Here is a 49,642-nt window from a genome sequence, read left to right as displayed (position 1 = left end):
CCAGCCAATAAAGCACCGGTTTTTTCCGCAATTTCTTCTGCTTTCTGAATCGCTCCAGCCATTCCCTTTTTTCCGTCGGTCAAAATCAATTCGGCGCCATATGCCTTCATCAACTTTCTGCGCTCTGCACTCATGGTTTCCGGCATTGTAATAATGACTTTATATCCACGGGCCGCCGCAACTGCACACAATCCGATTCCTGTATTACCGCTCGTAGGTTCCACAATGGTTCCACCTGGCTTAAGTTTCCCCTCTTTTTGTGCTACCTCCAACATATGAAGCGCTACGCGATCTTTGGCGCTTCCCGCCGGATTTTGACCTTCCAGCTTTGCAAGAATTGTTCCCGCCGCGCCCATCTTTTCGGTCAATCGACTCAATTTAACCAAAGGTGTATGTCCAATCACCTGTGTAATATCTGAAAAAATTTGTTCTGCCATAAAACGACCTCCTTTGTTTTATTATATCGAGGCCATTTTTTAGATGCAAGTGCGGCATCTGTTTGCAAAAGGAGCGTCCGTCAAAACGGACGCTCTTCAAAATTTATTCCGGCAAGCCGCCCATACCCGCCTGCGCCAACATTTCTGCCGCAGCCGCAAGGCTTTGCATATCTCCTATGGCAAAATTGCTGTCAGCTAATCTTTTCTTTAAGGGGTCCTTCAAAGAATTATAGTAAACCAACATTTCCGGGGTATAGTCTTCAAAATTCTGCATTTTTTCTCACCTCCTCATTATCATCCGTCAAATTTTTTGAAATATTCATTTCATGAATTCTATTTCTTGCCACTGCTACAAACTGAGCGTATAATAAAGTGTAGTATCGCTCCAATCAGTTGGAGGAAGGAGTAAAAAAATGAAAGTATTAATCATTGGTGGTGTAGCGGCCGGTACCAAAACTGCCGCTAAACTCAAGCGCATGAACCGAAGCGCCGACATCACGTTGTTAAGCCGCGACAAGGATATTTCTTATGCTGGATGCGGATTGCCTTATTATGTGGGCAACTCCATCGAATCCCGCGACGACTTAATTGTGAATACTCCTGAAAAATATGCCGCTTTGACGGGTGTAACCGTACATACGGGTCGTGAGGCTTTCCGCCTGGATAAAGAACACAAAACTGTATATGCAAAAAACTTAGACACTGGAGCGGAAGAAGTTTATTCGTATGATTGCTGCGTCATCTCTACCGGTGCTTCTTCGATCATGCCGGCCCTGCCAGGCATCGAAAGTGCCGGCGTTTTCAAAATGCGTACTCCAGACGATGCCGAAAACCTGCGTTCATATTTGAATCAGCAGCAAGCACGTCGTGCGGTAGTTGTTGGTGGCGGATTTATTGGCTTGGAAATTGCCGAAAACCTTTTGTCTCGTGGTCTCAACGTTACCGTCGTTGATATTGCCGACCAAATCATGCCCAATGTATTCGATCCCGAAATGGCGGCCTTTGCTAAAAAACATCTGCAAAAGGCAGGCATTCGCGTTCTTACAGGTGTGAAGGTCAATGAAATCCTTCAGGAAAACGGAGCGGTTACAGGTGTTTTGACAAGCGCCGGAAAAATCATTACCGATTTGGTAGTAATGAGCGTAGGTATTCGCCCCAATACCGGCTGGCTTTCGGACAGCGGGATTCAAATGGAACGCGGTCTTATTGTCGTGGACGACCAATTGCACACCAATATTCCGGATGTATATGCCGCTGGTGACTGCGTCTTAGTAAAAAATCGCCTAACAAAGATGCCTCAATGGTCTGCGATGGGATCTTCCGCCAACTATGAAGGTCGCACGCTTGCTCAAATCATGGGCGGAATGGAAAAACATTATCCTGGAGTATTAGGAACCGGCGTTGTAAAGTTGCCCGGGCTAAACGGCGGTCGTACTGGATTGACCGAGGAACAGGCGAAGCAAGCCGGTTACGATGTAGAGACTGCTCTTGCTGTAACCGACGACAAAGCACACTACTATCCTGATGCTGCTTTCTTTGTAACAAAGTTGATCGCCGATAAACAAAGCCACCAATTGCTGGGTGCACAAGTATTCGGTCCAGGCGCAGTAGACAAGATGATTGATATTGCCGTCACTGGTCTCTCTCTCAATGCACGATTGGAAGACTTTGAAAATCTCGATTATTCCTATGCACCTCCTTTTTCTACTGCAATCCATCCTTTCGTCCAAGCCGTATATATTCTTTTGAACAAGCTCACAGGTGTAATGCAAAGCATGACCCCCGCCGAGTACACAGCGGGTGCTGCTAAAGATTATATCATTTTGGACGTTGCTCCCCAGCCCTCTATTCCGGGCGCAAAATGGATTGATCTTGGAAAAGTGAATGGCCCCATTGATGGTTTGGATTTCGACCAGAAGCTTCTTCTTGTATGTGCCAAAGGGAAGCGCGGTTATTTCCTGCAAAATCGGTTGAAGGCATATGGCTATATCAATACAAAAGTATTGGAAGGAGCGCTGTTCTTCAACGATGTAAAAGTGGAAAATGCCAATACCACGGTTTCTTCTGAGGACGTCACACGCGTAAAAGCACTCGGCTTCTTACAAGACAAACGGACACCTGACCGTTTCAATGCCCGAGTGATTACACGCAATGGTAAGGTCACTGCAGAAGAAAGCAAAGTAATTGCAGAAGCAGCCGATCGATTTGGCAGCGGCGAAATCACAATGACTTCTCGTCTGACCTTGGAAATTCAGGGTGTACCTTATGCCAACATTGAACCGCTTCGCGACTATCTTACTCAGAATGGATTGGAGACCGGCGGAACCGGCTCAAAAGTTCGTCCGGTAGTGTCCTGCAAGGGAACAACCTGCCAGTATGGATTAATTGATACTTTTGCTCTATCGGAAGAAATCCACGAACGTTTTTACCATGGTTACCGCGAAGTAAAACTGCCGCATAAGTTTAAAATCGCCGTAGGCGGCTGTCCAAACAATTGCGTAAAACCGGATTTGAACGATTTGGGCATCATTGGTCAAAGAATTCCTGAAATCGATTTTTCCAAATGCCATGGTTGCAACGTCTGCCAGGTGGAAAGCGCCTGTCCCATTCACGTAGCTCATGTAACGGATAATAAAATTGCCATTGATGAAAATGCGTGCAACCACTGTGGACGCTGTGTCAATAAGTGCCCGTTTGGCGCGATCACACAGTATACAAACGGATACAAAATTTACATTGGCGGCCGTTGGGGAAAACATGTAGCGCAAGGCCTTGCCTTGGATAAAATTTTCACCAGCAAGGAAGAAATCTTGGAAGTAGTAGAAAAAGCCATTCTTTTGTTCCGCGAACAAGGAATCACTGGCGAACGTTTCTCGGATACGATTGCTCGTATTGGATTTGAAAATGTTCAAAAGCAGCTCCTCAGCAATGATTTACTTTTGCGCAAGCAGGAAAATCTTGCTGCCCAAAAGCATCTGAAAGGCGGAGCAACCTGTTGATCAAAGCTAGACGCCGGCACCGGAAAGGCTGCCGGCGTCTATATTTTTACTGCTTCATAAAAGAAAAGGCACAAGAAAAGCATTGGCTTTTCTTGTGCCTTTTTGATTTACGTACCGTCTGTTGTCACTTGACTGGAAGATGTCTCCGGTATCTGTGAGGAAGAAGTTGGCGGCGGAGTCTGCTCACTCGAAGAGGAAGCAGGCGGTTCCGTTGCTACATAAACCTTCACAACCGTATCATTCATCTTCACTTTTTGTCCGGGTTCCGGATCCGTTTTGACCACAGTATAAGCTTTGTATTTTCCATCCGCATTACTATAGTCTACAATTTCGAAAGAAATATTGCGTTCATTCAAAACGGCTTGCGCATCGCCTTTACTGAGCCCAACAATATCCGTCGGTATCGTAGCATACTCGGATCCTTTGCTCACAATCAGCTTAACCGTTGCCCCAGGAAGCACCTTGCTTCCAAAAGCCGGCTCCTGGCGAATCACTACACCTTCATCATAATCATCGCTGTATTCATATTCAGTGGTAAACAAAAACGTCTCTTTATAAGTATCACTGTCAATGATATCCTGGTACTTATTGCCCACAAAATTCGGCACAGAAACTTCTTTCGCCACGGATTGAGAAGAACTGCTTTGAGAAGAAGAAATTTGACTGGTAGAGGACGAGGAAGATTCAGAAATCGAAGAAGACTCCTCAGAACCACCCAGCGCGCTTAAAATTGCCCAAATGCTGAGAAGAATCACCAAAAACAAACCAAGCGCCGCAATCGCCACAAACTTCCACTGCCGAGTAGTCAAATGGAACCGATGATCCATCCGGCTCGGTGTAGTAATTGCCGCTAACAAATCGGATGCGGATTGCGGTCGCTCACTCGGAGTTAACCGCATAGCACGCCCAATTGCCGTGGAAACGTACCCTGGCAGCTCTCGATTCACACGATGCGCTGGCAGCATATTGTCATTGGTGCGTCTCAAGTTTGCTGCCAACGGAGTATGTCCCGTCAGTGCACGATAGAACAAAGCACCCAAACTGTAAATGTCTGTATACTTTCCATCGAACTCAGCAACCGCATATTGCTCCGGCGCAGCATAGCCATCCACAAGCTGACTCTTCAGCTCTCCTCCCGCATTGCGCAAGCCAAGCGTCGCATACCCAGACAACTTTGCTCCGGCTGGAGTAATAAAAACAGTTTCCGGACTAATGCCTCTGTGCAAAAGGCCCATCCGATGCATCGCCTCTACGCCATATACAACAGGACGCAACAACAACAATGCTTCCTCTTGCGTAAGAGGCTCTTCCCGCGCATCTAAGTACGCCTGAAGGGTTTCTCCCTCATCCGGCTCCCGCACGGCATAGGCCGTATTATTGGTCTCGACCAAATCCAAAACCGTTACCAAGCCTTCCGTACGCCCCAATGTGACCAAGCTTCGATACAGATCGACAAAATCCATCCGCGTAGTCTTGAATAAGACCTCTTTGCCTGCACGGGGTACCACCGCTCCCTCGCGAGTACGCGCAGCACACATAGTGACCGGAACATATTCTTTGATTACAACCCGATGCGCATTTGTACAGTCAATAGCCTGATAAGTTACACCTTCTCCGTCCACAGCAATGCACGACCCGATGGTATAACGTCCCGCCAAAAGGCTGTATGCAGGCAGTGTACCTCTTGGATTCCGATTCTCAAATTTGGTGCCGCAGAACGGGCATTCGGCTAGCCCCACATCCACGCAGGACATGCAATGATCACATATAATCTGCTCGGGCAAAGCCGTCACCTTCCTTTCTCTCTCCATTCACAAGGCAAGACCTTCTCAGCGGTCCAGGTCTTCTTCATTTTCAAGATTATGCCAAACGTTCTGCACGTCGTCGTCGTCTTCCAAATGATCCAGAAGAAGTCCCATATTTTTCAAAGCATCCGGATCGGTCAACGCGGTACGAGTAGAAGGAACCATAGCCACCTCAGCCGAGATAAAGCTATATCCTTTGTTCTCCAGAGCCTGTCGTACCTCACTAAATGCCGCAGGAGAAGTGGTGATCTCCGCCACGTCATCCGCCATATCAAAATCATCTGCGCCGGCATGAAACGCATCTTCCATAACGGTTTCTTCGTCCTTGCCTTCTACATCAAGAACAATGACGCCTTGCTCACTGAACAAAAAGCCGACACAGCCATTATTGCCCAAGTTTCCTCCAAACTTATCGAAATAATGGCGCAAGTTGCCAGCCGTGCGGTTACGGTTATCCGTCAAGGTCTCCACCATCATAGCGATTCCATTGGGGCCGTATCCTTCATAGGTGATGCTTTCGTAATCGTCCTTCTCACCACCCTGAGCTTTCTTTATAATGCGCTGAATATTATCATTGGGGACATTCAGGCTTTTCGCTTTTGCTATCAAATCACGCAACTTTCCGTTGACCGCAGGATCCGGTCCACCCGCTTTAATGCACACAGACATTTCGCGGCCAATTTTCGTAAAGATTTTGGCGCGCTGCCCGTCGGTCTTTTCCTTTTTGCGCTTAATATTATTCCATTTACTATGCCCTGACATAACAGGAACCCCCTAAAACGTTAGTATAAAAATACCATTTTAACTAAATTAGTATATCATAAAAAGTCTATGAAATCAACTATCCCAGATTTCTCAACCCTTTTGGATAATGATTTTCCACCCGTCCCCCACTGCACTTTCCCCAGCCGAGTGGGAAGCCGTCCACCAAGACCGCTGTCCATCCATTTTGTGAAGTACCTGCAGCAATTTCTTCTCCTCGCAGCCAAGCTTGTGTCCTCGAATCATCCAAAGACAGGCGTTCCACATTCCTGCATCGGCCGCCAAAAGCCATCACTAGACCATGCGCCGGCACAAAGCGTCCTTTTGCCATACTTCCAAGCTCCACCCCACATCGCAGGACCTTTAATTTTAAAATTTCCGATGGAAAATCTTCCGGCAAAAGATAAATACGCTCTCCTACTGAAAAAATGGTTCCGGGCAACTTTCCAAAATACTCTTTCAAAAAAGAATCGCACTCTTTTGTTGATTTTCCTTTAATACGCGTTGCAACCCCAAAAGACGATGCACCCTGCTTTTTCAAAAGAGCCATAAAGTGGCCTTCCCCACCATGGCAAGGATAAATGCGCCAACACTTTGAGGCATCAAAGTGATTCTCCCCGCACCGCTTTGGCTCCCCTTCGGTACCGGCAGATAGGCGAGCCGGAAGAATCGAAAATTCCGGATGCCGAGCCAGGAATTGACCAATTTGCCCCTCATCCTCTTCCGGCGAAAAAGTGCAGGTAGAATAACACAACAAACCACCGGGTGCAAGGCAGCGTGCTGCAGACTCCAGGATTTCAGCTCCCAGTGCCGCACATTGCTTTACCAATGCTTGGGAATGCTGCCGCACCGCTTGCTCTTCCTTGCGAAACATTCCCTCTCCTGAACAAGGTGCATCCACAAGAATTTTATTAAAATACTCTGGGAACAAACGCGCAATTCTTTCCGCATCTTCATTCAATACGATTGAATTGGCGATTCCCATACGCTCTAAATTATTTTTCAAAATCTGCGCACGAGGTGCCATGTATTCATTGGATACCAGAATGCCTTTTCCCCTCAGCTTTGCGCCAAGTTGACTGGACTTTCCGCCCGGAGCAGCACATAAATCCATCACTCTATCGCCCGGCTGTATATTCAAAAGAGCCGCCGGGCCAGCCGCACTCGCTTCCTGGACATAATACACACCCGCATGATGGTACGGATGCCTACCCGGACGCATATCATCTTTCAAGTAGAAACTCTCCAAACAAAACGGAGATCTTCCATCCACAAAATCCACTTTTTCGGCGAATTGCTCCGCATCTGTGCGTAGCAGATTTACTGTAACGGCACGACAAACGCGCTCCGGCGCCTTGTACAAACGATCAAACTCGTCTCCTAAAAGGGCACGTTCACGCGTTTCAAAATAGAGATTACTCATAAAAAATTTTCCTCTCGTATATTGCAAAAAAATCTGCAGATACTATGGGTGTCAGGAGGTGAAATGACAATGGATAATCGCAATACAAACAAAACTTCCAATCGCACCACTTCTTCTAAAACTGCCGGTACCTCTAACAAGACCAGCAACAAAACAACCAGCAAGGTTAGCAACAAGGTCTCTGGCAGAACCACAAGCTCCAACAGCCGCAGTGCATCCAACTGCAAATAAGCTCCGATCCTCTTAAAAATTTGTACGCACAAAAGCGCAGCGTGTTTTCCAAAGCACAGATCCCTTGGAACACACGCCGCGCTTTTTGATTATTCCGGTTGTTCCGCCGCCTCAATGGCGTTCCATGCCACGTCAAACAATTGGTAAATTCGTTCTTCTTCTCCTCGTAAATATAACCAACCAAACAGTGCCTCTAACGCCGTAGAAGCTCTGTATTCTTGCGCAGTGGCATGTTTTGCAACGGTAGCTTTACTTGCGTTTTTTCCACGTCTCACCACAGAAGCCTCTTCTTCGCTCAAAAGAGGAATAAGCGCCTTGAGGGCCTGATACTGGCCTCGCGCACAAACAAATCGTACCGCATGACGATGCAACTGATTTGGCACAAGCCGCGTATACTCCACCAAGCGAGCGCGTACCAGGACCTCATAAACGCCGTCTCCTACAAATGCAAGCGACAAAGGCGACTGTTCACGAATATCCACTTTGTCCCCTTTTTGCGGTTCAAAAAGCACTGGACGCCCTCCTTTCTCAGAATACATAGTCAAACTGGTACTCACCAATGCAAATTGTATCGTCCTCTTCTACGCCCAATTCTACAAGTCGATCAATCACACCGCTATCCATCAATTGTCTCTGGAAATATTGCAAACTCTCATAATCATCCACATCGCTACCTGCCAAAATATCCTCAAGCCACGGAGCTTCCACGTTCCACACATGCTCCGACTCTTTGGTGACCGTGAACGCCCTTGGATCCTTCAATGCCGGATCCGGCTTCACATATTCTGGTTCATACACCACAACAGGCGGCAACTCTTTCAATCGCTCATATACCAAGCCTGGAAGCACATCCAATCCTTGGCGCGTAGCCGCACTGACCGGCAGGAACAACAGCCCTTTTTCCTCAATAAACGTGCGGAAAGAATCAATTTGTTCCTGAGTTGCAATATCGCATTTGTTTGCCAATACGATTTGAGGACGCTGGGCCAATTCGCTAGAAAAGCGCTCTAGCTCCTGATTGATCTTTTCAAAATCCTCTTTGGGATCACGGCCTTCACATCCCGACACATCTACTACATGCAAAAGCAGTCTGCAACGGTCCACGTGACGCAAAAAATCATGTCCCAAACCAATCCCATCTGCAGCGCCCTCAATCAGACCCGGAATATCCGCAGCCACAAAGCTCGCTTCCGGTCCTACCTTCACTACGCCCAAAACGGGAGATAGCGTCGTAAAATGGTAATTCGCAATTTGGGGTTTCGCAGCACTGATCCCCGAAATAATCGTACTTTTCCCTACATTGGGAAAGCCAACCAAGCCTACATCCGCAATCAACTTCAGTTCCAAGCGAACAGTCAATTCCTCGCCTTTTTGTCCGGGTCTTGCAAATTTAGGAATCTGACGCGTCGGAGTCGCAAAATGAACATTTCCCCATCCGCCTTTTCCGCCTTTCGCAATAACGACCGGCTGATCTCCCGAAATATCCGCAATCACCAGATTGCTCTCGGCATCACGCACTACGGTTCCCCGCGGCACACGAATAACAAGGTCCGGCGCATTCTTTCCATTACAACGGCTTCCGCGACCGTTTTCACCCGTCTGAGCCACATACTTGCGCTTATAACGAAAATCCATCAAAGTAGAAAGATTGGAATCCGCCACAAACACGACATTGCCGCCACGGCCGCCATCACCACCGTCCGGACCACCTGCTGCTACATACTTTTCGCGATGAAATGCAACCGCACCATCACCGCCGTTGCCTGCCTTAATATAAATTTGTGCAGTATCGATAAACATTCATGTCTCCTTTTCCCGATGCGTATAACATCGTGCGCGGTGTTCTTCGGTCTGTTTTAGTATTCCCAGTTTACACAAAAAAGCCGGGACCAACGCCCCGGCTTGCAAAAACAAACTTATTGCTTGATGCTGACCTGTTTGCGGTCACGGCCAACGCGCTCAAAAGAAACACGACCGTCAACCAGAGCGAACAGAGTGTCGTCGCTTCCACGGCCAACATTCTCACCCGGATGGATGTGAGTGCCGCGCTGACGAACCAAAATATTGCCGGCGAGTACAAACTGGCCGTCGCCGCGTTTTACGCCGAGGCGTTTGGACTCGGAATCACGGCCGTTTTTGGTAGAACCTACACCTTTTTTATGTGCCATGTAAAATCCCCTCCTCTATTAACCGTTGATCTCGGTGATCTCAATTTTTGTATACGGCTGACGATGTCCTTTTTTCCGTTTGGAATCTTTTTTCGGACGATAAGTCAAAACCGTGATTTTTTTGCCTTTTCCGTTTTTCAGGACTTTGCCGGTAACTTTGGCACCCTCAACAACCGGAGTACCGAATTTTACGCTTCCTTCTTCACCAACAGCCAGCACATTGTCAAAGGTATAAGTGCTGTCCGCCTCAACGTTCAACTTCTCTACGAAGATCACGTCGCCTTTTTCTACGCGGTACTGTTTCCCGCCAGTAACGATAACTGCGTACATTTGTTTCCCTCATTTTCATAAGTCTCGCTGGACAAACAGGCGTCCGGATTTCCCAGAACTTCAGGAGCCCAAACCAAGCGGCTCATACACTATACCACAAACCCCGTTTGGTGTCAAGCGTTCTTCCGTCTACCACGCCAAAAACGCCAAATATCTTTTGCCGCCAACCACCAATACGCTGGCAAGAACAAAAGAAATGGCATGAAAAACGTAGACTGAGCCCAGCCCACATGCACATAACTATGCGGCTTTGCAAGGATCAGCCAGGAAACTGCCGCAAGGAAAGTTAAAAATGCAAAACAAATCTGCGGACCACGCTTTTCTGCACTTTTATGCCCCAGAGAAAGCAATGCCAGCACCAATACAGCCATAAAGGCCAATGCTACAAAATGCCAAAGCTGAACGCGAATACCGCCAATTTGATAAAGCGGGGTTTTAAAAATACGGTAGAACGTTTCGCCCAAACCTGCCTGTGACGCTTCTTGCGAATATTCATAAGCAGAAGACGCTTTTCCCAAAAGGCGCACCGCCACGGGCTCCATAAATCGCTTCCATGCGGCTGCAAAACCGCCGTCCAGGTAAGCAAGCAAGCACAATTTGTAGATGACTGAAAATCCAAAAGCAGCCACCGCACCAAACGCAGGCGGCAAAGTTACCTTCCAGAATTGTCGCCAACCCTTCCATTCGTTACATACCTGAACCAAAATAGGTACCATTAGGCAAATGCACACATCCGAAACATATTCATACTGGCACAAAAAGCGTACCGCACACGGAATAAACGCCCCCAAAAACAACCCCCAACATTTCTTTGGATATGTCTTCCATTTTTGGAGCAGCAAACATATTACCGCCATAGGTAGCATTTGTACCCAGCCCAGCCAGTATAGGTTGGTTGCAAAACTGAAGGTATGTGGCATGGCAAGTGCCGCAAAAACAGCGCAAAGTACAAGCGAAGTTTTAGAGAACCATCTTGAAGCCCATGCGAAGAGAATCGTCAGCATTAAGCAATACAACGCACCGTTAAGCACATGCAAAAAAGCCAATCGTGTGCCAGGCGCGAAAGGAAGCACACGATCCATCACACCATAAACAATCCCCGCCAGGCCCGGCTGTGAATCATAAGTTTCAAACTCCTCTGTGGGGAGAGTTCCGCCCTCTACGTACACCTTTGTTACATATTTTCTGCCTAGACTATGCTCTGTCAAAGGTGAAACATATTTTTGAAGGAGAATCCTTTCTGGGTCATCCGGATTTATTCTGTCATACAGCATATCGCCAATCATAATTTCTTCTGACGTGATATCTGTACCAGCAGCCATTGTTTTTCCCGGTCCAAATAAAAATACCGCACAGAAGAAAATGACGTAGACCAAAATCAACCAGGTGTTTTTTCGAACAATGTTCATTCAAAGCGTCCGCTCTGGCGTTTGGCGGCCTCCAATGTATTACGCATAAGCATCGCACGAGTCATCAATCCCACGCCGCCTGGGACAGGAGTAATAAATGCAGCCTTTTCGCTGACCGCAGAAAAATCCACATCTCCATGTAACTTTCCATCCGCTCCGCGATTAATGCCGACATCGATCACCACCGCGCCTTCTTTGACCATATCTGCCGTCACAAAAGATTCTCGTCCCACAGCAGCCACAAGGATATCCGCCTGTCGGCAAATATCCGCTAGGTCTCTGGTATGCGAATGGCATAGTGTGACAGTTGCATTTTGAGCACACAGCAAAAGAGCCATCGGTTTTCCTACAATATTCGAACGTCCGATCACAACTGCTTTTTTTCCATCGATTGGCAGTCCCGTGCTTTGCAGCATCTCTATGCAGCCCGCCGGAGTGCATGGTAGAAAACAGGATTCTCCAATGACCATTCTGCCGACATTCACCGGTGTGAATCCATCCACATCTTTTTCCGGTGCAATTGCATTGATCACATTTTTTTCGCAAATATGCTTGGGCAGAGGGAGCTGCACCAAAAGGCCATTAACTGTCGGATCCTCATTGCAAGCGCGTACCTTTTCCAGCAGCTCTTCTTCCGTAGTCTGCTGTGGAAACCGCACTACTTCAGATTCAATACCACACGCAGCGCAGTCCTTTGCCTTTCCCGCCACGTAGGTTTTGCTTGCTGGGTCATCTCCAACAATAATGACCACAAGTTTGACGCGGATTCCCTCACCGCGCAAGGTCTCCACTTCTCGAGCTACCTTTTCTTTTTCTTTTTCAGCAAGTTCTTTGCCGCTGATTAGCATCGCCATTCTCTTCCCCCCTATGGTTCATCCGTGACGAATTTTTCTCCTGCTGGGCCGTTCATTTTCCAAAGACCGCACAGATCTAGCCGCTTCCGCGTGTATATTTTCTATTTGTCGAGACGCACGGCGTTCCAGCACAGCAGAACGGCTCTGATGCGGTTTGCGCTGCTGCGCCTTGGTGGTATTCGCACAGGGAACTTGTGCCGGCTCTTCCTGAGAAGATTCCGCCGATTGTTGCTGCTCCACAAGCTGTTCAATTTGCGCTTTCAATTCCTGCTCACTTGGTTCTTTGCCAAGTTCCCAGGTCAAAACCGCAGGACCTTTCAGCCTTTTATCCACCACTGGATACGTAATCATCAAAGACTGACCCTGGCATTTTTTACGTTGCCACAGCCAAACGGCTCCCGCCACGATCACGGAAACCAAAGCGAGCAACTGGCTTACCCGAACTCCACCTACTGTTTCCAAGCTGTCTGTACGCAAGCCTTCTACCACAAAACGTTCCATTCCATACCAAATTACATAAAGCAAGAAAATCTCGCCATGGAACTTGCGGTGCCGCTGATACAAAAACAAAATCAAAAAGCCCAGCAGACACCATAAACTTTCATACAGAAAAGTCGGATGTACCGGAAGAGACGGGTCCACTGTTACACCTTGGGCCGCCAGAGTAGCTTGCACCGTGGCCAGATAATTCTGTGTCCCCTCGCTATACATTCCCCAAGGCAAAGTCGTGTTGGTTCCGAATGCCTCCTGGTTAAAGAAATTGCCCCAACGACCAATTCCTTGACCAATCAAAAATCCCATTGCAGCCAAATCAAACATTGGAAGTGTCGGCACTCGGCGCCAGCGACACAAAAGAATTCCGGATATAAACGCCGCCAGGACACCACCATAAATGGCCAATCCGCCATCACGAAGATTGACCATATCCCAAAGGCTTTCATACTCAAAGGGGGCAAAAGCTACATAATAAGCACGTGCACCCACAATAGCGCAAAGCGTCGCCAACATAACGACGTCAATCATACGGTCACTGTTGATACCGTAGCTGCGAGCCTTTGAAAAAGCAAATACCAAACCAAGTACCAAACCAAGTGCAATACATATTCCATACCAATACACAGGAACGCCGAATACGGTAAATGCTACCCGATTGATGGTGAGAGAAATTCCAAGGCCCGGAAACGTCACATGATTGATCACGAGTTCATTCACTCCTTCTTTTCCCCAACGGGATGAATGATTACGGTGGAGCTGCACTCTTCACAGAGCATCGCTTTCAACGCACCGTTTATATCGTCCAATGAAATGGCCGCCAGTGTTTCAATTTCCTCAGCGGGCGTGCGTCCGCGACTGAATGTGCTGAATAACCCCGTGGCCACATCGTCAATATTTTCAAGATCTGCAATCAACTCTCCATACAGTTGATTCTTACACAGGGTAAACAGTTCTTCTTCTATGCCTTCTGTCCTGAGACGTTCAATCTCCTTCAACAGCAGCTCACGCACATACTCCGGACGCCCTGTCTCCCCGCCAAACATAATACATAAAGCACCTGGCACACTAAGCGTCTCACCGGAAAAGCCAGGACTGACCAAATTTTCATCGTACAATTTTCGATACAGCGGCGTCATGCTGCCACAAATCAATTCCGTCAGCATTTCGCATAGAAATTCCGTTTTCAATTGCTCTTTTGGCGCTGGAACAACCTCTTTGAACCCCAAGCCAAGCAATGGTTTGGATACCGGCATACTAAACTCCATACGCGGCTTTGCAACCTGTAGCGGTTCACAAACCGGCAACCGCTCTACATTTCCTTCCTTTTCGGGAATGTTCGCGCGCTCCACCGCCTGCAAAACCTGAGCCATCGTTACATTTCCGGCTACCGCCAAAGCCATATTCTGCGGCCGGTAAAAAGCGTCCGTACAAGCATACAGCATCTCCGGGGTAATCTCCGCAATGCTCTCCACACTTCCAGCAATATCTTCACGCACCGGATGCTTTTGATACAGACACTGATACACGCTAAACATTAATCTCCACTCGGGGGAATCATCGTACATCTTAATTTCTTGCCCAATGATTCCTTGTTCCTTGGCAATGGTCTTTTCCGTAAAATACGGTCGAGACACAAAGCTCAACAGGATATCCAAATTTTCATCTGTCCGATTGGAGGCCGAAAACAAATAACATGTTTTATCAAAGCTGGTATATGCATTTGCGTTCGCGCCGGTCTTTGCGTAAAGTGTAAACGCATCTCCTTCTTCATTTTCAAACATTTTATGTTCTAGAAAATGTGCCACTCCTGCCGGCAAATCCCAGCGCTTGCCATTCAAAATAAAGGAGCGATCAATGCTGCCGAACCGCGTGCCATACAGAGCATAAACTCCCGTAAATTCGGGCATGGAATGGACCAAAACCGTCAATCCGTTGGGCAATACTACCTTTTCAAATTCAGTGGCTTTCAAAACTGCCTGCTTACTGCGTTCAGACATGCGCATTCTCTCCCTTCGTCAGTGTATAGGAAACAGAGAGCGTGAACGTTCGCAGCACATTCTGCACATCCTCTTTGGTAACCGCATCTACCTGCTCCATAACTTGTTGCGGAGAAAGAAGACTTGCGCGCAGAATCTCACCAAAATACCAGTTTTCCATTCCCTGAAGCGTATCAGTCACCGCAGCCAGTTGATTTTTCAAACTGCGCTTTGTGTCATTTAACTCTTTTTCTGTGATGGGGCCATTTTTGAGTGCATCCAACTCTTCCAAAATCGCCTTTTTGGCAGCCGACGCATTCTGATGTTCCACGCCGCTGTCGATACATAACATTCCCATCATGGAAGCATACGAAGCCGCGCAATAATAGCAAAGGCTTCGTTTTTCTCTAACATTTACGAACAGGCGTGAAGTGGCCGTGCCACCTAACAACGCTACCGCCACACGCGCTGCACTCAGTTGTTCCGGACTCTGCGGCTGTCCAGACGTAAACAACAAGCACAATTTGCCCTGTGCGGTGTCCATGGGTTCCTCAAAACTTTGTTCGGACTGAGCCGGCCGTGCAAAAGCCTGCGGAAGTGCATCCGGTTTACGTTCCAGTCCCACCAAAGCCTGTTTCACACTTTGCTCAACCGCCGCTGCATCTGCTCCCAACACCATCACTTCAATGCGAGCAGTGCATAACATTCTAAAAAATGCCTTCGTCACCTGCTCAGATGACAGTCCGTTTACTTCCTGCGCATATCCATATCTTTCTACACCAGCGGCAGAATCTCCGAAAAACTTGCGACGTGCCTGTCGTATACAATATCCTCTTTTTTCATTGACCTCGCCGGCAATCAATTCACGAAGCTGTTCCTTTTCAATCTCCACCGCTTCCGGGTCAAACACACCATTCACAAAATACGGGCGAAAAGCCGTTGCCAATGCTAACGTTGCGTATTCTGAACTGAGTTGTTCCCCATTTAAAGCAAATTCATCTTTGATGCCGCCTACAGCCACTGTCAAGACACGGCTTCCGCTGTTTACCACTCCATCCACTGAAAGTGAAGCACCATACAGCCGCGCCAACTTCTTGGAAAGCAGCGTCATATCCGGACAATCCGCGCAACAGCGCTCCATCAAAAGAGGCATCAACGCTTCTGCCGTCGCCCATTCGCGAGTAGCAGGCCAGATAAAGTTGATGGAAATGCGGCAACGGTGAAATTGTTCAGCCGGCAAAACAGTCAAATACACGCCGTCTGAAATTTGTTTTCTTTCCATAAATCAAATCCTCTGCTTATTTCATTATTCGACCATACCAAGATACTCTTCCAAACACAGGCCTTCTGCCATAATTTTTTTAGCATCCTCTACACCTACATAACGATAGTGCCATGGTTCAAAACTCGTTCCGGTAATGTCTGTTTTGTCCTTTGGATACCGCAAAACAAATCCAAAATCAGCAGCATTTTCATAAAGCCATTTTGCCTCTTCCGTTTGTTCAAGACTTTCATCCAAACTACCGCCATACCCCACTTCTACAATATCGGCAGCTAAACCAGTCTCATGCTCAGAAGTACCAGGAACATTACGCCAACGTTTGGTCGCTGCGTAGGCCTGTTCTTCCGTATAGCCTTGAGCCATATAATCCTGCTTCATACTCTCGAACAAAACCGTCTGGTTCTCATGGCTTCTATAGGCCGACCGAACCTGCAGGTATACTCCATCCTCTTCCGCCGCTTTCAGCATATCCAAAAGGGGCTGCTGGACTCTCTCATCCACAAATTGTTCAATTCCCCGAAAATCATATCCTACACTGGCCAACTCCGGTTCATATCCCTCAGGAAGAGGGTGTGTGGTATTAGCCAAAAGGAGGCTCCACAAATCCGGATCTTTCGGTCCGATTTTTTCTTCTTCCTGTATGGACTGTGCCACTCTGGACGCAGATGCAGCCAAGGCTGAAGCAGAACGCGCCTGTTCTTCTGCTTGCCGCTGTTTCTCCGCAAAGAAAGCCAGCGCAATTCCAATCAAAATGGCAACGACTGCCACCATCCACAACATCCATCCCCGGCGTCTGTTGTTTGAAACCGTTTTCGCAGAATCCGTTGGTCGTACTGGAACAGATGAAACACGCGACTGCTCTGAAACAGGAGTCTGTCTCTCAGACGAATTTGTTCGATTTTCTTCCTGCGCGCTTCCGGGATTTTGGTGGCGGGGCGGAGTCTGAACCCGACGACGCTTTCTAGAAACGTTTTGGGTTTCCTTCATCTGCTGTGCTCGCCGCACCTGGCGGGAAGTAATGGTTCTTTTAGTCAAATTGTTTCCTCCTGCCGGTATGAAAATGCAAAAAGGCAGGCCTAGAAAAAGCCTGCCTTTTAGTATAGCACAGTTTCCTATAAATAGCCAGAAGAATCAACGGAAAAACGCATCGTGCACAGCCGCTACAGCCCGATCTGCTTCATCCTTTTTGATGATAACAGAAAGCTTGATTTCACTGGTTGCAATCATACGGATGTTAATATTATTTTCATACAGTGTTTCAAACATTTTTGCTGCCACACCCGGATGACTCTGCATTCCCGCGCCAACGATGCTGACCTTTGCCACGTCGGTGTCAACCTTAATTTCACGACCGCCAAAACGACTACGATTTTCCTCCAAAAGACGCTGCGCAAGCTGTGCGTCCTCCAACGGAACCGTAAACAGCAAATCCTTGTTGCCGTCGCGACCTACGGACTGCAAAATAATACCGATATTAATTTTATTTTGTGCCATTAAACTGAATACTTTGAAGGAAATACCGGGCTGATCCGGTACATCCAAAATGGAAACGGCAGCCACCTTATCATCCTTTGCCACTCCCTTGATCAGCATTCCTTCCACGTCCACGACCTCCTTAACAATAGTCCCCGGCACATTCGTCAGTGACGAGCGAACTTCTAAATTGACAGAATATTTTTTTGCCAGTTCCACGCTTCGGTTATTGAGTACTTGAGCGCCCAAACTGGCCAATTCCAGCATTTCGTCAAACGTAATTACATCCAGCTTCCGTGCGTTCGGAACAAGACGCGGATCCGCAGTATACACACCATCTACATCTGTATAGATTTGGCACAGATCCGCATGAAGCGCTGCCGCAATCGCCACCGCACTTGTATCCGATCCACCCCGTCCAAGCGTCGTGATGTCATCGTAGCGATTCAAGCCCTGAAAACCAGCGACTACAACTACGCGGTTGCGCGCCAATTCACTTTCAATGCGCTCCGTATCCAAATCCTTAATACGAGCACGGCTATACGCACGGTCCGTATGGAACCCAGCCTGCCATCCAGTCAGACTAATGGCCGAGCATCCCAATTCCGCCAGCGCCATGGCCAACAGCGCAATACTGATTTGTTCGCCCGTAGCAAGCAGCATATCCAATTCTCTCTTGGACGGATCATGCGTGATCTCGCCCGCTTTCGCAATCAAATCGTCTGTTGTGTCTCCCTGCGCCGAAACCACGACCACCACATCGTTGCCCTCGTTGTGAGTGTTTGCCACAATGCGAGCCACATTGAACAGACGGTCGCGGTTTGCCACAGAGCTACCGCCAAATTTCTGTACAATTAAAGCCATTTCTGTCCTCTTCCCCTCATTTACTCATTATTCACAGCACACGCGCACCTTCGTTGTCCGCATCGAGACGATGCAAATGGAAAGCCGCCAACGCCTCGTCCGCTTCCAGCGCCTCCTCGGCCCTTTCAAAGAATGCATCCGCATCCTCGCTACGCACTACGGCCAAAATAGTAGGACCCGCGCCACTGATAAAGGTCGCTAAAGCTCCTAGGCCATCCGCAAGAGCAAATACATCCTCACCACCTTCAATTAAGGGCAGACGATACGGCTGATGCAAACAATCCTTTGTGGCAATCGGCAAAAAGTCGTAGCGCTCTTCACAAAACGCCGTTGCCAATAATGCTGCACGAGACAAATTGTAAACAGCATCCACATGTGCCACACTTTTGGGCAAAGCCGCACGGGCCTTTTCGGTCAAAAGCTTAAAGTCCGGGACAAAAGCCGCGAAAGTAATGGAACTGGCAATTGCCTTTTTCAGAGAAAACACGCGCGCTTTATCGTATGCAGACACCACAAAACCGCCCAAAAAAGCAGGTGCAACGTTGTCCGGATGCCCTTCAATTTTTGTAGCAAGAGTAAGCATATCCTGTTGCGCCATTGGATTTCCCAATAAAGCGTTGGCCCCCAAAATACCCGCTACAATACACGCGGATGAAGAACCTAACCCACGCGCCATTGGAATCGGATTGGTTTGAATCAAACGCAACCCTTTCAACGGGCGGCCACAAACATCGTAAACTTCTTTTACCGTACGGTAAATCAAATTTCCCGGTGTCGTCGGAATCGCCGTTCCGTCCGCACTGCGAATATCCACACCGTCAAACTCTTCCATCTGCGCAGTATTGTATAATTGGAGCGCTAAACCGCAAGAGTCAAATCCCGCACCAATGTTTGCGCTGGTAGCAGGAACCTTTACTTTTATCATATGCACCGCTCCTTCAGTGGGCCAACCACTTCAAAACATTTTTCACGCAGATATTCTCTTTTCGGGCCTTCTCGCACAACTCCCGACATTCAGCATCCGATTTTTCACGCAGTGTAAATGCAATTTCGTCAGCGGATTCCTCTAAGATTTCAATTGTTCCAAATACTTTTTCCGCAGCCGCCGTATCTCCTGAAGCGCGCACATACCAATCCGATGACGAAGAATCTTCATAAGTACCTTCCCATGGTTCACTGTCTTGCCAAAACAGACTCTCTTGAATGGAACCGCCATTGCGCAATGCATCCAATACATCCGCCACCACGGCACTGGCTGTCGGCAATTTTCCAGCGCCTTTTCCATAAAACATTACGTCACCCAGCATATCACCGTGTACCATTACGGCATTGAAAACATCGCTCACACCCGCTAATTGACTGGTCTGCGGGACCAACATTGGTTCTACGCCCAGTGCCGGGCCATTCTCCGTCTGCTTCGCCCAAGCAATTAACTTTACAGCAGCATTTTGGCATTTTGCCAAGGCAATATCTTTCACGCTTACATCACGGATTCCCCGTGCTCTCACATTTTTGGGATAAAAATGGCGTCCAAACATAATGCTTGCCAAAATACATATTTTACGTTGCGCATCGATTCCATCCACATCCGCCGACGGATCAATGGTCTCCGCATAGCCAAGACTCTGGGCCAACTTCAACGCCTCTTCGAAGTCCATCCCTTCATGTTCCATTTTCGTCAACATAAAGTTGGTAGTTCCGTTCACAATTCCGTGTACTTCGCTAAGCACATTGGCTGCCAAGCACTGATACATCGGTGTGATCACCGGAGTTCCGCCACCTACGCTGGCCTCAAACAAAAAGCACACACCTTTTTTACGTGCCAGCGCAAGCAACTCAGCGCCATGCGTCGCCACCAATTCCTTGTTGGATGTGGCCACATGACGACCACTCTCTAACACGGCTTTTACATAGGGATACGCCACCTTTGTTCCTCCGATTGTTTCTACAACCGCAGAAATTTCGGGATCGTTCAAAATCGGATCCAACTCTTTTACAAACAACTTTGCATCCGGATGCGACGAAAAGTCCCGAATGTCACAAATGTATTTTACTTCTACCGGCTGTCCCGCACGACGTGTTGCAAGGGCCGCATTGGTGCGCAGCACCTCTAACACGCCACTACCAACTGTACCAAACCCCAAAATCGCAATTTTCGACATATTCTCGTCCCTTTCTTATGCGCCTCGGCGAATTTCTACCACGGTTCGCTGCTGTTTCAGGCTCTGCATCATCTGATCCAATGACATTTTCATTCCACCTGCTCGAATGGTAACAGAAACCTGCGCAGTACCATTCTCGGGGGTCGCCTGATTCATAGTCACAACCGAAGCTCCAGCCGAAGAAATTCCCGCTAACAAGGCTTGCAATGCCCCTGTCTCATCCAGAAGCACCGCGTTGATATTTAAAACTTCCTTCCCATCCTCTGCATCAAAAATACAATCTTTATACTTGTAAAAGGCACTGCGGGAAACCCCCACCATGCGAGTCGCCACTGAAATATTTTTGGCTGCTCCACTAGCCAGAAGTTCTTTTGCTCGCAAAACTTGTAAAAATACTTCCGGCAAAACACTTACATCCACAAGCAAAAAGCGCTTCTCCATTTATGCCCTCCATTCGTGCGCGCACAGCACACATTTGTATTTTCAAGAATTTTAATGAAATGATATCATGTTTTCCTCCTAAACACAAGAAAATCTTACATTTAAAAGCATTTTTCGTCAAAACGTCGAAGAGCGCAATTTCAAGTGGAAATTGCGTAGCAGTTTTGTACAACCATTGAAAACGAATGTGTTTAACCGAAATACATTTATTTTGTTTTTAGAACGTAAAAAAGGACCGCATTTGCGGTCCTTTTTTCTTATTCAGTAGAACTATGCCCCGGACATGTGGTACGTTGATCTACTTCGGAAGCTTTGTAATAGCCTACCGCAGTGGGGCACCCAGCCGCCGGCCGGTCACCCGTAACTGTGCAGAACGATTCTTTTACCACAGAATCTGGCATGGTCCATTCCTTATATGGATATTTTGTTTCATCTGCCTGTACAGTATCCATAATCTCTCTCCAAGCACTTGCGCCCGGATGCTTCATATAAGCAGGATTATATTTTGTCATTGGCACGTTCTCATCATATCCATACCAGAACGCCGAACAATAATACGGCGTCAAACCAACAAACCAAATATCACGATTTTCGTTGGTCGTACCGGTTTTACCGACGCTTTCCATACCAGCATCATCCGCCATTAATCCACGCGCCGTACCGCCACTGTCATACAAGACGCCTTTCAGCAAGCGATTCATGATATAGGCCGTATCCTCGCTGATGGCTTGGACTGTAGTGATATCCTTTTTCAAAATCACGTTTCCACGGAAGTCTTCCACCGTGGTATAACTGTGCAACGTAGTAAACTGGCCACCACTTCCGTACATCATATAGGCACCAGCCAGTTCATATGGCGTCATACCCCAGTGCATAGAACCCAGTACCAAAGGTGCAAGGTTTTTATCATTCTCCGGATCCAATGTGGTAATTCCCAGCGTTTCCGTAGCAAAGCTAAACATCTCATCAACGCCAACCGACTGGCCAACCCAAATAGCTATGGTGTTCAAAGACTGTTTAATAGCCTCGTACACCGTTACAGGCTGCCGAGAATACGTGCCGCTGTAGTTGCTTGGCCACGGTTTTTTATAAACCGTACCATTCTCATCTACATCGCCGGCCTCATACTTAGGCTCATCCATAAAGGTCATGGAATAATCCGCCCAGCCATATTCAATTGCCAGAGGATAGGCGGCTACACCCTTCATCGTAGAACCGACCTGACGTACAGAATCAATGGCGCGGTTCAGTGTACGGTCAGCAGTCTTGGCTCCCAACCCGCCAACAACTGCACACAATTCGCCTTTGTAGTTAACCGAAACGCCCGCTGCATTGGTACGAATCGTTCGCGGTTCAGAACCATCGCCCGGATCATATTCGGTCTCATATGCAGGCCAATACTCAGCGCGATTGAATACGTCCTCCATCTCAGACTGCAGTTCAGGAACAACGGTGGAGTAAATCTTCAGGCCCTTCGTGTAGAAATAGTTCGTAGCTGCATCCTCGTCCCATTCCTCTTCAGGCACATTATCGGGATTTTCCTTTAAAAGGTCTTGGATGACCTCGTCAATCACCGCATCCGTAAAATAGCTATTGTTTGTCTGCTTAGCCGCATTTTCGTCTGTAGTTTTTTCTGAAAGAACCAGCGGTGCCGCCAGCGCCTCATCGCGCTGTTCCGCAGTGATATAGCCCTGCTCATACATGTTGGTGATCACCTTATTACGGCGCACCAAATGGTCCTCAGGATTCGTAATTGGGCTGTAAGTGGTGGGGTTTTTGGTGATTGCCGCAATTGTGGCGCATTCCGCAATCGTCAGCGGCTCTTTTCCCTCTTCCACATTCGCATCATCGCCGGCGTGTTTATCAAAGTAGCGAAGCGCACCTGCCTCCACACCGCCGATGTTTCCAGTCAAGCCCAACGTATTCAAATATGCTTCCAGGATCATATCCTTGGAATACCGTGCATCCAGGGAAATTGCACGGAAAATCTCACGAATTTTCCGCAAATAACCTGCCGTGCCATCGCTAGCACGTTCATCTGTAATGTTTTTGACAAGCTGCTGGTTGATTGTGGACGCGCCTTGCTGCGTACCGCGAAGCCAAACACCTGTCACCTCATGCACAATCTCGTTGACAGCAGCAAAAACCGTACGCTTAAAGTTCACACCATTGTGCTCACGGAAATCCTGGTCCTCGATGGCAATATACGCATTCTGCAAATTGACCGAAATATCATCCAGATCTTTCCAAATACGGTTTTCATCCGGACTATCCAATGTCTGGTATTCCAGCCATTCATCCTGGCCATCCGCATTGGTGCTCTTATAGTAAATAATACTCGTATAACTCTGAGCGATATTTTCCAAATCAAGCAGCGTATCGTCATTGGCCGTTGCTTTCACTACATACATGCTCAGCAATACCGAAGCGATAGACGCTACAATAACGCCCAAGCACATACAAACAGCGATGAAACGTAAAAAGCCAAACCAAATACGTTTTCCTCGGCCCATTTTTTTCTTTTTGCGTCTGGGCGCTGGCGCCCCTTTGGCCGCTCTCTGCGGACCTCTATTTCTGTTTTCTATGATTGGTCCCCTCCTACAAAGACTTAAAAGCCAAAAATTCATGTACTGCACGGAACAATCTTCCGCACCGAACAATAGTATGGCACAAAAATGCGGTATGTCATGCGCACACCGCCTATAAAACACGCGCTTCGCGGAATAAAGCTATTTTACGCGCGCCATACTGCCAATGAGGTGATAATTTATGCGAAGAACGCTCTGTTTGCTTCTAACCGGGCCCGCCGTCTTTCTTTTATGCATCAGCGCTTACTTTCTTGTGATGCCATTGCTCACACCAAAGGCAGAACCCCAACAACAACCAACTCCTAGTTATACTCTCAGCGAGTACCAAGGTCAACTGGCATTGTTTCGAGATGGGCAAAGCGAACCGATCGCCTGTTATGAAGCCTATACAAATCTTCTCCCGCCCGCTGATGTATCTATGCTACAAGCGGGCATTCCCGTTTCATCCCAGGAAGAACTGCAGCGCCTACTAGAAGATTTCGGCGTATAACATTATCGGGTCGGAACAATTTCCAGCCAATATCCATCGGGATCAGAAATAAAATAAATCCCCATTCCAGGATTTTCATAACAGATGCATCCCAAAGCTGCATGCTTGTCATGAGCCGCTTTGTAATCGTCTACACGAAATGCCAGATGAAACTCATTTTCGCCCAGATTGTAAGGCTCTTTTCGGTCCTTCAGCCACGTCAATTCCAACTGATGCGGAGTATGTCCGTCGCCCAAATAAACCAATGTGAACGCATCTGTTTCATGCCGCCGCACTTCTGAAAGTCCCAAGGCTTGTTTGTAAAACTCCAGGCTTTTTTCCAAGTTCAGCACATTCAAATTATTGTGTGCAAAAGTAAATTGCATTCTTTCTTCTCCTTTATATACGAAAAAGAACCCGATTATGTTTCACACAGCGCCGACAAAAAGCGCCATATGTAGCTTTTATTATAGCGAATACCCCCGGCTATTTCAAGAAGCGCCCATGTGAAATTTCTTTTTTAGTTTGTTTTTTGCCGCTCTTTCTATTATAATAAAATCACATTTAATGTGAGCGGAGGGAAACGGTATGCAAACCCTGGAATACCCGTTCGATAGCGGGTTGATCCTGCAAAAAAAGCGCAGTTTGAAACGTCAACTCTTGGAACAAGAAGGGCTTGTTCCCAAAAAAATCGCCATTCTCAGTGGTTCAACCATTGGGGAAATTAAAAACATCCTGGAACTTTTTTTGTTAAATGCTGGCATTCGCCCCGAATTCTATGTGGGTGGATATGCACTGTACTATGAAAATATTTTGTTTGATGACGGTTCACTCGCTGCATTCAAACCAGATATTATTTATATTCACACATCTTTCAAAAACATCGTTAATCTTCCAAGTCAGGAAGATTCCGCCACACAGGTAGAAGAAAAGTTTTCGGCTGAGTGCGCGCGCTGGCAGGGCCTTTGGAATGGAGCTGCCAAATTCGGCTGTCCAGTCATCCAGAACAATTTTGAACTTCCCAGTTACCGCTTGATGGGCAGCATGGATGCGGTTGATGCACACGGTCATGTAAATTTTGTCAATCGTCTCAATGCCATGACTGCGGAATACGCCGCAAAAAGCCCTAATTTCTATATTCATGACCTCTCTTATCTAGCCGCCAGCGTGGGACTTGATAATTGGTTTTCCCCTACAGTTTGGTATGCTTACAAATATGCAATGGACACGCAGTATATCCCTGTGCTGTGCCATAGTGTGTGTAACATCATCAAAAGCCTGTTTGGGAAAAACAAAAAAAGCGTAATATTGGATTTGGATAATACGCTTTGGGGCGGCGTGATCGGAGATGACGGTCCAGAGGGAATTGTTCTGGGAAAAGAGACTCCTGCCGGTATGGCTTACTCGGAATTTCAGCACTATCTCAAAGAATTGTCCCGTTTGGGTGTTCTGTTGAATGTATGTTCCAAAAATGAAGAGGAGATGGCCAAAAAGGGATTTGAGCGCGCGGATAGTACCCTGAAGGTGGATGATTTTGTATGTTTCAAAGCCAACTGGGAACCAAAACACAGAAACATCGCCGCCATTGCCCAGCAGATTAATTTACTGCCGGACAGTTTTGTGTTTATGGATGATAATCCTGCTGAGCGAGAAATTGTCCGAAGAGAGCTGCCCGGAGTAACGGTTCCCGAGTTGACCGCACCGGAAATGTACATTCGTGCACTGGATAAGGCTGGCTATTTCGAAGTGACCACTTTGTCCGCTGATGACAAAAAGCGCAACGAAATGTACAAACAAAATGCGCAACGCGCAGCACTGGAACAAAGCTTTGGAAACTACGAGGATTACCTGAAAAGCCTAGAGATGCACTGTGAACTCGGCTCTTTTGATGAACCTCATGCGGAACGCATTACACAGCTTATTAATAAAACCAACCAGTTTAATCTGACCACACGCCGCTATACTGCTGCTGAAGTGGAAACGCTCATGAAAGACGACTCCTATATTACGTTGTATGGCCGCCTGGTGGACAAGTTTGGAGATAACGGCATTGTGACCGCACTGATTGCGCATAAATCTGCGCCCGGACAGGCAGACATCGACCTTTGGATCATGAGTTGCCGCACTTTTAAACGTCAATTGGAACACGCCATGTTCGATCGGCTGGTATCTATCTGTGCATCCCAGGGAATTCATAAAATCAATGGCTTCTATTACCCGACTGCCAAAAATTTGCCCGTAAAGGATTTTTATGCTACAATCGGGTTTGAAAAGGTTTCCGAAGATGAACAGGGCAACCGCACATACTCTTTCACCGGTTTTGAGAATTATCGGCCTCAGTGCACTGTGATGGAGACCGTAGTATTGTAAAGGAGCGTTTTTGAATGGACAGCAATGCGATTTTTGAAGCAGTTCAGCAAATCTTTCGCGATAATTTTGACGATGAGGAGCTGGTTCTTACCCGCGAAACCTGTGCCGATGACATTGAGGACTGGGACAGTTTGGAACAAATCAATCTTTTAACGGCCATTGAAAAAAAATTCGGGTTAAAGTTTGGCCTGGCCGATGTACGTGATCTGCAAAACGTAGGCGATTTGTTGGATCTGATTGAGCGCATGACCGCCTAAATTTTAAAGGCTGGCATTCTGCCAGCCTATTTTTATCTTTGGAGAAACTTGCATGAAACAGTCTTTTTCTTTTCGGCTTGCAAAACGATCCGACAAAAACGACATCGTACGCTTTTTGGATAAAAACTGGGACAGCCGCCATCCTTTGGTCCATTTGGATGACTTTTTTACTTATTATTATGCGGATGGAGAAAACCTCCAGTTTGCACTGTGTGAAGCAGCGGGACAAATTGTCGCTTTGGCCGGATATATTCGTGCCAATCAAAGCCAAACACCTGACATATGGGTATCTATCTGGTGCGCGGATAAAAAGAACCGCGGTGCAGGTATGGAACTCTTAGATGCCCTTCCTCGCCTTTGCAACGCACGTTTATCTGCCTGCAATAACATTCGCCCCCAAGTGATTCCTTTGTATCGCTTTTTAGGGTATGAAGCAGGTCGGCTTCCTCATTATTATCGTTTGGCAGACAAATCATCTTACTCAGTCGCCCGCATTTCGAAAAAAAGAATTCTTCCAGTCGAGCCAGGCCCTTTTCTCCAGCGTGTAGAAAGCGCAGAGCATTTGGCAAAAGTTTATACTCCTCACTCAGAAATTTATCCGTTCAAGGATTTGTGGTACCTGACGCGTAGATATTTCCACTATCCTCGACAAAAATATGATTTATGGCATCTGAACGGAAATTTGCTGGCCACACGCTCTGTGCCGGCAAATGGGACGACTGTTCTGCGCATTGTGGATTACGTGGGACTTCCTGAAAACTTTCCTGATTTCGGTGCAGGCATTGACCATCTTATGACCCAAATTCAGGCGGAGTATGCAGACTGTTATTGCGCTGGTATTTCCCCCGCTCAAATGGAGCGAGCAGGTTTTTGTCAACGTTTGGAAACAGATGAAAACATTCTTCCGAATTACCTTACACCGCCCCTATATGAGAATACCGAATACTACTATTCCACCACACACCCTGAACATTTTCTTCTATTCAAGGCGGATGGTGATCAGGACCGTCCGAATTTAACTGTATGAGGGGAGGATTCACATGCGTTTGACAACACGAACTGTGGATGGATACGAACTGTCCGTTCATTCGAACGATGCGGTTCAAAAGTTGGGACGCTTGGAAGACTTGTGTGAAGAGCTTCCAAAGCAACAGCAACAAATTCATCAGCGCATGGATGAACTGCGTAATCAGGGAAAAGAAAAAAGCTGTCAATTTCGAGAATTGATGGTTCAAAAATTAAATAACAGTATGCTGATTGCCACTTTGCAGGCGCATGGACTGATGGATTGATCCATGGGACAAAACACAAACCTTATTGTGTTTTGTCCCTTTTTTATAAAATTTTTTTAAAAGCGAATACTTCCGGTCTTCTATCTCGTCTTTTGAGTAGCATACAAAATGTGATCCATTTCCGCAAAGGAGAACAGACTTCCATGAAGCATAAAAAAGCGCCAAATTCGGTGGATGTATTTTTTGCTGACTGTCATACTGGTTTAAATCGTCTGCAAGTCGAACAACGACAAAATGCGGGATTAAGCAATACGGCTCCTGCTTCTCTTTCCAAAACCACCGGACGTATCATACGCGACAATGTCGTCACCCCGTTCAATTTTTTATTTTGTTTTCTGGCACTCTGCCTTTTGGCAGTTGGTTCCTATGGCGATATATTGTTTTTAGGTGTTATTTTTCTGAATACCATCATTGGAATCGTCCAAGAACTTCGCGTAAAGCATGAACTTGAAAAAATCTCTCTGCTGCACGTGAGTACTGTCACCGTTGTTCGGGGTGGAAAATACCAAGACCTTCCCACAGAACAACTTGTACGAGACGACATCGTATATCTGCGTGCGGGCAATCAAGTTCCCGCCGATGCGCAAATCTGCGAAGGGACCCCGGAAGTCAACGAATCTCTTTTGACTGGAGAAGCGGTCTCTGTTCAAAAACATTTAGGCGATGAATTAATGTCGGGAAGTTTTCTCGCCGCTGGCACCTGTCTTGCCAGGCTGACCCGCGTAGGTGAAGAAGCTTATGCAGCCCAACTGGTTCGAGAGGCCAAAAAGCCATCTCGCCATCGGTCCGAAATGATGCTTTCTTTGGACAAACTGGTTCGCTTTATTGGAATTCTTTTGATTCCGCTCGGAATCGCTATGTTTTTGAAGCAGTATTTGACGCTTCATACGGGTCTTTCTTATGCTGTCACTTCCACCGTTGCAGCAGTCATTGGCATGGTGCCAGAAGGATTGTATTTGTTGACCAGTGTAGCGCTTGCTTTGGGCGTATTGATTCTCGCTCGCCGTCATGTATTGGTTCACGAACTTTCTTGCATTGAAAATCTTGCTCGAGTAGACGTCATTTGTTTTGACAAAACAGGGACATTAACACAGGGGACTCTTGAAGTGAACGATGTTCTACCCGTTCGCGGCACAAAAGAAGAAGATTTACTCCGTCTTGCCGCCTCTTACTTGCAAGCAAGCAGCGATGAAAATACAACAGCCCAAACACTGCGAGCCTATCTTGCAAAGTGGGATGCTGAAAACTGGCGTCGCGGAAGTGAAATTCCCTTTTCTTCCAGCCGAAAATTTTCTGCTCGTTGTGCACCAGACGGGACCTGGTATGTGTTGGGCGCACCAGAATGCGTTCTCCCGCCCCAAACGCCGGAATTTAGCCAATTGGAAAGCGCCCTTGGCCGCGGTCTTCGTGTATTGGCTTTCGCCAAAACAAACCATGCACCTGTGCATGATCGAGTGGAGGAAGCCTATCCCATCGGATTCTTCTTTCTCTCGGACACTCTTCGTCCTGATGCTCATGAGACTCTTGACTACTTTCACCGACAAGGTGTAGACGTCAAAATTTTATCTGGCGACAATGCCGCCGCAGTAGCGGATATTGCGCGGCGTGCCGGTGTTCGCAATGCAGATCGATGGATCGATGCCTCCTCTCTTTCAACAGAAGACGAACTCCGAAAAGCCGCTTTGGAATACACCGTCTTTGGTCGGATGACACCCGGACAAAAGCGCATTTTAATTCATGCACTGCAACAGTCTGGACGGACAGTTGCCATGACCGGAGATGGCGTAAACGACGTTTTGGCCTTAAAAGATGCGGATTGCAGCATTGCCATGGCAACGGGGAGTGACGCAGCACAACAAGTTTCCCAATTGGTTTTGCTGGACTCAAACTTTTCTGTCATGCCACGAATCGTTGATGAAGGACGCCGTGTTATAAACAATATCCAACGATCGGCGGCTCTGTTTCTGATTAAAAACATTTTCTCTTTCACCATCTCTTTGGTGCTTTTATTCGTGGCAATGCCTTACCCATTTGTTCCGCTACAAATCTCCGTCTTCAGTTTTTTCATCATCGGAGCCCCAGGATTTCTTCTCACCTTTGAGCCCTGTTACGAAAAAGCAAAAAGTCATTTTCTTCGCACCGTTCTCATGCGAGCGCTGCCGGGCGGATTGACCTGCGCAGCATGTATCTTAGCCGGAATGGCTGCCGGCGCTCAACTGGGCTTGAGCACCAATCAACTTTCCTCCCTGTGTACTTTAGTCATTGCCTATACGGGTCTTCTCTCCCTCGGAACTGTCTGTCGCCCCTTCACTCCTTTGCGCATCATCATTCTTTGTTTAATGTGCATCGGATATTCTTTGACGATTATTCTTTTTGGTCCTTTGATTGGACTAGTTTCCCTACCGCAACAAACCTTTGGCGTTCTGGCCGGGCTATTTGTACTCTCCTCCTTTTTGTTCTGGCTTTTATGCCGTCTTTGTACCTTTTTCACAACACGGCGACGCAGATGTCCCGCATAAAAGTTTAAAAGCGCCGGTGCCTAAAAAGCACCGGCGCTTTTTTAATTTTCACTTTCTATATCGGTCACACTGTGCATTTGGTAGAGATTAAATTGTTCTTCGCGAAGCATCTCCCGTTCCACATTCAGTCCGTAATGCTCTTTCAAATACACTTCCTTGGCACTGACATTGTAATAATCGATCAAATAAACCGTGTCATTATCAATCATATCCAAATAAGGATTCTCCACACCATATTGTGCCAATGCTTCGACCCGATGAGGTGCATGACTAAGCCAACCGCCCATAACCACAATATTCGAAAAGAAGTTCTTTTCTCTTGGATGAAGAACATCGTATCCGGCCAGTGCATCCAACGCATCGACATCTACCAAATACAAATGCTCTTTGTCTTGGGAATATTCTGTATACTCCGCACGAGGTTGTCTGCCAGAACGATATCCTTCCATAAAATCATGCCGCTCTTTCAAATACGGAGAACACACAATAAGAATTCCAACCGCAAAAAAGCACAATACTTTTATAGGTATTTTACGTTCTCTGCCCTGCCAGTCACAACACAAAAGAGCAAATATGGCCGCCGCCACTACAAGAACAAATTCCACCCGGTGAGGATACCGGCCGCGCAGCGCCAAATAGTACACCATACAAACGTAAAGTACACCTGTTGCAATAAATGCCCAAGAGCCTTTTTTCCGCCCATAAAATAGCCACAACAGAACCACACCACTTAACAAAAGATGAAAAGGTGCATTGTCCTGCAAAATGGTCAAACAATAATGCACCGCATCCTTTGCAGCACTCAAAAGGCCATTTTTCGGAAGTTTTTGCGCTAACTCTTCCAGAGCCTGTGTATTAAACACATTGTCGTCCCAGAAGCTCCAGCTATGCAATGTATCGTAGTCATTGGCACTATAGCCAAAAGAGCTCATTTCCTCGGCAGTCACATATTGTAATCGAAAATCAGAAATTTCAGTTCGTGCGGCATTGTACTCAGTATAGGCTTTCCAACCATCGTCCATGCGATAGGCTAAAATGTCTACACCTTTTACCGCTCCCACGAGAAAGAACATAAGCACCATTGCTGCCACAGCTTTTTTCTTTGAGGATAAATCCAATGAAAAAAAACGAAGCAAAAGCAGCGCCGCTGCCATTCCGCCCACTGCCGGAAAGTTTTGAAAACGCACCATGGAGCCAAGCAAGACCCAGAAGGTACCCCAAAAAGTCCCTCTATCCCACCGACCGAGATGCTGTGCCATTAAGGCCAAGCCTACAATCAAATACAGACCACTATTTTTTACATATTGGAAACTATAAAATAGATCGACTCCTACCAATAAAAGCAAAAGTCCACTCAGAACACTTCCTCGTCTATATCCACATCGGTCCAATAGCATCTGACACAAAACTGCCAACGCAGCAACGTCCGCACCTGTCTGGATAAAGTAAAGCCAATTGATTGAGGGAGCAATCCAATAAAGCGGCTTGAGGATATACCCAATGAGAATATTGATATAAATCAAATACTGGCTTTCTTCCCCATATGCTCCGGCTGCAATATTGCACAAGGTAGCATCGTCATTTACCTCATAGCGCACACCTAAAAACAGCCACACCAGCGCATACACCGCCAGCACCAGAATCCATGGGAAAAGCAACTTCAGCCACTGTACCTTTTTTTCGGTATTCTCCACAAAATCGCTTCCTTTACGTATCCTCAGAATCAAAATGCCTTCTCGCATTTACAAACACAATCGCAATCAAAAACACACATTGTACACAGAGCGCACCAATGGTAGCAAACGTCGTTCCTTGCAATCCCCATGTTTCGATACAGAAACTGCTGATTGCCGCCGCTGCCAAAATACCACATACATTGGCGAAAATTAAACCTCGCATACACCGCATTACCGTCAAAACCATACTGTAAAACAACATCATCGCCGTTAAAACAGCCGAAAGCACCATCGGTGGCAAAAGATAATCATACTTTTCAAGGCCCGCGCCTACAAATACAGCCAAACCCCACCGACCTAAAAAGCGGCACACAAGAAGCCCCGCGGGCAAAAGCAAAAGTACAATCCCCTGCACCGCCAAGATTGCCTTATAAAACCCTTTTCGATTTCTCTGGGCATAATTTTGTGCAAACAGCGTAATAAATGGTGTAAATAAATAGGTGGCTCCTACCTGTAAAAGAAGCACCGGCTGTGTTACTGGGCTATAAATGCCCAATGCTGCCTCTCCCATGAGCTTTTCCAGCATCAACTTAGGAATCGAGGCCGTTGTATTGGCAAGAACATTGTAAATAGCCAATGGAAGGCATTCCCACAACAATGCCAGAACTGCACTCTCCGTCACTGGCGTCCGAACATAAAATGGACGTGCCTTGGGAAGTGTGTAAAAAAAGAACAAGAACACATTGACTGCCACCATGAACAACAAGGTAAGCACCATATTGTGTGTAATCCAAAGAACCGCAATGAACACAATGAGAGAAGCAATTCCGCGAACGGTATATGTCTTTCCCACAATGTCTAAACGATCGCTTTTTTGATCAATGGCATTGTACACATCCGTAATGGATTCGACCATGCGGTACATCTGGTAGATCAAAATACAGGCACACTGTAATTTACTATACGGATTTTCACCTAATGTTGCGCCCAAAAGCGTGTATCCCATACATAAAACCGTCGCCAAAATACACGTGCTCAATCGACTGGCAATGTATGTGCTCTGAGAGTACTTATTCTCAAAATCCGACACCTGATAGCTATACATTCCGTAAGAAGCCACCGACACAAAAATATTGGTTACTGCCAGTGCTACATTGTAGTTTCCCGAATTTACTTCTCCGGCCAAACGAACTACTAAAATGCCACATAAAAACTGGCATCCCATATATATGATATTTCCAAAAGTGTTCCACAAAAAATTACGACGCATTGTATTTGCATCCGGCAAAACAATCGCCTCCTTTTTGCAACCATTCGTAAAATTTAGTATAACACAAACCAACCCCGGCTGTCATCCACCTTATAAAGCGGCCAAAGCCGGGGCCCAAACGAGCCTCGGCTTCTATTCCATCAATTCTTGAGTTAATCGCAAAATTTCCGGAGTAATCTTTTTACGCTGCTTTTCGGCGGCGATACGACTGACAGGGTAAGCCAAAATCACCCCTACTATTCCTAGGAGCCCAACAACCAACCCCAACACAAACAGTGTATCCGCCCACACCATTGTACAACTCATTCCAATTCCTAAAAATAGGGTTCCAACAAATCCAGTACTCAACCCCATTAAACTTCCCCGTCGGGCTACACTCCGGTCCAATTCACGCACACGGCTCATTGGGTCCTCCTTTGACGGAAGATATTTTTCCCGAATTTTTTGCAGTTCTATCTGCCGTTTCGCAGAATAGCAATATTGAAAAGTCTCATTGGATTTCATGGTTTCTTCCCTCTCCTTTTTTTGCGGATATGGTCGGTTCAACTCTTTCCATCCGCGCCACACCATTGCTGCACCTATCACCAATACACCAATACATACCGCCGTTCCTGTTACAAAATTCATTTTCCTTTGAAAATTCTCTGATCCGCCAAACACTTCAAACATCAATGTTTGAAGCGACAGCATTGCCACCAATGCAACAACAAAAGAAACGGATTTCGTGGCGGATAGAATAGGATTTTTCAAACAGCGAAATCGAATCAGATTGACCGCCGCTACAATAAAAGCATAAAAAGCATAAAGTGCCGCTACATATACCAATTCTTTTGAATAACATACTCCCTGCTCTCTGCTTACAATCTGGACAACCATCCCCGCCAACGGCACAGTAAGCACGCACAAGAGTCCTCCACATAGACAATAACGCAGCAGAGCTCTTCGGCGTTCCCAAGACTTATGGATGCTTGTGAGTAAAAAACAACGCACAGCAATCAAAACGGCGTAGTACCCGGCACACGCCTTTATCCAAAAACTTTCGTATACAAATCCCGTAGCAAAATAACCGATCATATAGACAAAATGAATCACAAGTGCACATTTCATTGAAACGGTGGTGCGAAAAATGGCACTCTCATGCCATCGTCTACAAAAAGCCTTTTTTGAAATCCAATTAACCAATGTTCTCATTTCTCGTATTATCCAAATACAAAAGGCTACCAATACGTAGACCGAAAGTGCATATATTACCGATGCTGCGGGATGATCTTGCAAATCTGCACAAAAAGTCATTGTCAACAAAAGCGCATCCAGTACAACCATCCCTATTATCCGTATTGGATTTTGAACTAAAAAACAATTTCTTATCAACCTTTTCATGAAACATTCTCTTTAGGCAAACGAATACAAAACGTGCTTCCCTCACCATAAATACTTTTCACTTCAATTTCCCCTTCTAAGATGTCCATAATACGTTTGACAAGTGCTAGTCCTAAGCCATTTCCCTGCGTCGAATGAGAGGGATCTCCTTGATAAAACCGATCAAAAATATGTTTTCCTACTTCCTCAGTCATTCCGCAACCTGTATCACTAACTTGCACCTGAACATATGCCTCTTCCTCCTTCAGGTGCACAGCAATCTTTCCCCCTTCGGGCGTAAATTTAATTGCATTTGAAAACAAATTGCTCCATACTAGGTACAAGAGTTCCTCGTCGGCATTGATATACACATCCGCTAGGTCTGCATCAATAACAAGCTTCTTTTTCTCCCACAGATTCTCAAATTCCAACATACATGCACACAGTTGTTCATTTACCAAATATCGCCGCTTATGCAAAAAAATCTGTTGATTTTCCAGCTTATTCAACTTAAGAACGTTTTCCACCAGTTCGCTTAGCCTCCGGACTGTTTGTTCAATTGTCTGTGCATATTCCAAACGTTCTCTTTCAGAGATTTTCGGTGCTTGCAGCATCTGTGCATAATTATCAATCACTGCCAGCGGAGTTTTCAACTCATGAGAAACATTGGCGATGAAATCTGTACGCAACGTCTCCACTCCGGATAGTTCCTGCGCCATACGATTCAAATTGTCAATGATGGAGTCCAATTCATCCATCTGTTCCAAGCCATGCGTTCTTTCCAGGCGCACAGAAAAATCTCCTGCTGTAAATCGCTGAGTCGCCTTTAAAATCCGTTTTACCGGCCTTGCCACAGTCAACCGTCTCCAAAAAACGTTCAGTGCCGTCAATAGAAAGCTCAGAAAAAACACATTCAAAAATGTAAGAGCCGCTCTGTATCGAAATTCAGGCGTAACCTGCTCTATCGGCGGCGAAAAAAGAAGAATACAGCACGTTACCACAAATGCCGTTCCACCAAAGAACAGCAAATAGTTGCGTACAAAAGACCAAATCCGTACAACCGTTTCCTGCCGTTTCATTTCAACACCGCCTTATAGCCCAACCCCCGAACCGTGACGATTTCAAAATCCTTACATTGTGAAAGCTTATCCCGCAATTTGGTCATGTAAACATCAACCGTTCTGGAACTCGAGTTTGTATCCGCATCCCAGAATTCATCCATCAATTGCGTACGGGTAAACGCTTTTTTGGGATAAGATAGCAGCTTGTAAAGCAAATCAAATTCTCTCGCGGTCAATGCAATTTCTTCGCCATTTAGATAGGCCGCCCTCTCCTCAGCGTCCATTATAAAATGTCCCACTGTCAACTTTTTGCTTGCCGCAATCCCCGCCCGACGCAGCAGAGCCCCGATTCTCAATCCCAGTTCATCCAACTCTATAGGCTTAACCATATAATCGTCAATACCTGCTTGATATCCACGCTGTTTAGACGCAAAGTCATCTCTAGCAGTCATAAATAAAATCGGAATTTGCTCATCTAGCTGACGCACCGTCCGTGCGAACGAGTAGCCATCAATCTCCGGCATCATAACATCCGATACGATCAAATCAAAAACATCCCGATAAAGAGCGTCATAAGCGTCCCGTGCGTTTCTGCACCCAACTGCCCAATACCCTCTCTGTGATAAATAGGCGCATACCGTTCTATTCAAATCCGGATCATCCTCTACCACCAATATTTTAAACACGAATACTCCCCCCTGATTTTTTCCAATTATATCATGCAAATGTTAAAGTTTTGTTTGCAAAAGGCCCGCGTTTATTCTACGCGGGCCTTTTTTATTTATCCGATTCATCCTGATTTTCTGTTTTTTCCAAAAAAGATTCTACGAAGGCGTCTTCCACCTTTTGGTAAGCGCTTACCACACCGTTTTCGATGTGCTTATAAAGTCCTACCGTACTGTCCTCAACCTTTTGATAAGTGTTTTTGACTTTTTTACCCATATTGCCAGGTACTTTCAACCGATACTTTTCCATTTTTATTCTCCTTTCATTCTGCGCGCAATCCTCTGCAAATCGGTACAAGACTAATCAGCATCAATATACCCGCAATCCCGATCCCGATTCCCAGGGGCAATCTGTCCCAAAGCATTGTAAAGCACATGCCAACTCCGAGGATGAGCGCACCTGCCATCCCCCACAAGATTTGCCCGATCGTTCGCAGGCACACGCGGAGCAATGGCTTTCCACTCATTTTTCGACGGACACCGACCATTGCCAGTAAAATCAGGATTCCGATTGCCCCCACCACAATTCCCTGTGAAAACATTTCCCATTCTGAAACAAGGCACATACACATTCCCAATCCTAAAAGAATCACACCTGCTGTCGTCAACAAAAGAGAAACAAAATTTTTCTTTTTCATAGCATTTCCTCCCGTTTGAATATCTCGGTATCTGCTATGTAATTTACACCCGCTTTGTTTTTGTTGGAATAAGATTTTGTTTGTGTTTTGTTAAAAATAAAAAAAGACGTGACTTTTGCATTTTGCAAAAGTCACGTCTTAAAAAATTATTTTGCCACATTCAGTCGAACCAACGCACGAGAGAGCCGTGCTTTCGCAAGCTGAAGTTCATGCGCATCCTTGGCATTTTGAATGCGCCTTTCGGCATCCTCTTTTGCGCGTTTTGCACGCTCGACGTCGATTTCTTCTGCCCATTCGAACGTCGTGGCTACTACACGAACATGGTCCGCAGTCACCGCCAACATTCCTCCATTGGCCGCCGCACGTCTAGTTTGACCATCTACGACCACATGAGCCTCACCTGTGCCCAGAGCCGTGACATAAGGAACATGCTTTGCCAAAATAGCTACATCTCCGTCAATGGTCCTCACACTGATGCGTTCGGCCTCGCCGTCAAAGAACTCGCCGTCCGGCGTGACGATCTGTAAATGAAAGGTAGACATTTTCTCTCTTCCTTTCCCGCTTTACAGCGTCTTTGCCTTTTCCACGGCCTCGTCGATCGTTCCCACAAACAGGAAGGCAGACTCCGGCAGATCGTCGTGTTTTCCTTCGATGATCTCCTTGAAGCCGCGAATGGTCTCTTTCAAAGGCACATACTTTCCTTCCATACCTGTGAATTGTTCTGCGACACTGAAGGGCTGTGACAAGAAACGCTGAATCTTGCGCGCACGAGATACGGTGAGCTTATCTTCTTCCGACAATTCATCCATACCCATAATGGCAATGATATCCTGCAATTCCTTGTAGCGCTGCAAAATGCGCTGCACCTCACGCGCAACTTCATAGTGCTCTTTGCCTACAACATCCGGCGACAAAATGCGAGAAGTAGACTCCAACGGATCTACCGCAGGGTAAATACCCAAAGAAGAAATGCTACGGCTCAAAACCGTTGTCGCATCCAAGTGCGCAAAAGTCGTAGCGGGGGCCGGGTCCGTCAAGTCGTCCGCCGGAACATAAACAGCCTGTACCGACGTGATGGAACCTTTTTTAGTAGAAGTAATGCGCTCCTGCAAGGCACCCATTTCTGTTGCCAGAGTAGGCTGATAACCTACCGCCGACGGCATACGTCCCAACAAAGCCGATACCTCGGAGCCTGCCTGGGTAAAACGGAAGATGTTGTCGATGAACAACAACACGTCCTGATTTTCACGATCGCGGAAATATTCCGCCATGGTCAAGCCCGACAGAGCCACACGCATACGTGCTCCTGGCGGCTCGTTCATCTGTCCGTAGACCAAAGCCGTTTTGGACAGAACGCCAGACTCCGTCATCTCGTTGTACAAATCGTTTCCCTCACGGGTACGTTCTCCGACGCCGGTAAACACGGAAAGGCCGCCATGCTGTTTGGCCACGTTGTTGATCAACTCCATAATCAACACTGTCTTACCTACGCCTGCACCGCCGAACAAACCAATTTTACCGCCTTTTGCGTAGGGAGCAATCAAGTCAACAACTTTAATACCTGTTTCCAGAATCTCGGTTGTAGACTCCTGCTCATCGTAGGCAGGCGCTTTGCGGTGAATCGGCCACAGTTCTGCTCCGTCAGGAGCAGGTTTGTTGTCAATCGGCTGTCCGAGAAGATTGAAAATACGGCCCAGCGTGCACTCACCAACCGGCACCTGAATGGGAGAGCCGGTATCTACTGCCTGGGCTCCACGCACCATTCCATCGGTGCTGGCCATAGCGATGCAGCGAACAACGTTGTCGCCCACATGCTGTGCCACCTCCACCGTGACGGTCTCATCGCCGTTTTGCACCGTGATTGCGTTGAGCAAATCGGGCAAATGGCCGTCCGGGAACTTAATATCCAGCACAGGGCCCATAATCTGGGTCACTGCACCGATGTTCTTTTGCTCCATAATGCAACTCCTTTGCAAAAGAAGAAGCCAGGTGATACGCTCCTTCCTCTTTCTTAGTTTCTGTTTGGCCTTTATGCTTCCGCACCGGCCACAATCTCCGTAATCTCCTGCGTGATGGCGGCTTGACGCGCCCGGTTGTAATGCAAAGACAAGTCCTCAATCATTTCGCTTGCATTCTTGCTGGCCGCATCCATTGCCGTACGCCGCGCGCCCTGCTCGCTTGCCACACTTTCTGCCATAGCCCCGTAAATCAGACCGGCCACATATTCCGGTACAATGGCATTGTACACCGCCTCACTGGACGGTTCGTACAAAGTCAAAGTCTGTGGACGCGTCTGTTGTTGCGCCTGCTGTCGGTCATAATTCAGCGGCAACGTTTTGAGAACGGCTGGCTGCTGGCTGAGCATGGAGACAAAATTGGTATATACAATTTCAAGCTCATCAAATTCGCCCTTGCAAAAAGCCTGGCACAGCAATCGGGCCATCGCAGCACAATCGCCCATTCCCACATCTTCTGCCAAAGAATACTCCGATGTGAGAATCGGAAGCTGATGACGTGTGCAATATTCCACTGCCTTTTTGCCAATAGGCAAAAACAAACTGTCTGCACCGGCACGATGTTCTTCCATCGCCTTGAACAGATTGCTGTTGTATCCGCCCGCAAGTCCACGGTCGCCGGCAATCATTACGTAACACCGCTTATTGACATCGCGCTTTTGAACATAGGGAGAGGAAAAATCCGTATTCCCGTACGCAATGTCCGTAAGCGTTTGATGCAGCGTCGTAAAATAAGGGCGCGTCTGCTCCGCATGCAGTTTTGCCCGCCGCAGTTTGGAAGAGGCCACAAGCTCCATCGCCTTGGTGATCTGCATGGTGCTCTCTACGCTTTTCATGCGCAGCTTGATGTCTTTCATCGATGAAGCAGCCATCGGCTTGTGCCTCCTTTACTGATGAGATTGTACAAAGCGCTGTGTGAAATCCTCCAACGCTTTCTTCAACGCCTGTTCCGTGGACTCGTCTAATTTTCCTGTCTCACGAATGGGCGCCAAAACATCCGCATCGTGCAGTGCAGACATATCTTCATACATTTCTTTCTCGTAATCCTTAATCTTATCCACAGGTACATCCATCAACAAATCATGAACCACTGCATACAGAATGCACACTTGCAGTTCTACAGGAATTGGAGAATTTCGATTCTGCTTAAGCACCTCTACGATGCGTTCACCCTGTGCCAACCGACGTTTTGTATCGCTGTCCAGATCAGATCCAAACTGCGCGAAAGACTGCAGTTCACGGTACTGAGAATAAAGCAGTTTCAAAGTACCGGAAACCTTCTTCATCGCTTTGATCTGTGCGTTACCACCTACACGGGAAACGGAAATACCCGGGTTCACGGCCGGCATAACACCAGAGTGGAACAATTCCGATTCGAGGAAGATCTGACCGTCTGTGATAGAAATCACGTTGGTCGGAATATAAGCGGACACGTCCCCTGCCTGCGTCTCAATAATAGGCAGTGCCGTAATGGAACCACCACCGTATTCGGGTGCCATACGCGCTGCGCGTTCCAGCAGACGGCTGTGGAGATAGAAAACATCGCCAGGATAGGCCTCACGTCCGGGCGGACGCCGAATCAACAAGCTCAGCGCACGGTAAGCCACGGCATGCTTGGACAAATCGTCGTACACAATTAATACGTCCTTGCCCTGGTCCATGAAATACTCGGCCATTGCACATCCGGAATACGGAGCAATGTACTGCAGCGGGCTCAACTCCGAAGCCGTTGCAGACACAACCGTTGTATACTCCATGGCACCGGCCGCATTCAATGTTTCTACCAACTGTGCAACCGTTGAACGTTTCTGGCCAATGGCCACATAGATGCACAGTACGCCCTTGCCTTTCTGATTGATAATCGTATCCGTCGCCAATACCGTCTTACCTGTCTGACGGTCGCCGATGATCAATTCACGCTGTCCGCGTCCAATGGGGATCATACTGTCAATAGCCTTGATACCGGTCTGGAGCGGAACACTAACACCTTTTCGCTCAATAATTCCCGGGGCCTTGTGTTCAATGGGACGAAATTCTTTTGTTTCGATGGGGCCATTTCCATCGATGGGCTGACCCAGAGCATTGACGACACGGCCGATCATGGCTTCACCCACGGGCACGCTCACAACGCGACCGGTTCTCTTGACCGTATCTCCCTCTTTGATGCCTTCGTCCGAACCCAAAATTACGATTGCGACACTGTTTTCCTCAAGGTTGAGGGCCATGCCGTATTCGCCATTTGCAAATTCCACCAGCTCGTTGGCCATACACTTTTCCAGCCCATAGGCACGTGCAATACCGTCACCTACCATGATAACAGTTCCGGTTTCCGCGCTCTGGATCTGTGCATCATAATTTTTGATCTGGCTTTTGATAATCTTGCTGATATCTTCTGGTTTTAACTGCATCCTCTCACCAACTTTCTAAGAGCAAATGGCGCAACGCTTCAAAACGTCCCGCCACAGAGCCATCCAGCTCTTTGCCTTCATACTCTACTTTGACGCCGCCCACAAGAGATTTGTCCACTTTATTCTCAAGCAGGATATTCTTTCCCGTTGTCTTCGCCAATTTCTGTCGAAGCGCTTCGGCTTGTTGCTCGGTTAACGGAACTGCACTGAATGCAACCACCGGCAAAATACCTCGCGCCTCATACAAACGTGAACAAAATTCTGCAACACATCCATCTAAACTAGAAAGTGCTCGGCGCTCGCACAGAATTTTCAAAAAACTAACCACATATTGCTGTACATTGCCGCTCAATGCCTGATCCAAAAGGGCCAGCCGTTCTTCTTTGCGAATTGCCGGCTGTTCCAACAATTTTTTATACTGCGGATTCTCTGCCAACAAGCGCTGCACTAGGCGCAGTCCTTCCAGCACCTGATCCTCGCATTTTTCCTCCACAGCCAGATCATACAAAGCGCCGCCGTACTCTTTTTCCGCCGCGGTCATGACGGATCACCCACACGGTCAATAAAACGATCAATCAATTCTTGATGTTCTTTGGAATCGATTTCACGCTCTACAACCTTACCCGCCAGATCCAGCGCCAAAGCAGAAATATCGTTTTTGAGCTCTCCCGCAGCCTTTCTGCGTTCCATTTCGATATCCTTTTCTGCCTTTGCCTTCAGTGCAGCCGCCTCTTCACGTGCCTGATTCACAAGCTGTTCAGCCTGTGCTCCCGCACGAACATTGGCCGCTTTTACAATCTCGCCAGCTTCCTGTTTTGCACTGGCAAGTCTTTGCTCATACTCATCTTTTAGTGCCTGCGCATCCTTATTGGCCTGCTCTGCCGCACCATAGTTATCATCCACCTGCTGCATGCGCTTGTGCATGATCTCCTTGATTGGCTTGAACAAAAACTTTTTAAACAAAAACGCTTGAAGGAACAGATTGCAGATCTGAGCGACGAAGGTCCATGGTACAACTCCTACCAAGGACTGATATTCCATATCTGAATTCCCTCCTTTTCCTTGAATCGCAAAATCCGTACCGAAAGGTCACTTCAAACCCTTCTAGTTTTGCAATCGATTTCAGATTTATTGAATCAATTACAGCATTCCCAAGAAAAGGCCGGGAGCCACGAACAACAGCAACAAGCCAGTAACGAAGCCATAAATACCCGTTGTCTCTGCAATAGCGCAACCAAGCAGCATCGTGCTGGTAACGTCGCCTTTTGCCTCCGGTTGACGTGCAATGGCCTCACAGGATTTACCAACTGCATAACCTTCACCGATACCAGGACCAATACCTGCAATCAAAGCCAAACCCGCGCCGATGGCGCATCCCATCAATACCAAAGCTCTTTCCATTTTTTGTTTCCTCCTAAATTAATTTTCCAAAATAAAAACTTTTTTGTCATTCCCGCACAGCATCCGATCAACCATCCTCTGCCGCCGTGGCAATGTACATCATGGTTAACATAGAGAAGATAAACGCCTGCATAAAGCTGGAAAACCAGTCAAAGTACAAGCTCAATACAGCCGGTATACCGACTGTCAAGAATGGAATCTCCCCTAAGATATCCCCCACAAAACCGGGGATAAGACCAAACAGTGCACGGTTGGCCACTGTTAACGCGGCATACACAAGCGTGCTGATAACCGTTCCGGAAACAATATTTCCGAAATGACGGAAAGCCATTGAAATAGGCGTCGCCAGCTCACTGATAACGTTGAACGGAGTCAACACAAAAATCGGTTGGGTAAAGCCTTTGAGGTATCCGCCCAAGCCACCCGTCTTGATCTTGGTAGCCGTAATCATAATAAATACCACTACGGCCCATGACAATTCTGTGGAAAGGTCTGCCGTAGGCGCAAACACGCCTAATAAGCCCGACAAGCTGGAGCAAATAGAAAGCGCAAACAGTGCCGCCACAAACGGGATGAAATTGCTCCATTTCTTTCCCATGTTATTAAGCACAAAATTTTCCGCCGTGGTCACCAAGAACTCCGCAACTGCCTGTTTTTTGGAAATCCCAGTCACCTTCAAATCTCTTGTCATCCAAATGCACAAACCGGTCAGCAACAGCATGATCACCCATGTCACCACTAATGTGGCCGAAATGGGAATCCCGCCAAAAACGTCCAGCGTAAAATAGACCGGTGCGCCATTGATTGAAACATCCATGCTACTCTCTCACCTCGCTTTTCCCAAAGAACATTTTCAACCGCTGAGCGCGGACGTTACCAAAATTATTTTTCCTCTTCTCCAAATCTTCCCGGTTCGTAAAGATGCAAAAAGCGCATCGCACAAATGGTCAAAGACGGGAATAAATAAGGCACAATCACTGCGATCCAATGGAAATACGGGCAAAGAATTCCGACTGCCATAATCGCAACCATTAAAAACATTCTCAAAATATAAGACAGCAGCATGCGATTTTTCCCTTGCACCCCGCGTCCCAATGCGCGTTTGACTGAAAGTGACATCAAATAGAAGTTCAGCACAGCACCCGCGCCGCCTAGAAGGGCTCCTGTCACCACTGTGTAGTCAAACTTTTGTAAAAGCGCAAAAACTGCCACCATAACAGCGGCCCCAATCAGCTCTCCCAAAGCGATTTGCGCTGTGGTCTTTATAATGGTCGATGAAGTTTTACTCATCCACTTCCACCTCAAATTATCCATCAAAGTTTTCTTTGGGAATCATCATTCTGTTCTTGCGATTGATTGATCTGCCTTTTAAAGAACCCGGCAAACTGCGCAAACGAAGAAGCCCCTGCGCCTATTCCTAATATGATAGCTACAATATATACCCAGGCTCCCCAACCACACTTGTTTACCAGCCAATATGCTCCCAGCAAAAGAAGAATCAACGGTGCGGACACAGAAAAGCCTACTTGCGTGAGCCATGACAAATGTCTCATCACTTTAAGCCAACCTGTTTTTCGCAAAATACACACCGCCTATATTGTACAAATTTCTTTAATATTATAGCGAAAAAACAGCATAAATACAATGAAATTTACGGCTTTTTTATTGTGAAGTTTTCCTATTTTCCTGGTAAAACCACAACAATATGTCAAAAAATACGTTTCAAAATCCACAGAGTGGAATTTAGAAACTTTCATGCAGAAACACCAAATTCTCCTATTATTTAACGTGATTTTTTTAACAAAGATTTTTTTGAAAGGAACTTGTCTAAAAGGGCCGATTAATGGTATGCTTAATAATAGTTGTTTTTTACCGGTGTGGTTTAGATTTTATTAAAAAGTTGTTTTTATAAGATTGGGAAGAGGGGCGTCATCTTATGCAAACAGGGTTTGACAATAGCCTGTACATTCAAAAGCAAAAAGAGCACATTTTAGAGCGAATCAACCATTTTGACGGAAAATTATACCTTGAATTTGGCGGAAAGCTGTTCGATGACTATCATGCAGCGCGTGTGCTCCCCGGCTATGATGCCAACGGAAAAATTCGACTCTTGTACGAGCTGCGTGAGCAGGCTGAAATCATTTTTGCTGTAAGCGCTGGCGATATTGAAAAGACCAAAGTTCGGGCGGACCTGGGTATTAGCTATGACATGGAAGTTCTGCGCTTGATTGACGATATCACCGCTATGGGCATCAGTGTAAACAGCGTGGTAATTACCCAGTACACGGGCCAAAGTGCAGCAGATGCATTTAGCATGAAGCTCACAATGCGCGGCGTAAAAAACTATATTCACCGTCCCATTAAGGGATATCCCACTGAGATCGACTATATTTGCAGCGACGAGGGATACGGTTCCAACCCTTATATTGAAACCACTAAGCCGTTGGTTGTTGTAACTGCTCCTGGCCCGGGATCCGGCAAACTGGCAACCTGTCTTTCTCAGGTATACCATGAGATTCGTATGGGACGTCGTGCAGGCTATGCAAAATTTGAAACGTTCCCGGTATGGAATTTGCCTTTGAAGCATCCTGTCAACTTGGCTTATGAGGCTGCAACCGCTGATTTGGCCGATGTGAACATGATTGACCCCTTCCACTTGGAAGCCTATGGAAAAACTACGGTCAATTACAACCGTGACGTAGAGGCCTTCCCCATTGTACGCAATATTTTATCCCGTATTTCTGGCGACAATGTATATCAATCGCCTACCGACATGGGTGTAAACATGGTGGGATACGCCATCGTTGATGACCAGGTGGTACGTGAGGCATCGGGCCAAGAAATTATTCGGCGTTTCTTTAAAGCATTGTGTGACCACAAGCAAGGCAAGGGCACGCAAGAGGCCGTCGATAAAATCAAACGAATCATGCAGGAGATGAACATCAATCCTCATGACCGAGCTGTAGTGGATGCGGCTCTTGAAAAAAGCAAAGCGTCCGGCGTAGCCGCTACGGCAATCCAACTTCCCAATGGACAAGTAGTAACAGGAAAAGCCTCCAATTTGATGAGCGCCTCCTCTTCTTGTGTTTTGAACGCCATCAAGGTATTGGCTGGCATTGACGACTCGCTGATGCTGATCAGCCCCATTGTATTGGAACCGATTCTGAAACTGAAAATCAATATTCTGGGCAGCCGTTCCAGTGTCCTGAAAGTGGACGATGTTCTCGCCGCGCTGGCCATTACTGCCGCAACCAACACCATGACAGCCCGTGCGATGGAGGAGCTTCCCACACTGCGTGACTGTGAAATGCACTCCACTACTATGCTGCACACCGGCGATGAAGGAACGCTCCGTAAAATGGGTCTTCGCTTGACCTGTGAACCCATTTATCCCAGCAAAGATCTCTTCTTTTAATGAAAAAGCAGCCTCTTATGAGGCTGCTTTTTTGTTTACCTGCGCTTTTTCGATGTTGTCACCATAGAAATCCTCTTTTTGCAAAATCCACAACCCAAAACACAAAAGGGAGAGACGCATGCGTCTCTCCCTTTTTAAAGAGTTTAATTCTTTTCTGCTCTTGCCATCGCCAGCTTGAAATCGCGCTGATCTGTGAAAATCTCATTCTTATACGGATTCTTTTTCTGTTCTACCGAACGCTTGATGATAATGGCCAGAACAATCACATTGGCCGCCAGCGCAAGGATAGCAATCACACCCTGCATGGTCGGATCCGCCGAAGTAGGACGAGTAGTTGCATCCATCACACCGTCTGTGTAAAGCACCGGCAATGTGGAGAAAACACTGGCATCCTGGAACAACGGGAACACCTGCGCAAACATGCACCACAGCGCCAAGGTGTTGGCACGGTTTTGAATCCATCCGCCCTTGTTCCAAAGTGCATTGGCAAAGGTAGGTGCCAGCAGCAAAGCCAAACCACAATACCAGGCATGGGTGGGCAAGTTGTTGTAAGTATATTCAAAGTTCCACAAATCATAAGCCACAATGAATAGGAAGGTCATATCCGGCCACAGCATATCCTGTTGCTTTTTGGAAGTATAAATTCCCCACCAGCCGGTCATGCAGAGAATGTTCAGAATACCGGCAATGCCGTTGACCCAGTTCCACCAACCGCCGTACAACCATACGTTTTCGCTGGACAGCCACCAACGATCTCCAGTCTGAGCCAGAGCCATGGCGCCGCGGATACCCGACTCAAAATCGCTGCCCACAGCAATCAGAATATTGATGGCTACGATGGCAAATGGGAAGACTTTGAACCAATCGTTTTTGGCAATTCCCCATTTGTACTTCAGCATCATAAAGCCAATGCAGCCGGCTGTTGCCGCGTACAGTTTGGCATAATGAAACCAGCTATTCATATGCACGTAAGTAGGATTGTTTAAAGCCCACTCAGCACCCATAGCCGCACCGATGTAGATGGATGCAAAATAGATGGTAAGCCCCGCCGGTAAAATTAGGAAAAAGAAGATTCCTCCCTTTTTCGTTCTGCGAGAAAGCTCATTGACTACAATCAGACCTACAAATACCATCAGCCATCCCAAAAGTTGATAGCCCGCGTTTTCGCCGTAAATTTGAAACAACATGATAAAACTCCTCTCTCAACTTTCCCCGCTTGCGGGTGTGTCGTTCTCTGCCCGTTCCTCGTTCTCTTGCAGTATCTCGATTTCCTGAATCATCATCTCATTTCCTTGTACAAGATGGGTTTCTCCACTGCCACAGGCAGGACACTGTTTGCCGTAGTGCACCGTGGGATATACCTTCCCGCACGCTTCACATACCGTTCGCGCCGGAATGGTATGCACCTTTAGTTTTGCACCGTTCAACATTTCGCTGCGCCCCACAGCCCATTTCCAGCAATCCTGTAAGTATTCCTCTACTACGCCGGACACCTCGCCCAGTTCCAGAGCCACAGCAGAGATACGCCTTACCTGATTGGCTTGGCCCACCCCTTCCACGCTGCGAATAATATGAAATACGATTCCCAATTCATGCATAAGTTCACGGTTCTTTCTTGCCAAAGCGGATTTTAATCTCCCGCTTGAGCATATACGGCAGAATTGCCTTGAATTTATCTTCCGAGCGCACCATTTTGCTGCATTCAGGCAACTCGCGGTGCAAATGAATGGCGTCGAATTCACACTTAGTGGTACAGATGCCACAGCCAATACATTTGTTTGGATCCACCACAGATGCACCACAGCCAAGGCACCGGGCCGTTTCCGTGCGCACTTGCTCTTCGGTCAAAGTCTTATGTGCGTCCCGGAAAGAGTGCGCTGCATCCACGTCTGCCTCCATACCAGCCTCTTGTCGGGAAGAAGTATCATAGCTCTCCAACACTACATTTTTCTTATCCAGCTCTTTAAAATCACGACGGTTGCGGCCGATTGTCAGGCTGGTATTGGGCTGTACAAACCGGTGGATGGAAACGGCTCCCTCCTTGCCCGCCGCAATAGCGTCGATTGCAAACTTCGGACCGGTGTACACATCACCGCCTACGAACACATCCGGCTCAGCGGTCTGATAGGTCAGTGCGTCTGCGCACGCGCGACCACCGCCTGCCAACTCCACACGGGAATCCTTGAGCAAATCACCCCACTGGATACTCTGACCAATGCTCAAAAATACGTTTTCACAAGGAACGGTGACAGTCTCCTCCTCGTTGTAAACGGGAGCAAACCTACCTTCCGCATCCAATACAGATACGCAGCGTTTGAATACCACGCCTACAACTTTTCCCTCACTGGTCAAAATCTCTTTGGGGCCCCAACCGCAGTTCAGCGCAACTCCCTCTTCCAGCGCTTCGGCTACCTCTTCAGCGGAAGCAGGCATTGCATTTCTCTGTTCCAGACAGTACATCTCTACCTGTTGCGCACCGCATCGCAGACTGGAGCGCGCTACGTCAATGGCTACGTTTCCACCGCCAATCACTACGGCTCTTCCCTGTACCTTTAATGTTTCATCCGCACAGACATTTCGCAAGAAATCCACCGCGGTCATCACACCTTCAGCTTCCTCACCGGGAATGCCTGCCCGCCGACCGCCTTGACAGCCGATGGCCACATAGAAAGCTTTGTACCCTTGTTTACGCAGATCTTGCAGCGTTACATCCCGGCCGACCTCCACACCGCAACGAATCTCCACGCCCATTTGACGCAGAACGTCCACTTCGGCCTCCACAACATCCTTCTCCAATTTATAGGAAGGGATGCCATACACAAGCATACCGCCAGGCTTTTCATTTTTCTCAAATACCGTAGGTCGATAGCCTTTTTCCGCCAGATAATAGGCACAGGACAGACCGGCCGGACCCGCACCGATGATTGCGATTTTTTCTTCAAATCCGCCTCGGTTTGAAGGCGGAACAATGGGCGGGACATAACGAGTCTCTGCGTTCAAATCCTGCTGAGCAATAAATTTTTTGACCGCATCGATGGCCACTGCCTGATCCACAGTACCACGGGTAC

At 47.2% G+C, this 49,642-nt stretch carries 50 protein-coding genes; 9 read left to right on the top strand and 41 right to left on the bottom strand.

The window, feature by feature from the left end:
* Both AB5H98_RS03710 and AB5H98_RS03705 read right to left on the bottom strand, forming a co-directional pair.
* A partial coding sequence (locus AB5H98_RS03710; protein ID WP_367924572.1) for a PLP-dependent cysteine synthase family protein occupies positions 1–437 on the bottom strand: 437 nt, incomplete at its 3' end.
* Between the two features lie 103 nt (positions 438–540).
* Entirely contained in the window at positions 541–711 is a 171-nt protein-coding gene (locus AB5H98_RS03705; protein ID WP_367924571.1) for a hypothetical protein, read from the bottom strand.
* A 139-nt stretch (positions 712–850) separates the two neighbouring features.
* On the opposite strand from AB5H98_RS03705, the gene AB5H98_RS03700 reads away from it, so the two are divergent.
* Positions 851–3,436, top strand: a complete 2,586-nt coding sequence (locus tag AB5H98_RS03700; RefSeq protein ID WP_367924570.1) for an FAD-dependent oxidoreductase — start codon at positions 851–853, stop codon at positions 3,434–3,436.
* 107 nt (positions 3,437–3,543) lie between these two features.
* Here AB5H98_RS03700 and AB5H98_RS03695 read toward each other — a convergent pair whose 3' ends face one another.
* From AB5H98_RS03695 to AB5H98_RS03685, 3 genes are all read right to left on the bottom strand, one after another.
* A complete protein-coding gene (locus tag AB5H98_RS03695) occupies positions 3,544–5,247 on the bottom strand; it encodes a PASTA domain-containing protein (RefSeq protein ID WP_367924569.1) in 1,704 nt (567 codons plus the stop codon).
* A gap of 18 nt (positions 5,248–5,265) precedes the next feature.
* A complete protein-coding gene (locus AB5H98_RS03690) occupies positions 5,266–6,003 on the bottom strand; it encodes a YebC/PmpR family DNA-binding transcriptional regulator (RefSeq protein WP_367924568.1) in 738 nt (245 codons plus the stop codon).
* A 79-nt stretch (positions 6,004–6,082) separates the two neighbouring features.
* Positions 6,083–7,426, bottom strand: coding sequence for an RsmB/NOP family class I SAM-dependent RNA methyltransferase (locus tag AB5H98_RS03685; protein ID WP_367924567.1), 1,344 nt, complete (start codon positions 7,424–7,426; stop codon positions 6,083–6,085).
* 69 nt (positions 7,427–7,495) lie between these two features.
* Between AB5H98_RS03685 and AB5H98_RS03680 the strand changes: the two genes are divergently transcribed.
* Positions 7,496–7,657, top strand: a complete 162-nt coding sequence (locus AB5H98_RS03680) for a hypothetical protein (protein WP_367924566.1) — start codon at positions 7,496–7,498, stop codon at positions 7,655–7,657.
* A gap of 89 nt (positions 7,658–7,746) precedes the next feature.
* Here the strand turns inward: AB5H98_RS03680 and AB5H98_RS03675 are convergent, their stop codons facing one another.
* From AB5H98_RS03675 to AB5H98_RS03605, 15 genes are all read right to left on the bottom strand, one after another.
* Positions 7,747–8,169, bottom strand: a complete 423-nt coding sequence (locus AB5H98_RS03675) for a Mini-ribonuclease 3 (protein WP_367924565.1) — start codon at positions 8,167–8,169, stop codon at positions 7,747–7,749.
* A 16-nt stretch (positions 8,170–8,185) separates the two neighbouring features.
* The gene (obgE, locus tag AB5H98_RS03670) at positions 8,186–9,457 is read right to left on the bottom strand and encodes a GTPase ObgE (RefSeq protein ID WP_367924564.1); all 1,272 of its coding nucleotides are present in this window, start codon (positions 9,455–9,457) and stop codon (positions 8,186–8,188) included.
* A 116-nt stretch (positions 9,458–9,573) separates the two neighbouring features.
* Positions 9,574–9,825, bottom strand: coding sequence for a 50S ribosomal protein L27 (rpmA, locus tag AB5H98_RS03665; protein ID WP_177484461.1), 252 nt, complete (start codon positions 9,823–9,825; stop codon positions 9,574–9,576).
* An 18-nt stretch (positions 9,826–9,843) separates the two neighbouring features.
* Positions 9,844–10,155: a 50S ribosomal protein L21 gene (gene rplU / locus AB5H98_RS03660; protein ID WP_367924563.1), complete on the bottom strand. Its 312-nt coding sequence runs from the start codon at positions 10,153–10,155 to the stop codon at positions 9,844–9,846.
* Between the two features lie 113 nt (positions 10,156–10,268).
* Entirely contained in the window at positions 10,269–11,564 is a 1,296-nt protein-coding gene (locus tag AB5H98_RS03655) for a hypothetical protein (protein ID WP_367924562.1), read from the bottom strand.
* Positions 11,561–12,418 (bottom strand): bifunctional methylenetetrahydrofolate dehydrogenase/methenyltetrahydrofolate cyclohydrolase FolD, encoded by an 858-nt coding sequence (folD, locus tag AB5H98_RS03650; RefSeq protein WP_367924561.1) that lies wholly within the window; start codon positions 12,416–12,418, stop codon positions 11,561–11,563. Before folD ends, AB5H98_RS03655 begins: the two co-directional genes overlap by 4 nt.
* A gap of 18 nt (positions 12,419–12,436) precedes the next feature.
* Positions 12,437–13,630 (bottom strand): prolipoprotein diacylglyceryl transferase, encoded by a 1,194-nt coding sequence (gene lgt / locus AB5H98_RS03645; protein WP_367924560.1) that lies wholly within the window; start codon positions 13,628–13,630, stop codon positions 12,437–12,439.
* The gene (locus tag AB5H98_RS03640; RefSeq protein WP_367924559.1) at positions 13,627–14,910 is read right to left on the bottom strand and encodes a M16 family metallopeptidase; all 1,284 of its coding nucleotides are present in this window, start codon (positions 14,908–14,910) and stop codon (positions 13,627–13,629) included. The genes lgt and AB5H98_RS03640 overlap by 4 nt, the downstream gene beginning before the upstream one ends.
* Positions 14,903–16,171, bottom strand: coding sequence for a M16 family metallopeptidase (locus AB5H98_RS03635; RefSeq protein WP_367924558.1), 1,269 nt, complete (start codon positions 16,169–16,171; stop codon positions 14,903–14,905). Before AB5H98_RS03635 ends, AB5H98_RS03640 begins: the two co-directional genes overlap by 8 nt.
* Positions 16,172–16,195: 24 nt before the next feature.
* Positions 16,196–17,206 carry a M15 family metallopeptidase gene (locus AB5H98_RS03630; protein ID WP_367924557.1) on the bottom strand — a complete coding sequence of 337 codons (1,011 nt, stop codon included), beginning with the start codon at positions 17,204–17,206 and terminating at the stop codon, positions 16,196–16,198.
* 96 nt (positions 17,207–17,302) lie between these two features.
* Positions 17,303–18,508 carry an aspartate kinase gene (locus tag AB5H98_RS03625; RefSeq protein ID WP_367924556.1) on the bottom strand — a complete coding sequence of 402 codons (1,206 nt, stop codon included), beginning with the start codon at positions 18,506–18,508 and terminating at the stop codon, positions 17,303–17,305.
* Between the two features lie 31 nt (positions 18,509–18,539).
* Entirely contained in the window at positions 18,540–19,433 is an 894-nt protein-coding gene (gene thrB / locus AB5H98_RS03620) for a homoserine kinase (RefSeq protein ID WP_367924555.1), read from the bottom strand.
* 13 nt (positions 19,434–19,446) lie between these two features.
* Positions 19,447–20,670: a homoserine dehydrogenase gene (locus AB5H98_RS03615; RefSeq protein WP_367924554.1), complete on the bottom strand. Its 1,224-nt coding sequence runs from the start codon at positions 20,668–20,670 to the stop codon at positions 19,447–19,449.
* Positions 20,671–20,685: 15 nt separating this feature from the next.
* Positions 20,686–21,111 (bottom strand): ACT domain-containing protein, encoded by a 426-nt coding sequence (locus tag AB5H98_RS03610; RefSeq protein WP_367924553.1) that lies wholly within the window; start codon positions 21,109–21,111, stop codon positions 20,686–20,688.
* Between the two features lie 257 nt (positions 21,112–21,368).
* Entirely contained in the window at positions 21,369–23,624 is a 2,256-nt protein-coding gene (locus AB5H98_RS03605) for a transglycosylase domain-containing protein (RefSeq protein ID WP_367924552.1), read from the bottom strand.
* A 256-nt stretch (positions 23,625–23,880) separates the two neighbouring features.
* Here AB5H98_RS03605 and AB5H98_RS03600 point away from each other — a divergent pair, with 256 nt between their 5' ends.
* A complete protein-coding gene (locus tag AB5H98_RS03600; protein ID WP_367924551.1) occupies positions 23,881–24,189 on the top strand; it encodes a hypothetical protein in 309 nt (102 codons plus the stop codon).
* 2 nt (positions 24,190–24,191) lie between these two features.
* On the opposite strand, the gene AB5H98_RS03595 is transcribed toward AB5H98_RS03600, so the two are convergent.
* Positions 24,192–24,554 (bottom strand): VOC family protein, encoded by a 363-nt coding sequence (locus AB5H98_RS03595; RefSeq protein WP_367924550.1) that lies wholly within the window; start codon positions 24,552–24,554, stop codon positions 24,192–24,194.
* Between the two features lie 202 nt (positions 24,555–24,756).
* On the opposite strand from AB5H98_RS03595, the gene AB5H98_RS03590 reads away from it, so the two are divergent.
* From AB5H98_RS03590 to AB5H98_RS03570, 5 genes are all read left to right on the top strand, one after another.
* Positions 24,757–26,538, top strand: coding sequence for an HAD-IIIC family phosphatase (locus AB5H98_RS03590; protein WP_367924549.1), 1,782 nt, complete (start codon positions 24,757–24,759; stop codon positions 26,536–26,538).
* A 14-nt stretch (positions 26,539–26,552) separates the two neighbouring features.
* Positions 26,553–26,795: an acyl carrier protein gene (locus AB5H98_RS03585; RefSeq protein WP_349216813.1), complete on the top strand. Its 243-nt coding sequence runs from the start codon at positions 26,553–26,555 to the stop codon at positions 26,793–26,795.
* Positions 26,796–26,847: 52 nt separating this feature from the next.
* Positions 26,848–27,822 carry a hypothetical protein gene (locus AB5H98_RS03580; RefSeq protein ID WP_367924548.1) on the top strand — a complete coding sequence of 325 codons (975 nt, stop codon included), beginning with the start codon at positions 26,848–26,850 and terminating at the stop codon, positions 27,820–27,822.
* A 13-nt stretch (positions 27,823–27,835) separates the two neighbouring features.
* Complete coding sequence (locus AB5H98_RS03575) at positions 27,836–28,087, top strand: hypothetical protein (protein WP_367924547.1); 252 nt, start codon at positions 27,836–27,838, stop codon at positions 28,085–28,087.
* Positions 28,088–28,230: 143 nt separating this feature from the next.
* The gene (locus AB5H98_RS03570; RefSeq protein ID WP_367924546.1) at positions 28,231–30,606 is read left to right on the top strand and encodes an HAD-IC family P-type ATPase; all 2,376 of its coding nucleotides are present in this window, start codon (positions 28,231–28,233) and stop codon (positions 30,604–30,606) included.
* Between the two features lie 41 nt (positions 30,607–30,647).
* On the opposite strand, the gene AB5H98_RS03565 is transcribed toward AB5H98_RS03570, so the two are convergent.
* The 17 genes from AB5H98_RS03565 to AB5H98_RS03485 form a co-directional block, all read right to left on the bottom strand.
* Positions 30,648–32,300 (bottom strand): hypothetical protein, encoded by a 1,653-nt coding sequence (locus AB5H98_RS03565; protein WP_367924545.1) that lies wholly within the window; start codon positions 32,298–32,300, stop codon positions 30,648–30,650.
* Positions 32,301–32,313: 13 nt separating this feature from the next.
* Positions 32,314–33,570 (bottom strand): lipopolysaccharide biosynthesis protein, encoded by a 1,257-nt coding sequence (locus AB5H98_RS03560; RefSeq protein ID WP_367924544.1) that lies wholly within the window; start codon positions 33,568–33,570, stop codon positions 32,314–32,316.
* Between the two features lie 114 nt (positions 33,571–33,684).
* Positions 33,685–34,644 carry a hypothetical protein gene (locus AB5H98_RS03555; RefSeq protein WP_367924543.1) on the bottom strand — a complete coding sequence of 320 codons (960 nt, stop codon included), beginning with the start codon at positions 34,642–34,644 and terminating at the stop codon, positions 33,685–33,687.
* Between the two features lie 284 nt (positions 34,645–34,928).
* Entirely contained in the window at positions 34,929–35,990 is a 1,062-nt protein-coding gene (locus AB5H98_RS03550; protein WP_367924542.1) for an ATP-binding protein, read from the bottom strand.
* Positions 35,987–36,658: a response regulator transcription factor gene (locus AB5H98_RS03545; protein ID WP_367924541.1), complete on the bottom strand. Its 672-nt coding sequence runs from the start codon at positions 36,656–36,658 to the stop codon at positions 35,987–35,989. The genes AB5H98_RS03550 and AB5H98_RS03545 overlap by 4 nt, the downstream gene beginning before the upstream one ends.
* A gap of 91 nt (positions 36,659–36,749) precedes the next feature.
* Positions 36,750–36,947 (bottom strand): hypothetical protein, encoded by a 198-nt coding sequence (locus AB5H98_RS03540; RefSeq protein ID WP_367924540.1) that lies wholly within the window; start codon positions 36,945–36,947, stop codon positions 36,750–36,752.
* Between the two features lie 13 nt (positions 36,948–36,960).
* Entirely contained in the window at positions 36,961–37,335 is a 375-nt protein-coding gene (locus tag AB5H98_RS03535) for a hypothetical protein (RefSeq protein ID WP_367924539.1), read from the bottom strand.
* Positions 37,336–37,481: 146 nt separating this feature from the next.
* Positions 37,482–37,877, bottom strand: coding sequence for an ATP synthase F1 subunit epsilon (atpC, locus tag AB5H98_RS03530; RefSeq protein WP_367924538.1), 396 nt, complete (start codon positions 37,875–37,877; stop codon positions 37,482–37,484).
* A 21-nt stretch (positions 37,878–37,898) separates the two neighbouring features.
* Entirely contained in the window at positions 37,899–39,293 is a 1,395-nt protein-coding gene (gene atpD, locus AB5H98_RS03525; RefSeq protein ID WP_367924537.1) for a F0F1 ATP synthase subunit beta, read from the bottom strand.
* Between the two features lie 71 nt (positions 39,294–39,364).
* Positions 39,365–40,222, bottom strand: coding sequence for an ATP synthase F1 subunit gamma (atpG, locus tag AB5H98_RS03520; RefSeq protein ID WP_367924536.1), 858 nt, complete (start codon positions 40,220–40,222; stop codon positions 39,365–39,367).
* Positions 40,223–40,237: 15 nt separating this feature from the next.
* The gene (gene atpA, locus AB5H98_RS03515) at positions 40,238–41,758 is read right to left on the bottom strand and encodes a F0F1 ATP synthase subunit alpha (protein WP_367924535.1); all 1,521 of its coding nucleotides are present in this window, start codon (positions 41,756–41,758) and stop codon (positions 40,238–40,240) included.
* A 4-nt stretch (positions 41,759–41,762) separates the two neighbouring features.
* The gene (gene atpH, locus AB5H98_RS03510) at positions 41,763–42,299 is read right to left on the bottom strand and encodes an ATP synthase F1 subunit delta (RefSeq protein ID WP_367924534.1); all 537 of its coding nucleotides are present in this window, start codon (positions 42,297–42,299) and stop codon (positions 41,763–41,765) included.
* Positions 42,296–42,799: a F0F1 ATP synthase subunit B gene (gene atpF / locus AB5H98_RS03505; protein ID WP_367924533.1), complete on the bottom strand. Its 504-nt coding sequence runs from the start codon at positions 42,797–42,799 to the stop codon at positions 42,296–42,298. Before atpF ends, atpH begins: the two co-directional genes overlap by 4 nt.
* A 99-nt stretch (positions 42,800–42,898) precedes the next feature.
* Positions 42,899–43,159, bottom strand: coding sequence for an ATP synthase F0 subunit C (gene atpE / locus AB5H98_RS03500; RefSeq protein WP_367924532.1), 261 nt, complete (start codon positions 43,157–43,159; stop codon positions 42,899–42,901).
* A 67-nt stretch (positions 43,160–43,226) separates the two neighbouring features.
* Positions 43,227–43,976 carry a F0F1 ATP synthase subunit A gene (locus tag AB5H98_RS03495; protein WP_367924531.1) on the bottom strand — a complete coding sequence of 250 codons (750 nt, stop codon included), beginning with the start codon at positions 43,974–43,976 and terminating at the stop codon, positions 43,227–43,229.
* Between the two features lie 65 nt (positions 43,977–44,041).
* Complete coding sequence (locus AB5H98_RS03490; protein ID WP_367924530.1) at positions 44,042–44,449, bottom strand: ATP synthase subunit I; 408 nt, start codon at positions 44,447–44,449, stop codon at positions 44,042–44,044.
* Positions 44,450–44,472: 23 nt separating this feature from the next.
* Positions 44,473–44,739: an AtpZ/AtpI family protein gene (locus tag AB5H98_RS03485; protein ID WP_367924529.1), complete on the bottom strand. Its 267-nt coding sequence runs from the start codon at positions 44,737–44,739 to the stop codon at positions 44,473–44,475.
* Between the two features lie 356 nt (positions 44,740–45,095).
* Here AB5H98_RS03485 and AB5H98_RS03480 point away from each other — a divergent pair, with 356 nt between their 5' ends.
* Positions 45,096–46,574, top strand: coding sequence for a DUF1846 domain-containing protein (locus AB5H98_RS03480; protein WP_367924528.1), 1,479 nt, complete (start codon positions 45,096–45,098; stop codon positions 46,572–46,574).
* Positions 46,575–46,717: 143 nt separating this feature from the next.
* On the opposite strand, the gene AB5H98_RS03475 is transcribed toward AB5H98_RS03480, so the two are convergent.
* The 3 genes from AB5H98_RS03475 to AB5H98_RS03465 form a co-directional block, all read right to left on the bottom strand.
* Entirely contained in the window at positions 46,718–47,761 is a 1,044-nt protein-coding gene (locus AB5H98_RS03475; RefSeq protein WP_367924527.1) for a DUF5692 family protein, read from the bottom strand.
* A 15-nt stretch (positions 47,762–47,776) separates the two neighbouring features.
* The gene (locus tag AB5H98_RS03470; RefSeq protein WP_367924526.1) at positions 47,777–48,196 is read right to left on the bottom strand and encodes a hydrogenase maturation nickel metallochaperone HypA; all 420 of its coding nucleotides are present in this window, start codon (positions 48,194–48,196) and stop codon (positions 47,777–47,779) included.
* On the bottom strand, positions 48,177–49,642 hold a 1,466-nt coding region (locus tag AB5H98_RS03465), incomplete at its 5' end, for an FAD-dependent oxidoreductase (RefSeq protein WP_367924525.1). The genes AB5H98_RS03465 and AB5H98_RS03470, both read right to left, overlap by 20 nt.

It is taken from the genome of uncultured Ruthenibacterium sp. (genome assembly GCF_963558415.1).
Classification (GTDB): Bacteria; Bacillota; Clostridia; order Oscillospirales; family Ruminococcaceae; genus Ruthenibacterium.
The sequence above is the reverse complement of the archived record's forward strand: the minus strand, read 5'-3'. Positions and strand labels throughout refer to the sequence as shown.

Coding starts and splice junctions, on each gene's coding strand:
- thrB (WP_367924555.1), bottom strand. CDS start 19,433: ATGATAAAAGTAAAGGTTCCTGCTACCAGCGCAAACATTGGTGCGGGA.
- AB5H98_RS03570 (WP_367924546.1), top strand. CDS start 28,231: ATGAAGCATAAAAAAGCGCCAAATTCGGTGGATGTATTTTTTGCTGAC.
- AB5H98_RS03635 (WP_367924558.1), bottom strand. CDS start 16,171: ATGGAAAGAAAACAAATTTCAGACGGCGTGTATTTGACTGTTTTGCCG.
- AB5H98_RS03550 (WP_367924542.1), bottom strand. CDS start 35,990: ATGAAACGGCAGGAAACGGTTGTACGGATTTGGTCTTTTGTACGCAAC.
- AB5H98_RS03700 (WP_367924570.1), top strand. CDS start 851: ATGAAAGTATTAATCATTGGTGGTGTAGCGGCCGGTACCAAAACTGCC.
- AB5H98_RS03475 (WP_367924527.1), bottom strand. CDS start 47,761: ATGTTGTTTCAAATTTACGGCGAAAACGCGGGCTATCAACTTTTGGGA.
- folD (WP_367924561.1), bottom strand. CDS start 12,418: ATGGCGATGCTAATCAGCGGCAAAGAACTTGCTGAAAAAGAAAAAGAA.
- AB5H98_RS03655 (WP_367924562.1), bottom strand. CDS start 11,564: ATGAACATTGTTCGAAAAAACACCTGGTTGATTTTGGTCTACGTCATT.
- AB5H98_RS03615 (WP_367924554.1), bottom strand. CDS start 20,670: ATGTCGAAAATTGCGATTTTGGGGTTTGGTACAGTTGGTAGTGGCGTG.
- AB5H98_RS03685 (WP_367924567.1), bottom strand. CDS start 7,426: ATGAGTAATCTCTATTTTGAAACGCGTGAACGTGCCCTTTTAGGAGAC.
- AB5H98_RS03480 (WP_367924528.1), top strand. CDS start 45,096: ATGCAAACAGGGTTTGACAATAGCCTGTACATTCAAAAGCAAAAAGAG.
- atpA (WP_367924535.1), bottom strand. CDS start 41,758: ATGCAGTTAAAACCAGAAGATATCAGCAAGATTATCAAAAGCCAGATC.
- AB5H98_RS03600 (WP_367924551.1), top strand. CDS start 23,881: ATGCGAAGAACGCTCTGTTTGCTTCTAACCGGGCCCGCCGTCTTTCTT.
- AB5H98_RS03640 (WP_367924559.1), bottom strand. CDS start 14,910: ATGTCTGAACGCAGTAAGCAGGCAGTTTTGAAAGCCACTGAATTTGAA.
- AB5H98_RS03690 (WP_367924568.1), bottom strand. CDS start 6,003: ATGTCAGGGCATAGTAAATGGAATAATATTAAGCGCAAAAAGGAAAAG.
- AB5H98_RS03680 (WP_367924566.1), top strand. CDS start 7,496: ATGGATAATCGCAATACAAACAAAACTTCCAATCGCACCACTTCTTCT.
- AB5H98_RS03580 (WP_367924548.1), top strand. CDS start 26,848: ATGAAACAGTCTTTTTCTTTTCGGCTTGCAAAACGATCCGACAAAAAC.
- atpC (WP_367924538.1), bottom strand. CDS start 37,877: ATGTCTACCTTTCATTTACAGATCGTCACGCCGGACGGCGAGTTCTTT.
- atpD (WP_367924537.1), bottom strand. CDS start 39,293: ATGGAGCAAAAGAACATCGGTGCAGTGACCCAGATTATGGGCCCTGTG.
- rpmA (WP_177484461.1), bottom strand. CDS start 9,825: ATGGCACATAAAAAAGGTGTAGGTTCTACCAAAAACGGCCGTGATTCC.
- atpF (WP_367924533.1), bottom strand. CDS start 42,799: ATGGAATATCAGTCCTTGGTAGGAGTTGTACCATGGACCTTCGTCGCT.
- AB5H98_RS03540 (WP_367924540.1), bottom strand. CDS start 36,947: ATGGAAAAGTATCGGTTGAAAGTACCTGGCAATATGGGTAAAAAAGTC.
- AB5H98_RS03695 (WP_367924569.1), bottom strand. CDS start 5,247: ATGGAGAGAGAAAGGAAGGTGACGGCTTTGCCCGAGCAGATTATATGT.
- AB5H98_RS03590 (WP_367924549.1), top strand. CDS start 24,757: ATGCAAACCCTGGAATACCCGTTCGATAGCGGGTTGATCCTGCAAAAA.
- obgE (WP_367924564.1), bottom strand. CDS start 9,457: ATGTTTATCGATACTGCACAAATTTATATTAAGGCAGGCAACGGCGGT.
- atpH (WP_367924534.1), bottom strand. CDS start 42,299: ATGACCGCGGCGGAAAAAGAGTACGGCGGCGCTTTGTATGATCTGGCT.
- atpG (WP_367924536.1), bottom strand. CDS start 40,222: ATGGCTGCTTCATCGATGAAAGACATCAAGCTGCGCATGAAAAGCGTA.
- AB5H98_RS03610 (WP_367924553.1), bottom strand. CDS start 21,111: ATGGAGAAGCGCTTTTTGCTTGTGGATGTAAGTGTTTTGCCGGAAGTA.
- AB5H98_RS03595 (WP_367924550.1), bottom strand. CDS start 24,554: ATGCAATTTACTTTTGCACACAATAATTTGAATGTGCTGAACTTGGAA.
- AB5H98_RS03495 (WP_367924531.1), bottom strand. CDS start 43,976: ATGGATGTTTCAATCAATGGCGCACCGGTCTATTTTACGCTGGACGTT.
- AB5H98_RS03705 (WP_367924571.1), bottom strand. CDS start 711: ATGCAGAATTTTGAAGACTATACCCCGGAAATGTTGGTTTACTATAAT.
- AB5H98_RS03585 (WP_349216813.1), top strand. CDS start 26,553: ATGGACAGCAATGCGATTTTTGAAGCAGTTCAGCAAATCTTTCGCGAT.
- AB5H98_RS03605 (WP_367924552.1), bottom strand. CDS start 23,624: ATGGGCCGAGGAAAACGTATTTGGTTTGGCTTTTTACGTTTCATCGCT.
- atpE (WP_367924532.1), bottom strand. CDS start 43,159: ATGGAAAGAGCTTTGGTATTGATGGGATGCGCCATCGGCGCGGGTTTG.
- AB5H98_RS03625 (WP_367924556.1), bottom strand. CDS start 18,508: ATGGCTTTAATTGTACAGAAATTTGGCGGTAGCTCTGTGGCAAACCGC.
- AB5H98_RS03575 (WP_367924547.1), top strand. CDS start 27,836: ATGCGTTTGACAACACGAACTGTGGATGGATACGAACTGTCCGTTCAT.
- AB5H98_RS03535 (WP_367924539.1), bottom strand. CDS start 37,335: ATGAAAAAGAAAAATTTTGTTTCTCTTTTGTTGACGACAGCAGGTGTG.
- rplU (WP_367924563.1), bottom strand. CDS start 10,155: ATGTACGCAGTTATCGTTACTGGCGGGAAACAGTACCGCGTAGAAAAA.
- AB5H98_RS03490 (WP_367924530.1), bottom strand. CDS start 44,449: ATGAGTAAAACTTCATCGACCATTATAAAGACCACAGCGCAAATCGCT.